58 protein-coding genes and 1 pseudogene (2 of these 59 running past the window's edge) are annotated in these 55986 nt (G+C 60.5%); 28 read left to right on the forward strand and 31 right to left on the reverse strand.

The window, feature by feature from the left end; all coding sequences use genetic code 11:
- The 7 genes from CAG44_RS07650 to CAG44_RS07680 form a co-directional block, all read right to left on the reverse strand.
- Nucleotides 1-141 carry the 5' end (the start) of a FadD3 family acyl-CoA ligase gene (locus CAG44_RS07650; RefSeq protein WP_256575228.1) on the reverse strand. It extends 1422 nt beyond the left edge of the window, so only the first 141 of its 1563 coding nucleotides appear in the window; it begins with the start codon at nucleotides 139-141; the stop codon falls past the left edge of the window.
- 53 nt (nucleotides 142-194) lie between these two features.
- Complete coding sequence (locus tag CAG44_RS07655) at nucleotides 195-1226, reverse strand: ferredoxin--NADP reductase (RefSeq protein WP_085663772.1); 1032 nt, start codon at nucleotides 1224-1226, stop codon at nucleotides 195-197.
- A gap of 15 nt (nucleotides 1227-1241) precedes the next feature.
- The gene (locus CAG44_RS07660) at nucleotides 1242-1979 is read right to left on the reverse strand and encodes an SDR family oxidoreductase (protein WP_176240858.1); all 738 of its coding nucleotides are present in this window, start codon (nucleotides 1977-1979) and stop codon (nucleotides 1242-1244) included.
- Nucleotides 1980-2162: 183 nt separating this feature from the next.
- On the reverse strand, nucleotides 2163-3017 hold the full coding sequence (locus CAG44_RS07665) for an SDR family NAD(P)-dependent oxidoreductase (RefSeq protein ID WP_085663774.1): 855 nt from the start codon (nucleotides 3015-3017) through the stop codon (nucleotides 2163-2165).
- Nucleotides 3010-4731 carry an FAD-dependent oxidoreductase gene (locus CAG44_RS07670; RefSeq protein ID WP_085663775.1) on the reverse strand — a complete coding sequence of 574 codons (1722 nt, stop codon included), beginning with the start codon at nucleotides 4729-4731 and terminating at the stop codon, nucleotides 3010-3012. Before CAG44_RS07670 ends, CAG44_RS07665 begins: the two co-directional genes overlap by 8 nt.
- Before the next feature lie 4 nt (nucleotides 4732-4735).
- Nucleotides 4736-5938, reverse strand: coding sequence for an acyl-CoA dehydrogenase family protein (locus CAG44_RS07675; protein WP_139832734.1), 1203 nt, complete (start codon nucleotides 5936-5938; stop codon nucleotides 4736-4738).
- 56 nt (nucleotides 5939-5994) lie between these two features.
- A complete protein-coding gene (locus CAG44_RS07680) occupies nucleotides 5995-7107 on the reverse strand; it encodes a Rieske 2Fe-2S domain-containing protein (RefSeq protein WP_085663777.1) in 1113 nt (370 codons plus the stop codon).
- Between the two features lie 207 nt (nucleotides 7108-7314).
- Here CAG44_RS07680 and CAG44_RS07685 point away from each other — a divergent pair, with 207 nt between their 5' ends.
- Nucleotides 7315-8118, forward strand: coding sequence for an SDR family oxidoreductase (locus tag CAG44_RS07685; RefSeq protein WP_085663778.1), 804 nt, complete (start codon nucleotides 7315-7317; stop codon nucleotides 8116-8118).
- A 73-nt stretch (nucleotides 8119-8191) separates the two neighbouring features.
- Nucleotides 8192-9079, forward strand: a complete 888-nt coding sequence (locus CAG44_RS07690; RefSeq protein WP_256575229.1) for an alpha/beta hydrolase — start codon at nucleotides 8192-8194, stop codon at nucleotides 9077-9079.
- A gap of 33 nt (nucleotides 9080-9112) precedes the next feature.
- Here CAG44_RS07690 and CAG44_RS07695 read toward each other — a convergent pair whose 3' ends face one another.
- The 5 genes from CAG44_RS07695 to CAG44_RS07715 form a co-directional block, all read right to left on the reverse strand.
- On the reverse strand, nucleotides 9113-10312 hold the full coding sequence (locus tag CAG44_RS07695; protein ID WP_158091145.1) for an MFS transporter: 1200 nt from the start codon (nucleotides 10310-10312) through the stop codon (nucleotides 9113-9115).
- Between the two features lie 72 nt (nucleotides 10313-10384).
- Nucleotides 10385-10807, reverse strand: coding sequence for a hypothetical protein (locus CAG44_RS07700; RefSeq protein ID WP_085663781.1), 423 nt, complete (start codon nucleotides 10805-10807; stop codon nucleotides 10385-10387).
- Nucleotides 10804-11331 (reverse strand): MaoC family dehydratase N-terminal domain-containing protein, encoded by a 528-nt coding sequence (locus CAG44_RS07705; protein WP_085663782.1) that lies wholly within the window; start codon nucleotides 11329-11331, stop codon nucleotides 10804-10806. Before CAG44_RS07705 ends, CAG44_RS07700 begins: the two co-directional genes overlap by 4 nt.
- Nucleotides 11328-12530: an acetyl-CoA C-acyltransferase gene (locus CAG44_RS07710; protein WP_085691872.1), complete on the reverse strand. Its 1203-nt coding sequence runs from the start codon at nucleotides 12528-12530 to the stop codon at nucleotides 11328-11330. The genes CAG44_RS07705 and CAG44_RS07710 overlap by 4 nt, the downstream gene beginning before the upstream one ends.
- Before the next feature lie 101 nt (nucleotides 12531-12631).
- On the reverse strand, nucleotides 12632-13402 hold the full coding sequence (locus CAG44_RS07715) for an SDR family oxidoreductase (RefSeq protein WP_085663784.1): 771 nt from the start codon (nucleotides 13400-13402) through the stop codon (nucleotides 12632-12634).
- A 468-nt stretch (nucleotides 13403-13870) separates the two neighbouring features.
- On the opposite strand from CAG44_RS07715, the gene CAG44_RS07720 reads away from it, so the two are divergent.
- From CAG44_RS07720 to CAG44_RS07760, 9 genes are all read left to right on the forward strand, one after another.
- Nucleotides 13871-14608, forward strand: coding sequence for a hypothetical protein (locus CAG44_RS07720; RefSeq protein ID WP_085663785.1), 738 nt, complete (start codon nucleotides 13871-13873; stop codon nucleotides 14606-14608).
- Nucleotides 14609-14721: 113 nt separating this feature from the next.
- A complete protein-coding gene (locus tag CAG44_RS07725) occupies nucleotides 14722-14937 on the forward strand; it encodes an AlpA family transcriptional regulator (protein WP_085663786.1) in 216 nt (71 codons plus the stop codon).
- Between the two features lie 3 nt (nucleotides 14938-14940).
- Nucleotides 14941-15819, forward strand: a complete 879-nt coding sequence (locus CAG44_RS07730) for a ParA family protein (protein WP_085663787.1) — start codon at nucleotides 14941-14943, stop codon at nucleotides 15817-15819.
- A 14-nt stretch (nucleotides 15820-15833) separates the two neighbouring features.
- The gene (locus CAG44_RS07735) at nucleotides 15834-17372 is read left to right on the forward strand and encodes a ParB family protein (RefSeq protein WP_085663788.1); all 1539 of its coding nucleotides are present in this window, start codon (nucleotides 15834-15836) and stop codon (nucleotides 17370-17372) included.
- Between the two features lie 16 nt (nucleotides 17373-17388).
- Nucleotides 17389-17940: a DUF2857 domain-containing protein gene (locus tag CAG44_RS07740; protein WP_085663789.1), complete on the forward strand. Its 552-nt coding sequence runs from the start codon at nucleotides 17389-17391 to the stop codon at nucleotides 17938-17940.
- A complete protein-coding gene (locus CAG44_RS07745; RefSeq protein ID WP_085663790.1) occupies nucleotides 17934-19151 on the forward strand; it encodes an STY4528 family pathogenicity island replication protein in 1218 nt (405 codons plus the stop codon). Before CAG44_RS07740 ends, CAG44_RS07745 begins: the two co-directional genes overlap by 7 nt.
- 151 nt (nucleotides 19152-19302) lie before the next feature.
- A complete protein-coding gene (locus CAG44_RS07750; RefSeq protein ID WP_085663791.1) occupies nucleotides 19303-20055 on the forward strand; it encodes a PFL_4669 family integrating conjugative element protein in 753 nt (250 codons plus the stop codon).
- Nucleotides 20052-20546, forward strand: coding sequence for a DUF3158 family protein (locus tag CAG44_RS07755; RefSeq protein WP_085663792.1), 495 nt, complete (start codon nucleotides 20052-20054; stop codon nucleotides 20544-20546). The genes CAG44_RS07750 and CAG44_RS07755 overlap by 4 nt, the downstream gene beginning before the upstream one ends.
- A 5-nt stretch (nucleotides 20547-20551) precedes the next feature.
- A complete protein-coding gene (locus CAG44_RS07760) occupies nucleotides 20552-20980 on the forward strand; it encodes a single-stranded DNA-binding protein (protein ID WP_085663793.1) in 429 nt (142 codons plus the stop codon).
- A 92-nt stretch (nucleotides 20981-21072) separates the two neighbouring features.
- Here the strand turns inward: CAG44_RS07760 and CAG44_RS07765 are convergent, their stop codons facing one another.
- Entirely contained in the window at nucleotides 21073-21300 is a 228-nt protein-coding gene (locus tag CAG44_RS07765; RefSeq protein ID WP_085663794.1) for a hypothetical protein, read from the reverse strand.
- Between the two features lie 139 nt (nucleotides 21301-21439).
- Between CAG44_RS07765 and CAG44_RS07770 the strand changes: the two genes are divergently transcribed.
- The 13 genes from CAG44_RS07770 (at nucleotide 21440) to CAG44_RS07830 (ending at nucleotide 32696) form a co-directional block, all read left to right on the forward strand.
- A complete protein-coding gene (locus CAG44_RS07770) occupies nucleotides 21440-21784 on the forward strand; it encodes a helix-turn-helix domain-containing protein (RefSeq protein ID WP_085663795.1) in 345 nt (114 codons plus the stop codon).
- Nucleotides 21785-21894: 110 nt separating this feature from the next.
- The gene (locus CAG44_RS07775) at nucleotides 21895-23862 is read left to right on the forward strand and encodes a DNA topoisomerase III (RefSeq protein ID WP_085663796.1); all 1968 of its coding nucleotides are present in this window, start codon (nucleotides 21895-21897) and stop codon (nucleotides 23860-23862) included.
- Between the two features lie 743 nt (nucleotides 23863-24605).
- Nucleotides 24606-25151: an STY4534 family ICE replication protein gene (locus CAG44_RS07780; protein ID WP_085663797.1), complete on the forward strand. Its 546-nt coding sequence runs from the start codon at nucleotides 24606-24608 to the stop codon at nucleotides 25149-25151.
- 66 nt (nucleotides 25152-25217) lie between these two features.
- Nucleotides 25218-25475 carry a hypothetical protein gene (locus CAG44_RS07785; RefSeq protein WP_085663798.1) on the forward strand — a complete coding sequence of 86 codons (258 nt, stop codon included), beginning with the start codon at nucleotides 25218-25220 and terminating at the stop codon, nucleotides 25473-25475.
- Nucleotides 25476-25543: 68 nt separating this feature from the next.
- Nucleotides 25544-26038 carry a JAB domain-containing protein gene (locus CAG44_RS07790; protein ID WP_085663799.1) on the forward strand — a complete coding sequence of 165 codons (495 nt, stop codon included), beginning with the start codon at nucleotides 25544-25546 and terminating at the stop codon, nucleotides 26036-26038.
- Between the two features lie 63 nt (nucleotides 26039-26101).
- A complete protein-coding gene (locus tag CAG44_RS07795; protein WP_085663800.1) occupies nucleotides 26102-26815 on the forward strand; it encodes a hypothetical protein in 714 nt (237 codons plus the stop codon).
- 130 nt (nucleotides 26816-26945) lie between these two features.
- Complete coding sequence (locus tag CAG44_RS07800) at nucleotides 26946-27455, forward strand: PilL N-terminal domain-containing protein (RefSeq protein ID WP_085663801.1); 510 nt, start codon at nucleotides 26946-26948, stop codon at nucleotides 27453-27455.
- The gene (locus CAG44_RS07805; protein WP_085663802.1) at nucleotides 27452-28123 is read left to right on the forward strand and encodes a hypothetical protein; all 672 of its coding nucleotides are present in this window, start codon (nucleotides 27452-27454) and stop codon (nucleotides 28121-28123) included. Before CAG44_RS07800 ends, CAG44_RS07805 begins: the two co-directional genes overlap by 4 nt.
- The gene (locus CAG44_RS07810) at nucleotides 28095-28853 is read left to right on the forward strand and encodes a TIGR03759 family integrating conjugative element protein (protein WP_139832736.1); all 759 of its coding nucleotides are present in this window, start codon (nucleotides 28095-28097) and stop codon (nucleotides 28851-28853) included. Before CAG44_RS07805 ends, CAG44_RS07810 begins: the two co-directional genes overlap by 29 nt.
- Nucleotides 28835-29389: a transglycosylase gene (locus CAG44_RS07815; protein WP_085663804.1), complete on the forward strand. Its 555-nt coding sequence runs from the start codon at nucleotides 28835-28837 to the stop codon at nucleotides 29387-29389. The genes CAG44_RS07810 and CAG44_RS07815 overlap by 19 nt, the downstream gene beginning before the upstream one ends.
- On the forward strand, nucleotides 29386-29805 hold the full coding sequence (locus CAG44_RS07820) for an integrating conjugative element protein (protein ID WP_085663805.1): 420 nt from the start codon (nucleotides 29386-29388) through the stop codon (nucleotides 29803-29805). The genes CAG44_RS07815 and CAG44_RS07820 overlap by 4 nt, the downstream gene beginning before the upstream one ends.
- Before the next feature lie 9 nt (nucleotides 29806-29814).
- Nucleotides 29815-31941: a type IV conjugative transfer system coupling protein TraD gene (gene traD, locus CAG44_RS07825; RefSeq protein ID WP_085663806.1), complete on the forward strand. Its 2127-nt coding sequence runs from the start codon at nucleotides 29815-29817 to the stop codon at nucleotides 31939-31941.
- 26 nt (nucleotides 31942-31967) lie between these two features.
- The gene (locus CAG44_RS07830; protein ID WP_085663807.1) at nucleotides 31968-32696 is read left to right on the forward strand and encodes a TIGR03747 family integrating conjugative element membrane protein; all 729 of its coding nucleotides are present in this window, start codon (nucleotides 31968-31970) and stop codon (nucleotides 32694-32696) included.
- A gap of 190 nt (nucleotides 32697-32886) precedes the next feature.
- Here the strand turns inward: CAG44_RS07830 and CAG44_RS07835 are convergent, their stop codons facing one another.
- Entirely contained in the window at nucleotides 32887-34317 is a 1431-nt protein-coding gene (locus tag CAG44_RS07835; protein WP_085663918.1) for an IS1182 family transposase, read from the reverse strand.
- 157 nt (nucleotides 34318-34474) lie between these two features.
- On the reverse strand, nucleotides 34475-35476 hold the full coding sequence (locus CAG44_RS07840) for a zinc-dependent alcohol dehydrogenase family protein (protein WP_085663808.1): 1002 nt from the start codon (nucleotides 35474-35476) through the stop codon (nucleotides 34475-34477).
- 107 nt (nucleotides 35477-35583) lie between these two features.
- Here CAG44_RS07840 and CAG44_RS07845 point away from each other — a divergent pair.
- A pseudogene (locus CAG44_RS07845) lies at nucleotides 35584-36461 on the forward strand (LysR family transcriptional regulator).
- A gap of 60 nt (nucleotides 36462-36521) precedes the next feature.
- Here CAG44_RS07845 and CAG44_RS07850 read toward each other — a convergent pair.
- On the reverse strand, nucleotides 36522-37346 hold the full coding sequence (locus tag CAG44_RS07850) for an AraC family transcriptional regulator (protein WP_085663809.1): 825 nt from the start codon (nucleotides 37344-37346) through the stop codon (nucleotides 36522-36524).
- A 129-nt stretch (nucleotides 37347-37475) separates the two neighbouring features.
- On the opposite strand from CAG44_RS07850, the gene CAG44_RS07855 reads away from it, so the two are divergent.
- Nucleotides 37476-37994, forward strand: coding sequence for a carboxymuconolactone decarboxylase family protein (locus CAG44_RS07855; protein ID WP_085663810.1), 519 nt, complete (start codon nucleotides 37476-37478; stop codon nucleotides 37992-37994).
- 11 nt (nucleotides 37995-38005) lie between these two features.
- A complete protein-coding gene (gene grxC / locus CAG44_RS07860) occupies nucleotides 38006-38260 on the forward strand; it encodes a glutaredoxin 3 (protein ID WP_085663811.1) in 255 nt (84 codons plus the stop codon).
- Between the two features lie 99 nt (nucleotides 38261-38359).
- Here the strand turns inward: grxC and CAG44_RS07865 are convergent, their stop codons facing one another.
- From CAG44_RS07865 to CAG44_RS07935, 15 genes are all read right to left on the reverse strand, one after another.
- A complete protein-coding gene (locus CAG44_RS07865; RefSeq protein ID WP_085663812.1) occupies nucleotides 38360-39343 on the reverse strand; it encodes a formylglycine-generating enzyme family protein in 984 nt (327 codons plus the stop codon).
- Nucleotides 39340-40977: an arylsulfatase gene (locus tag CAG44_RS07870; protein WP_085663813.1), complete on the reverse strand. Its 1638-nt coding sequence runs from the start codon at nucleotides 40975-40977 to the stop codon at nucleotides 39340-39342. The genes CAG44_RS07865 and CAG44_RS07870 overlap by 4 nt, the downstream gene beginning before the upstream one ends.
- 12 nt (nucleotides 40978-40989) lie before the next feature.
- Nucleotides 40990-41775, reverse strand: coding sequence for a cyclase family protein (locus CAG44_RS07875; protein ID WP_085663814.1), 786 nt, complete (start codon nucleotides 41773-41775; stop codon nucleotides 40990-40992).
- Nucleotides 41772-42764: an NAD-dependent epimerase/dehydratase family protein gene (locus CAG44_RS07880; protein ID WP_085663815.1), complete on the reverse strand. Its 993-nt coding sequence runs from the start codon at nucleotides 42762-42764 to the stop codon at nucleotides 41772-41774. The genes CAG44_RS07875 and CAG44_RS07880 overlap by 4 nt, the downstream gene beginning before the upstream one ends.
- Nucleotides 42755-43747 carry a fumarylacetoacetate hydrolase family protein gene (locus tag CAG44_RS07885; RefSeq protein WP_085663816.1) on the reverse strand — a complete coding sequence of 331 codons (993 nt, stop codon included), beginning with the start codon at nucleotides 43745-43747 and terminating at the stop codon, nucleotides 42755-42757. The genes CAG44_RS07880 and CAG44_RS07885 overlap by 10 nt, the downstream gene beginning before the upstream one ends.
- Nucleotides 43744-44316, reverse strand: coding sequence for a cupin domain-containing protein (locus tag CAG44_RS07890; RefSeq protein ID WP_085663817.1), 573 nt, complete (start codon nucleotides 44314-44316; stop codon nucleotides 43744-43746). Before CAG44_RS07890 ends, CAG44_RS07885 begins: the two co-directional genes overlap by 4 nt.
- Nucleotides 44317-44339: 23 nt before the next feature.
- Complete coding sequence (locus tag CAG44_RS07895) at nucleotides 44340-44930, reverse strand: malonic semialdehyde reductase (protein WP_085663818.1); 591 nt, start codon at nucleotides 44928-44930, stop codon at nucleotides 44340-44342.
- A gap of 17 nt (nucleotides 44931-44947) precedes the next feature.
- The gene (locus CAG44_RS07900; RefSeq protein WP_085663819.1) at nucleotides 44948-46144 is read right to left on the reverse strand and encodes an MFS transporter; all 1197 of its coding nucleotides are present in this window, start codon (nucleotides 46142-46144) and stop codon (nucleotides 44948-44950) included.
- A 128-nt stretch (nucleotides 46145-46272) separates the two neighbouring features.
- A complete protein-coding gene (locus CAG44_RS07905) occupies nucleotides 46273-48723 on the reverse strand; it encodes an RND family transporter (protein ID WP_085663820.1) in 2451 nt (816 codons plus the stop codon).
- A 4-nt stretch (nucleotides 48724-48727) separates the two neighbouring features.
- Nucleotides 48728-49825, reverse strand: a complete 1098-nt coding sequence (locus CAG44_RS07910; protein WP_085663821.1) for a YCF48-related protein — start codon at nucleotides 49823-49825, stop codon at nucleotides 48728-48730.
- Nucleotides 49826-49881: 56 nt separating this feature from the next.
- Entirely contained in the window at nucleotides 49882-51246 is a 1365-nt protein-coding gene (locus CAG44_RS07915) for a DUF1329 domain-containing protein (protein WP_085663822.1), read from the reverse strand.
- A gap of 11 nt (nucleotides 51247-51257) precedes the next feature.
- Nucleotides 51258-52940, reverse strand: coding sequence for a DUF1302 domain-containing protein (locus CAG44_RS07920; protein ID WP_085663823.1), 1683 nt, complete (start codon nucleotides 52938-52940; stop codon nucleotides 51258-51260).
- Between the two features lie 138 nt (nucleotides 52941-53078).
- Complete coding sequence (locus CAG44_RS07925) at nucleotides 53079-54203, reverse strand: FAD-dependent oxidoreductase (protein ID WP_085663824.1); 1125 nt, start codon at nucleotides 54201-54203, stop codon at nucleotides 53079-53081.
- Between the two features lie 141 nt (nucleotides 54204-54344).
- On the reverse strand, nucleotides 54345-54686 hold the full coding sequence (locus CAG44_RS07930; protein ID WP_139832737.1) for a Rieske 2Fe-2S domain-containing protein: 342 nt from the start codon (nucleotides 54684-54686) through the stop codon (nucleotides 54345-54347).
- 2 nt (nucleotides 54687-54688) lie between these two features.
- Nucleotides 54689-55630: a VOC family protein gene (locus tag CAG44_RS07935; protein WP_085663826.1), complete on the reverse strand. Its 942-nt coding sequence runs from the start codon at nucleotides 55628-55630 to the stop codon at nucleotides 54689-54691.
- A gap of 279 nt (nucleotides 55631-55909) precedes the next feature.
- Between CAG44_RS07935 and CAG44_RS07940 the strand changes: the two genes are divergently transcribed.
- Nucleotides 55910-55986, forward strand: partial view of a LysR family transcriptional regulator gene (locus tag CAG44_RS07940; protein ID WP_085663827.1) — the beginning only. It continues 871 nt past the right edge of the window; 77 of the gene's 948 nt are visible here — the first part of the coding sequence; it begins with the start codon at nucleotides 55910-55912; its stop codon lies beyond the right edge, outside the window.

Here is a 55986-nt window from a genome sequence, read left to right on the forward strand (position 1 = left end):
GCCGAGGCTGATCAAGCCAGCGGTTATCTGCAGTGCACTGTGTTGCAACTGCGAATAACTGACTGCCTGATCCTGTTCCAGGATGGCAGTGTGGTCGCCATACTGTGCAACCGAGCGTGCCAGCATGGCGGGAATGGTCAATTTTGTAGACTCCATGGTTCTCCATGCCTCGAATGGATGAGATTACGTACCGTTCAGTCCGGAAAGCGTAAAACGATGTGATCGCTGTCAGGCACTGCCTGGCACGCTAAGGTCCACCCTTGCTCAAGCTCATGGGCATCGAGCACGTCATTGACCTGCAAGCTCACCGCGCCTTTTTGCACGGTACACATGCAGGTGGCGCACGCCCCCGCCCTGCACGAGTAAGGCGCCTCGATGCCTGCGCGCAACATGGCATCAAGCACGGTCTCTTGGTTGCTGCCGCGGACCTCGTGGGTCTGCCCGTCCAGCGTCACCTGTAGTACTACCTCGCGGCTCTCTGAGCTGGCCAGAATCGGCATCACTTCAGAGCCTTCCTCCGGCAAAGATACGAAGCGCTCGACGTGGATCTGTGCGGGGTGGATGTCGAGACCCTTGAGCGCCTCGACCGAGGCGTCCATGAACGGTCCTGGCCCGCAGATAAAGCAGTTGGCATGCTGCCACGGGCGCGCCAACGCCCTAAGTTGCGCTACTGACGGTATGCCCTGTACCGAGTCGAGCCAATGGATGACCTGCAGCCTAGAGGGGTGTTGCGTAGCTAGTGCCTTCAGTGCCTCGCGAAAAATGATCGAGCCTTCATCTCGGTTGGCGTAGACAAGGCACACGTTGCCAGTACCTGACGCGAGGACCGTGCGCAGGATCGACAACACCGGGGTGATACCGCTGCCACCGCCAAACAGCAGAAAATCACCATCGAGTGACTTGGGAGTGAACACACCGGCCGGTGCCATGACCTGCAGTTGGGCGCCCGCTGTAATGTTGTCGCATACCCAGTTAGAGCCTCGCCCGTCCCGCACGCGCTTTATTGTTACCTTCAGCTCGCGGTCGGCCACCGGCGAGCTGGCCAGCGAATAGCAACGTGGCAGAAAACCATCGCCGATCGGCAGGCGCAGCGTCAGAAATTGGCCAGGTTTGTAGCGAAAGGCATCCGCCAGTACCGCTGGTATGGCAAATACCAGCGACTTGGCGTCGGCTGTTTCGTCGATCACCTGTGCAACCTTCAAGGTGTGATAGATCGGCCCGCTCATGGGTTTGCTCTCCGCTCAGCCAAGGGCTACGAGAAATGCGTTATCGACACGCAACTCACTGCCATTGATGTACTGCGCCTCGTCTGAAACCAGGAACGCTGCAAGCGCTGCTACATCCTCAGGTTCGCAAAATGGCGAGCTCGGGTTGTGCTCGAAGCTGAGCGCATCCTGGCCCTTCCAGATCTTTTCGGTCATGGCCGTACGGACGCCGCCAGGGATGATGGTGTTACAGCGAATCCGGTAGCCTCTTTTCAGGCAGTGGGCCGCGACATTGCGGGTCAGGGCACAGACCGCGCCTTTGGAAGCCGAGTAGGCACACATGCCGGGATGACCGGCTACGGCCGCAGTTGAGGCAATGTTAACGATTGCACCGCCGCGCTCCTTCATGGAATTGATGGCATATTTACAGCCTAGAAAGACCCCATCAGCATTCACCGACAGGGTTTTTCGCCACGCGTGCAGGGTGGTTTGTTCAATATCCTCGACAGGGAACACCGCCGCATTGTTGATCACTGCGTCGACGGCGCCGAACTGGCGACGAGTGTGCTCCATGACCGCCTGCCAATCACCGGCATTGGCGACATCCAACGGCACGTAGAGCGCGGTCTCGCCCAATGAGTAGGCAGCCTCGCGGCCCTTGCCCTCATCAACATCGGCGATCACCACCCGGGCGCCTCGGTTGATCAGCGTGGTAGCAGTCGCCAAGCCTACGCCACCAGCGGCTCCGGTGATAATCACCACTTTTCCCTGCATAGCTGTATTCAATTGAGGGCCCTTTTATTTTGATTTCAGCACTGCAGTGATTGTCGATAGGTAGCGCCCTGATCTCATCGTCCAATAGGACTAACGGGGCACGCCGAAAAAAGGTTGAAAAAAAGCCCCAATCAAGGGGCTAAAAACGCTCGAGGGTGAGCATGGGGGAACAAAAGCATTGGCTCATTCAACCACCGCTTCCGAGAACACTGGGGGCGGGCCGAGAAACTCACGGTGCGACGGCGGCTGGACACCGCCTTCGTCCTGTATGCCGTACTCGATGGCAAGCTCGGCGGCATAGAAGACCTGGCCGGAACGGCTCATGCGCTGCTCGTCGTGGTACAGCGCAGCCACCACCTTGCCAAGAAATTGTGGCGTTTCACCCATGGCCAACCAGTCACCGTACTTCTCCGGTTCATCAGCGCACACGGCAAGGGTTCGCTCGGTCTTGACCAGCCCTGGCCACAAGGCAATCACACCGACCTGGAACGGGCGTAGATCATGCGCCATGTCGTGGGACATCTTGTCGGTAGCCGCCTTGGCGGCTCCGTAGGCGGGGCCGTGCATGTAACAGCGGCCACCTGCCGAAGAAATATTGACGATCTGTCCTTGGCATTTGAGCAGCAAGGGTGCCGCGTGGTGACACGCCACGTAGACCGAGCGCATGCCAACACCGAACAGCTCGGTCATGCTCAAAGGCTTTTCCCAGAACGGCGCGATATCGGTGAGTTCAACAGGGATGCAGATCGCGCAATTGACCAGAATATCCAAATGCCCTTGCTCGCGTTCAATCTGTTCAAACAAGGTTTTGACCTGACCATCGTCACCGTGATCGCATACCACCGCGATGCCCTGCCCGCCTGCCGCGCTTACATCCGCTGCAGTTTGATAAACGGTCCCAGGCAGCGGTGCATCACCTTCCTTCGTGCTGCGTCCGGTGACATACACAGTTGCCCCGGCGGCGCCCAGCGCTAAAGCGATGCCGCGGCCAACGCCGCGACTGGCGCCCGTAACCAGGCAAATCTTTCCTTCAAGCATGGTGCTCTCCCGCAAGGTGATTAGCGGCAATGAAGCCAAAGGTCATCGCCGGGCCCAATGTGGCGCCTGCACCGGGATAGGACGGCCCGGTAACCGAAGCGCTGGTATTACCCGTGGCGTACAGGCCGGCAATTACCTGCCCCTGGCCATCTAGCACACGAGCCTGAGCATCAGTCAGGAGGCCGCCTTTGGTGCCGATCTCGCCTGCATCCAGCTTCAGCGCATAAAAGGGTGGTTTGAGCAGCGGGCCCAGGCAGGCATTGGGCTTGACGCTGGGGTCGCCGTAGAATAAGTCGTACTGGTTCCCGCCTTTGCCGAAGTCAGCATCGGTGCCGCTGGCGGCATAGCGGTTGATGCGCTCGACACTGTCGGCCAGACCGGTGGCATCGATCCCGATGCATTGCGCAAGCGCTGTCAGGGTCGGCGCACGATGGAAGACCTTCCCCAGCCATTCGGCAGGCAGCAACCGATCAGGCATGACCGAGCCAGATACGAGCGGGCCGGCGTTGTACTTGTGGCGGAAGGTCGCGTCGAAAATCATCCAAGCCGGCAGATTTGCCTGGGTGCTGGCATGGTCTTCATACATGGCGAGCACAAAGTCGAGATAGTCCTGCGCCTCGTTGGCGAAGCGTCGCCCCAGGCGGTTGACCACGATGCATCCAGGCAGCGCGCGCTCGGAAAAAATCCCACGCTGCTTTTCTTCCCCAGGTACATGCACTGTCGGCGTCCACCACGCGTGCTGCATAAGATCTACTGCCGCCCCCAGTTGCTGGCCGGCGCGGATAGCATCGCCGGTATTGCACGGCGGGGCGGCGGTCCATTCACTGCGGGTTGGCTTGGGCAGGTACTGCTCACGCATCTGCTGGTTTCGCTCGAAGCCACCAGCGGCGAGGATAACTCCGCGCCGGGCGCTGATCACGCAGGGTTGTCCGTCGCGCATGACATCGATGCCGGTGACCCGACCACCCTCGTGGCGCAGCCCGGTCAGGGCGGTATCAAGCCAGGTGGCAATGTTGCGTTCACGCAGCGAGCACAGCAACGAGCCGACCAGAGCGTTGCCCATGGTCAAGCGGCGGTCGCGTTTACCGATCAGCCGACCAGGCAGGTCCAGCCAGTAGCGACAGCCCATCTTCAACGCCAGCTTCTTCCATCCAGGCATCCGCGCCAACAGCGTCATCGCCTCGAATGTGGTCATGCCCATCCGCCCCATGACCAGCATAGTCGGTGACGTCTCGCGTAACTTCTGCAGCCAGCCGCCTAGGCGGCGACCATCAAACGGCAATGGGTCAAGGGTGCGGTAACCTAATTTGGCCCCCGGCAAGCTTTGGTAGTAATCCGCATAATTGGGCACTGGCCGATACCGCACATGGGTGCGGCTTTCGGCATAACGCAGCATTTGGGGGGCCTGCTCGATATAGGCGCACACCCGCTCTTCAGAGACCTGACCTTGCGCGGCCGCTTGCAGATAAGCATATGCTTCTTCGAACGAATCCTGACCGCCGCTGGGCTTGATGTGGTCGTTGTTGGGGATCCAGATCCCGCCACCGCTGACTGCCGAGGTACCGCCAACCTGCGCGGTCTTTTCGATCACCAGAACCTTCAAGCCCAGATCGTGAGCGCGTACGGCCGCCAGCAGAGCGCCTGCCCCCGACCCGACCACGACGACATCGTAGCTATGCTGTGTGTCGCTGAGTTGTGTCTGCTCTGCGCTCATGGCATCAAACCGTCGTATCTTTGTTGTCCAACCCGCACAGCACACCTCCGAAATTGCGGCCTACCGGATCGGCATAGTTCGCCACGTGGGCACGACCTGCATGGATATCGAGGAAGAACCTCACCACCGCATGCTGGCGGTAGATCCCAGAGCCGCCACAGGCCTTGAGCAGACGGCTGACATGATGAGCACAGACCTCGGGCACCTGCGAAGACTGGAAGCGATACAGCAGGCGGTCTTCCAAAGGTGCAGGCTCACCGCGCTCTGCCGCCTGCATCATGGCCTCGAAGTTGCGGTACAAGGTGGTTTTCAGCTGGTCCAGCGCAGATGCGGCTTCGCTCGCCACCAGTTGCGCGGAGGGGTCGTTGGCCGTAGCGCCGAGGAAGTTACGGCTGACCTGCACGGCCGCACTGCTGCGAAACGCATTCAATGCGCCTTGCAGCCCACCGATGCAGGAAGAGGAAACGGCGCGGACGAATACCTGGGCAAAGGGCAGCCTGTACAATGGCGCATCGTTGATGGCCAGGCCTGGTCGGGCCGCTGGCGAGTCATCACGGGTTCTATGTGTACGGTGCTCGGCAACGAACACGTCCTCTACCACAATGTCATGGCTGCCAGTGCCACGTAAGCCGAAGGTGTCCCAGTTGCGTTCAATTCGGTAATCGCCGGCTGGCAGCATGAACGTTCTATATTCGGCTGCACCGCCGTCTTCGAGGGCCGGTACCATGCCTCCCAGGAATAGCCAGCGCACATGATCGCAACCGCTGGAAAAACTCCAGCGTCCGCTCAGACGGTAGCCACCTTCAACGCGTGTCACCTTGCCGACTGGCATGTACGTCGAACCTACCAGGGTCGAGGTGTCCTGCCCCCAGACATCCTGCTGCGCCTGCTCGTCGAACAGGGCCAATTGCCAAGGATGCACGCCGAGAACGCCGTATACCCACGCGGTGGACATGCAGCCCTCGGCCAGGGTCATCTGAATGCGGTAGAAGGTTGCCGGTGACATTTGGTAGCCGCCGAACCGCTTGGGCTGCAAAACCCGAAAGAAGCCGGCGGCCTGCATCTGGGCAATGGTCTGCTCAGGCACCTTGCCATCCTGCTCGGCCTGCGCAGCGCGCTCGAGGAGCGTCGGAACCATCTCACGTGCGCGCTGCACCAGTTCGTACTCGGTAGGCGTGCCGGCGGTGGTTGCGGTCTGGATAGACATGCTAATTCTCTCTCTAAAGATGTAACGAGCCATTACTCGCGCTGACTTGTGTAAATTCAGAGCGCCTGCCCGGCCTTGGCTGCGGGCTGCTCGATGCAACGGTCATCCTCGAACACGTGATGCAGCGCAGGCGTAGCCACCTTCTTTACGGTTTCGAACACCTTGGGCACATGTACGTCGCCAGCCACATCCGCTACATCCACGTAGAACTGCGCATACCACTTGCGCAGCTGGTAGATGGGGCCGTCGTTCTCACACAGCATCGGGTTATCGATGCGGATCTTGTTGTCCCAGATCACTTGGTCCTGGGCGAATGCGTCGAATACGGCCTGGCAATAGGCCTGAGCCAGCGCATCATTCTCAGCGTCGGACAGATCGGGTAGGCGCTTGACGATCACGCCAAAGCGTTGGTGAAAGCTGTTCAGATCGCGCGGAATGTGCGAGTTGAGCAGGATCGACTCGATGGTCTTGCCGCCCTGCTCGGCCACCATATGGGTAATGTGGTACGCCGGCCCAAAATAAGTGTTGTAGGTCCGCAAGCCGCCTTCGGTCAGGGTTGCACTGCCGCCGATAGTGATTTGGGTAGCCTTGTGGCTCTCGAAGATGTTGGCGAAGTATTCATTGGGCGCATGATGCACCGCGTCGAAGTGGCCTTCGTCGGCTAGGTTGTCGACCAGCTCGCGGCAGTTGGTGTTGAACAACCAGTACTTGACCGTCCAGTCTGTCCACTCGCCGCTGAAGCAGGCGTCAATCCGAGGAATTTCCACCTCCGCCGGTGGCGGGTTACCCTCTGGGTCGTTGTAGACGAACAACAGTTGATTCTGCTCGCAGGTCGGCCAGGTACGAGTCTTGGCCCGTGGCGGGATGCGCTTGCAGTAGGGGATGTCGGTACACTTGCCATCCGCGCTCCAGCTCCAGTGATGGAATGGACACACCACCGCGTTGCCCTTGACCTCGCCCATGCTCAGGTCGGCGCCCATGTGGATGCAATAGGCATCGAGGATATGTACGTTGCCATCCTCGCCACAAAAAGCCACCAGCTTTGTGCCGAAGACTTCCAGCTTGTGCGGTTTGCCATCTTTATAATCGTTGGCAAGGCCCAGACAGTGCCAGCCCCTGGCGTAACGTTCCGGGATCGCTTGTGCCTCGATCTTGTGTCCCAGTGCCATCTCTCTCTCCTCAGTGCTTGTCGTAGCGGTCAGTGCATAGCCCTCGATAACGTGGCTCGCCCACTTGCGCTGCTTGCAATAGCCGCCACATTAGGTGCCGCTGAGGCATCGCACATACCCCATTTGGACGAGCTCGCCGTTAGTCCGTGCAGACGATGCCGATCGCGCTTGACGGAGGTAGAACGAAACCTTGCCACAGGAGAAAAAATGCACATTGAGAATGATTCAGTCGCGGTGGTAACAGGCGCTGGCAAAGGTCTAGGCAGAAGCCTTGCGCTTGCATTGGCCAGGCGTGGCTATCGCCTGGTACTGGCCGACATCGACGCGGATACCTTACATGCCCTAGGCGGACTGCTGCAGAGCATGAATGCCTGTGTAGATCTCTTCGTCACCGACGTCTCCAGTACCGAATCCGTGCAGGCGCTGGCCAGCCGCACCTATTCACACTTCGGCCGAGTCGACTTGCTGTTCAACAATGCGGGTGTGCTGGACACCGGCGCCAGCTGGGAACATGGCAATGACGCTTGGCAGCGGGTCCTAGGTGTAAATCTGTGGGGCGTAATTCACGCAACCCAGGCATTCGTACCGCGCATGCTCGAACAACCAGGCGGCGCCCATATCATCAATATCGCTTCGCTGGCCGGGGTCACCTGCGGCCCGTGGGTTGCGCCTTATACCGTTTCCAAGCACGGCGTCGTCGCGTTGAGCGAATGCTTGCACGCCGAAATGCAGGCGTTGGGGAATCCGATCCGGGTTTCGGTTGCCTGCCCTGGCGCAATCAGCACAGACATTGCCAGCGAATTGCCCGCTCACTCAACTCACGGCAACGAGTTGAACACGCACCTGCGCACGTTGATCAGCCACGCTATGCCACCTGACGAGGCTGCCGAGCTGATTCTCGCAGGCGCCCAAGCCGGGCATTTCTGGATCTTCACCCACGCAGAAGCCCGCGCGGCTGCGCAACGACGCCTTGAGCGAATGATCGATACCCCGGGCACTTCAGCCCTCTGAAAACGAGATCAACATTATGCCTCTGGACCCAAACGCACGTGCTGCCCTGGATTTACTGGCTATGATGCCGGCAATGGACTACAGCCTCGACGGCGCTGAAGTGCGCGCCGCACTGGCGGCAGTCCCCCAAAGCAACTCCCCGTTCGCCGCTGGCGACGAAGTTGATCGATTAGTTGACATGCACATTGACGGCAATGGAGAGTCTTTGTGGTTGCGCCTGTACTACCCCAAGTCCACCGCCTCGCTACTGCCGGTAACCTTATACTTGCATGGTGGGGGTTTTGTTTTCGGTTCGCCCGCGATGCATGACAATCTGTGTCGTTGTCTGGCCAATCGCGCCGAGAGCCTGATTGTTTCGGTGGATTACCGACTTGCTCCGGAAACCAAGTTTCCCGGTGCCCTCGACGACGTAATGGCAGCCCTCGGCTGGCTTGAGCAGCACGCCGAACAGATCGGCGGTGACCCTGAACGCATAGCCATTGCTGGCGACAGTGCTGGCGGCAATCTGGCGGCAGCCGCCGCTCAGTTGATAATGGCAAGGGGCGGTATGGAGCTGTGTCACCAGTTGCTGCTCTACCCAGTGACCGATTGCCGCTTCGATACGGCCAGCTACCAGCGCTATGGTCAGGACTATTTTCTGACCCTGGAGATGATGCGTTGGTACTGGCGTCAGTACCTGCCCGACGCCACCCATGTGCATGATCCGCGCGCTTCCGTGCTGCGTGCCGATGACCTCGCCGGGCTGCCACCGGCAACCGTCATCACTGCAGAATACGACCCGCTCTGCGACGAAGGCGAAGCCTATGCCAAGCGTTTGTCCAATGCCGGCGTGCCCACCCGGTTGCACCGCTGGGGCGGCCAGATCCATGGGTTCATGAGCATGCTTGGCCTGATCCCGGCAGCAGACCAGGCGGTAACGGTCGCAGCGAAAGCGCTGCGTAAGGCGTTCAACCAGGCCTGAAAAGTGGATGCCCTGGACAGCCAGGGCATCGACTTAGGGGTTACTGCCCGTAGGAATTTCGTGAGCAGCCACAGCGCGTCGGCCAACGGCCATGACCAATACCGCCAGCATGATGAATGTGGCGCCCACCGCATAAAACGCTCCGTGAATATCGTATGAGCTGCGCAGCGGCCCCACAGCTAGGGGGTTGAGGAACTGGCCAAGGAACACCGCACTGAGCAGCAGGCCAACAGCACGTCCACGCATCGTTACAGGCGCCTTGGCCAACACCAGTGACACCGTGATTGGTTCGACCAGGCCCGCACCAATCCCAGTGATCACACAACCCAGCACTAGGCCAGCAGTGCTCTGGGCAAGGGCCATCATTATGCATCCGCCGCCCAAGGCCAGGCTGGTCAATATCAATACATAGTTTGGTGCCATGTGTCGGCGCAAACTGCCGTAGCAGCCGGCAGCTACCGCAGCCATTAAGGAATATGCCGAGAGAATCATGCCTCTTGCTGTGGCGCTGTGTACACCATCCGCTTCTAGCAGAAACGGCCCTTGAATACCGGGCATGAACAGCCCGATAGAGAACAGGATGGTCAATAGGTAAAGCGGCCACAGTGAGGATAATTGCAGCTTTTCCTGGCTGAGGGTGGAGCTGTTGCGCACTGTGGTTATACCCCAACCGAGCAACAATACCGGTATCGACAGCAGGTATAGCGTAAATGGCCCGCGCCAGCCTAGCAGGTCAACCAGATAACCCCCAGCGATCATCGCCACAATCGCCATCAGCGCCGCGCCCGCACCTGCGAATCCTAGAACGCGTTCACGGCTGTTACCCTGGAAGTCCCCGGCTAGGGCAAATGACACTGTTAGCAAACCGCCTCCAGCAACGCCCAGCAGCAGGCGTGCGGCGATGATCCAGAAAGGATCGCTGAACGATGCAGTGCAACTTCCGGAGAGGGCAAACAGCAACAGCGATACCAGCAGGGTCACCCGCCGGCCGATCCGCTCAGCCAGGTAACCCATTAGCGGGGCAGCGACGATAACGGTGATTGCCGGTACGGTCATCACCAATTGGGCCAACAGCGCGCCGTCCCCGGAGTCACTGAAGTACTGGGCCATATCAGGTAGTGCTGGGGCAGCTGCCATGGGGATCAGCGCGACCAATGCCGGCCCTGCCACCACCACGGCAGCCTTTCGAAGCGAGTTGTGCGCAGCGTCGGCCACGTGGACGTTGTCGCTCATGCCATCTTCCTCTTGATTGTTGTTGTGGAAGCGCGGGCGACGCACACGTTCGACCGCTTGTCGCAGTGCCATTCAATGCCAGTAAAAATTCAAGCTACCGTGAGCATGGCGGGTTGCATCGCATGTCATGCTCACCTCTACGTGCACGCAACCAGGTGGCCCGCGATGCACCTCGGTCACACTGCCGGCAATTCGCAGCGTCTGCCCGGCATAGCATGGCCCCCCCAAGCGAATGTCCATATGACCAATGCCTCCAGTGGGGCCTGACCAGCTCCTCACCCAGCGCTCGATATAGGCATTGCTGCTGAAGATGTTTAGAAACAATCCGGCATGCCCTTCGCACCTGACCCGGTCCAGATCGTGATGAATTGGATGAAAGTCACGGGTAGCGATAGCACCGGCGACGATGCTGCCAGTGCTGACCGCGACTTCCAGCGTTGGCAGCTGCTGGCCAGGTCGCAGGTCCTCAAAGTGTACTGCAGTCGTGTCGCTCATCCCTGTACCTTTGGCCTGTAGCACAGCTGGCGGAAACTAACCTGCGCAACCAGTTCCTGCGCGCAGTAGACATCCTGGCGCACGGTAAAAAAATAACCCACGCCAAGCCCGGTTGTCTTCAACTCACTCAAATAGGTAAGTGTGCTAATCGAGTACAACTGCTCGCCCTCAATCAGGGGCCGATGGAAGGTTTGTTCCACGCCAACTCCGACCAGCCCGGTAAAGCCAGCCTTGGCGAACCATTCAATTACTTCGCAGGCGTCAGTGGAGGCCGAGCCTTCGGGCCGCCAGCCGCTTGGCCCAGGCTGCAGCCAGACCTGCAACATGCTCGCCGGCGCCCGCAATCGCCCGTCCTGCGCCAAATCCCCGGCCCAGTAGCGCGGATCGGTAATTCCATGGGCTTCGCACCAGTGGCGGATCATCGTGGCGTTAACCGGGTCGCAGGCCAGCACCAGGGCATAGGGTACATCCAGCCGCTCGCGGATGCGTGCCAGCCAGGTTTCCGCGTTAGCTAGCTCGCTCATAACACTTCGAACAAGCCTGCGGCGCCCATACCGCCACCAATGCACATCGCCACAACGACGTATTTGACACCACGACGGCGGCCCTCGATCAACGCATGGGCAACCATGCGCGTACCACTCATGCCAAACGGATGGCCGATGGCGATGGCACCGCCATTGACATTGAGACGATCAGCAGGGATTGCCAACTGATCGGCGCAATGAATGACTTGGCAGGCAAACGCTTCGTTGATTTCCCACAGCCCAATGTCTTTGATATCCAGCGCGTGCCTGCGCAGCAGTTTGGGGATCGCATAAACAGGCCCGATACCCATCTCCTCGGGACTGCAGCCAGCTACAGCAGAGCCGACGAATGCACCGAGCGGCCGCAGACCACGGCGCTTGGCTTCGGTCTCGCTCATCATCAAGCACGCCGCTGCACCGTCGGAAAGCTGCGAGGCATTACCCGCGGTGATGTGTTCACCTGGGCCAGCCCACTCCCCGCCCTTCCATACCGGTTTCAACTTGGACAGGCTTTCCAGTGAGGTATCCGGACGGTTGCACTCGTCCTGCTGAAGGGTGACTTGCTCATGTCCAATCGGAGTGCCTTCTTTGTCAAAGAGCTGTTTGGAGGTCTGGACAAAGACCATCTCATCATCGAACAGGCCATCACGCTGTGCGGCAGCGGTGTTCTGCTGGCTTTGCCAGGAGAACTCGTCTTGTCGAGCGCGACTGATGTCGTACTTACGCGCGACGACTTCGGCAGTTTCAATCATCTGGATATAGGCAGCTGGCGCTGCCTCCAGCACCGCCTTCGATTGCGCTCGGTAACTGTTCTTGTGTTTGTTCTGCGTCAATGAAATAGACTCGACGCCACCCGCAATCGCGATGCCTAACTCACTATTAGCGATGCTGTTGCCAACTGCAGCGATACTCATCAGCCCAGACGCACACATACGGTCCAGGGCCATGCCCGCTACCGAATTCGGCAAGCCACCTGTGTAAGTACACAGACGCCCTAAGTTATAGCCCTGAGTACCCTGCTGAGCCGCAGCGCCCATGACCACGTCTTCGACGTCGGCTGGGTCAACCTGCCCGCGCTCTACCACCGCCTTGACCACCACGCCACCCAGCAGCGGCGCCTCGGTGTCGTTAAATGCCCCTCGGAAGGCCTTCCCGATGGGGGTACGGGCAACGGATACAATGACAGGTCTGGACATGTTGAATTCCTACACAATGGTTGCGCTTGATGCTCGGCCGTCGAGTGATAGAACTCATCGTCCATCAGGACTATGCAAAACCGGCAGAGGCAACCGGGGACTTATTTGTTGGTAGAGGCTGCGTTAAGAAAGGCCGGGGATTCCCCCCCACCATGCACTAGCAGGTCTACCCCACTGACGTATCCGGCCCGCCCTGAAGCCATGAATAGGCAGGCGTCTCCGATGTCCTGAGGTGTGGCCATCCTGGCCAATGGAACGGTGGCGCTGACCGCTGCAATTCCGTCTTCATCGCCATAGTGCAGATGTGACTGCTCGGTCTTCACCAACCCTGGGCTGACGCTTACCACACGGACCTTGGGTGCCCATTCAACTGCCAGAGACTTGGTCAGGCTGAGAACCCCGGCCTTGGCCGCCGCATAAGTGGCGCTACCCGGCCGTGCCGAGTAGGCGCCTACACTGCCGATGAAGAGAATGACGCCACCCTCGGGCTGCTCCTGCATAAGCGCATTGGCATGAATAGCCATGATCAGAGGGGCCGTCAGGTTGAGGTCAATCAGCGATGCATGGTAGCGAGCCGAGCCATTGGCCGCCAGCGAGAACGGAGTTCCCCCGGCGTTGTTGATAAGTACGTCCAGTTTTCCATAGCGGTCCCGGACATACCCGAACAGCTTTTCAATATCGGAGGCCTCGCGGATGTCGGCCGGCACGAAGTCCGCAACATTATCGCCCGCGCTTGGCAGCAGCTGCGTAGACTGTCGACCACAGACGATGACCTTTGCGCCCGTCTCTAGAAATGTCTCAGCAATACCAAATCCTATGCCTTTGGTCCCGCCAGTGATCAAGATAATACGGTCCGCATCTCGCTTTACCATTTCCCTGTGCTCCTAGAAGGTATGCGCCGATGCTATCGGTCTCGGTCTGTCATGTCGTAGTCCGAAAGGACCAGATCGATACGAGCGAGAGTTCAGATCAGGGCGAACTGTTTCAGGCTTGCTCTGAGCTTCCGGGCAGTATGTCGTATAAACCACAGGTTATCCGAGCCTGTTATCGAACTAAAGAGCGTAATTGACGCGACAAGCTTTCTGTAGTCTCTCAGTGATCTCTCGAAATTCCTTACCCTCCGGTAGCTTTAATACCCTTATTACAGACCTTATTAATGCATTTTTTCAGGCGTCGAAACCTGTCGCGTTTACAGCCACGGTGCTGAACATATCCAATGGTTGCTGGTCATCTCCAAAGGATACTAATAACGATCCATTTAAATCAGGCTCGCTCGGCAGGGGCCAGATCACAGCCCACGCCAGCGCTTCCAGGATGAACGCAGCAGGAGGCTGTGTGCCATGATCTCAATAAGAAGCTCCTACCACCCCATCGACGCCGCGATTCTGTGGTGTGACCTCTCCGACCACAAGGACGAGATTCTCCAAGTAGACCTCTCCCAGCCGGGGAGCTTGCGAAGGCATTTCCCGCAATGGCCAAGCTTGCACGACCACGTCGAGTGTCTCTACGACGCCATACTCAGCGGCGAATTGCCAGCGACCTACCTCGGCCAGCCGATCACTGCGGAGAGTCACGTTCACCGAGGTTATTATTCCATTCTGCGCGTCGACCTCCTGCTCTGGTTTATGCGGAGCTTTCCCGATCAAAAGCCCGCCTTTTTGTTTTCCCAGAATGCTGATCACTCTGGATGCGTCAGCCTGAATGCGCATCTAGCCAAGCAAGCCGAGCTCGACTATGCCCTGAGTACGCTTGAGCAGTTGCAGAAAAGCTATGCTGTCACTGCCGGTGAAATGGCCTCCCTTTCTACGCTCAACGACAAGCTGAAAACGCGACTCGAGTCGCTTGGCATTCCTTCCGAGACATCTGAAGCCGTGCACAGCACATTGATCGGCGCCATGCTCGAGACCACGCTCGGAAAAAACCAAAACGGCAAGCAACAGTCGATCTATTCCAGCCAGGCAGCGTTGGTCCACGCTATTCTGCTGCGCTTTCCCGGTGTGGAGGGTCTGAGTAAAAGTACCATTGATCGGCGATTTGCCGAGGCGCGCCGAGTTATAGCCCAGGCGAAACGGGGCTAACGCCGCATTGTCAGGCAATACCCGGCATTGCCTGACAATGTTTTTCACCCTCTTTCGATCTTCACTGACTGTCACTTCCCACCACGCGCCACCCGGCGCTAAGGAGTGACATCATGCAACCGACCAGCCCTGCCCCTCTGCCAGCCGACCGCCACATCATGCGCCGCGACGAAGTGGAGCAGAAAACCGGCTTCAAACGCTCGCACATCTACAACCTGATGAAGGCCGGTCAGTTTCCGCAATGTCGGCGTATCGGCACCCGTGCCGTCGGATGGGATTCACTGGAGATCGAACAGTGGGTCCAGGACCGACTGTCCTTGGGGGGCTAACTCATGGAAGTCCTCTCGCTGATCTCGACCAAGGGCGGCGCGGGCAAGACTACCGTCGCCGCCAACCTCGGCGGCGTGCTCGCCGATGCCGGCATTCGCGTTCTGCTACTGGACCTGGACAGCCAACCGACGCTGTCCAGCTACTACACCATGAGCGAGGCACGTGAGGCCGGTACCTACGAACTTATCGCGCAGCGGCTCACGGCGCCTGATCAGATGATCTCTGCCACTGTTATTCAGCACCTGGATTTGATCGTCTCCAACGACCGCGCCGGGTACATCAGCACCCTGCTGCTGCACGCGGCCGATGGCCGTCTGCGCCTGCGCAACCTGCTACCCGCCTTCGAGGAGCATTACGATGTGCTGATCATCGACACCCAAGGCGCACGCAGTGTGGTCGTCGAGATGGTCATCCTCGCCTCCTCTTGCGCGCTGTGCCCGGTCCCGCCGGAAATGCTCGCCGCACGAGAGCTGCGAAGGGGTACGCTGGGTCTGTTCGAAGAGCTGGAACCCTACCGCTACCTCGGCGTGGACTTGCCATCGGTAAAGTTGCTGCTCAACCAGGTCAATGCCAACCGCCGCGATACGCGCTTGATCATGCGGAGCCTACAGGCCTCTTTTCAGGCCGATCCGCATGTCAGCGTCTGCAGCACGGTGATCCCCGACCGAGTGGCCTATCCCAATGCCGCCTCGCTCGGCCTCCCCGTGCACCGAGTGGAAATGACTCCACCGTCCGGGAGCCGCAGTCCTTGCGCCGCAGAGGTCATGCGCGGCCTGGCCATCGAGCTATTCCCGCAATGGGCCCAGCAGATCGATGCTCTCGCCGCGCGTGCGCCCGGCATTATGACTGACGCTGGGCAACAACTGCTCCGTCGCGTCTGATTGGAGTATGAGTGATGAAGCCACCAACCTCCGAAGACATCACGCGTCAGTTGCAACAGGCGCACTTTCCGCAGAAAAACGACCGCGCCCCCGCCATGGCTACCGTTGGCGATACACCGATGGTGGTCACTCTCGAGCAACTCCGGCCCTACGAGCTCAACCCGCGTGTGGTGCGCAACCCGCTGTATGACGACATCAAAGCCTCAATCCGCGAGCGTGGCCTGGATCAGCCACCTGCGATCACCCGGCGTCCCGATGAGCCGCACTTCATCATCCGCAACGGCGGAAACACCCGTCTGAGCATCCTCGGTGAGCTGTGGCAGGAAACGCGCGAAGAGCGCTTCTTCCGGATCCATTGCCTGTTCAGACCTTGGCAGTCAGAGTCACATGTCTTGCTCGGGCACCTGGCCGAAAGTGACTTGCATGGCCAGTTGACGTTTATCGAGCGGGCTCTGGCCGTGGCGAAGCTCCAGGACATGTTCCAGTACTCGGACACCTACCTCACCCAACGCGAGCTCGCGACGCGCTTGAGTGCGGGTGGCTATCCCATCTCGCAATCACACATCAGCCGCATGTTCGACGCGCTCGAGCACCTGCTCCCTGCCATCCCGCAGATGCTGTACGCGGGCCTGGGCAAATCCGCCATTGCGCGCCTCATCAGTTTGCGACGGCGAGCGGAGTCGATTTGGAATCGGTATTTCGGTGCTTCCGAGCAGTTCCCGCTGTTGTGGTTCGAAGTTCTGTCAGCGTTCGACGGTGAAAAGCCGGAACTGGATTCGAGTGAGCTACAGGATGAACTCATTGCCAGGATGTCCGTGTCCTTGGAGCAGACACCTCGTCTGTTGGCTCTGGAGCTGCACCAGGAACAACGCCCTTCGCTGCCCCTAGCCAACAGCACTCATACCCCTCCGGCCCCTTCAGCGGGTGAGCTTGCAAAGCCCTCGCCTTCATCTGTGCATCCGCCCGAAGCGCCGACTGCGGTACCCAATCCCGAGCCGACAAAAGCTGATGCAGGCCTCTCGGCGCAGCAAGCACCATGCCTGCCCGATATTCGCCAAGCGATGGGGGACGAGCCATTACCGGAGAAGCTTTTGGCAGAGGTCGAGGAAGTTCCGACGTCGATCGTGACGGAGCCATCAGGCGCAGCATCACTGGAAAAGATCAGCGCCTTGCGCGCAAGCTGCGCGTCTTTGGCCGCCGAGCTTGCCGTTTATGCAGACGATGGCGACATGGTCAATGCGCTCGCAGATGACCTCGGCTTCACGCTTTCACTGGGGCATGGCGAGCGACTTAGCTCACGGCACACCGGTATCCAACTGCTGCTTTCTGCCCTGCTGCGCCTGCAGGACGACGTGACCTGGAAAGAACGTCAGCAGTTGCCGGCAGCCCTGTTTGGTCAGCTGCTGATCGGCGTCTACGACCTGCCCTTCACCGACCGACCAGCCCTGACGGTGGGCCTGGAACGACTTCCTGATGCCCAGCTGGAGCAATTGTTCTCGCTGATCCGCCATGCCCGGCAGTTGATCGAACTGACGCTGTCGTCCACTCGATAACGTGAGGAGCCACCTCATGAGCACGACTTTCAATCTGTTGAACCATGCCATGTTGAACCAGGTGCTGCATGAGCTGCGCCATGGCCGTCTGCAGCGCTGCAAGGCCCTGGGCCTGGCCGACGAGGACATCGAGGTGCTGCAGTCGCTGCCGCCGACTACCTTGTCTCACCTGGCGCATTCGTCGATTGCCTGGGTAGAAGTGAAGGTCGATATCACCGTGTTGCGCCGTCTGATCGTCCAGGCCGAGCGCGACGAACAGAACGAGCGGTTGATCAACCGGGCGCTCAAATTAGGCGCGAGCTCCAACATCATGTACCGCTGCTTCGGCCTGGACCACTCTGAAACCGCGCTGCGCCGCCGTGTGCTGAAGATCGAGACGCACCGCGGTCGGCCGGTCCAGCTGAGTGAAGCGCAGGAGCATGCCGTGTGGAATCGCTGGAGCCAGTTGCGCACGGAGGATCCGGACAACGATCCGTTGGACACGATGATGATGCTGGCCGAGGAACAACAGATCAGCCTGACCCTTGTCTGGCAACAGGTCGAACTGTACGGAGGCACTCCATGCTGAGCTTTTACGAGGTCGACTGGCAGGACGTGGTGCGCCAGTGCTACGACGCGCTTCGGCGGCGAAATGAGTGGTACGCAGCGCAAGGCAAACTCGCTGTCTCCACCGAGGAGCCCGCGGTACGAACGATCTACTACGGCGACAACAACCCGCTGCCGCAGACCTTGCTGCTGGATCGCCGCCTGACGCCACTGGAACGTAACACCTGGCAGGTGCTGCGCTGGCTGATCACCGAACGTAAGGTCAAGACGCCACGCTACCAGGACCTGCAGCCCTACCTGGCCACCAGTCCCTGCGGCGCTCAGGCTTCGCGCGAAACCATCGCCCGCGCACTCAACGTCTTGCGCACCACTCGCTGGCTCAGTCTGGTGGAGCGCTCACGCGATACCAACGGCTGCGTGCGTGGTTGCGTTTATGTGCTGCACGGCGATCCGTTGACCGCGGCCGAGCAGTTGGAACTGGACAGCGGCTACGCGGCGCTGCTGCAGCAGAACCTCTCCCATGCCACCAAAGGCGTCCGGGACGTGGCGCAGCATGTGATCGCCGAGATCCAGGCCGACCCCCAGGTGTCCCAGCTCGACAAGGACAGGCTCGACTCGCTGCCGCCGGTCCACCAGCAAACGCTGCCGCTGATGAGCGATGAAGCAGATACAGAGAATTCCGAACCTGGCGCACACAACCTCGTTCGGAATTCTCCGGCTGGCGCAACAGATCCCAAACCCTGCGGCAATGCAGCGGATTTGGCTGTAGTTCGGAATGCCGACGCTGGCCGTACTGTACAGAAAGACCAAAGCAAAAAAAGTACGGTACTGGGGCAGGTGGAGTTTGGTCGAGCGCGATGGCCCGAGGATTTACCGCTGAACCCGAACGAGCGGCGCATGGCCTCCCAGGCGATGCGTCAGCTCGAGCCGGAACAGCAACAAGCGGTGATCAATGAAGCAGCGGTGCGTTGCGCCCGCGGTGAGATTCGAAAACCCGTCGCCTATCTGATGGGCTTGATCAAGCGTGCCTGCCAGGGCGAATTCACCCTGTGGGCCGCGCGTACCGAGCAAGAAAAATCCTCAACCCCTGCTTCACGCCCAGCCAAGCCAGCGTCAGAGGAACCGCCCCGCGAACGACCGAAGCGCGGAGGTCAACGCACCGCGTCGCCACTTGCCCTCTCCTGTCTGGAGCAACTGAAACAACGTTGCCGCGGGATCACTGCGGCTACATAGGGCTGGAACTCGGTGGACATAATGCCGATGCCATTGATTCCAGCAACGTCCACCGTTCCGGAAATGTGACCGCACCACCTTCGCGATGATTCGCGTCGCCGGCCAAGGATCGGCCCATCGTCGGCGTCATTCCGACGGCGAGGTACTGGCGATGGTCGATCACTACCAACTCAACCTGGGCTCCCTGCGCAGCAGCATCACCCTCACCCTGCACACTCACCATGCGGCACGGCTGTGGCAAGGGCGCAGCGGCCGCGACGGCGTGCACCCGATCCTGGGTATGCCCGGTTACATCAGCGTCACCAACCTGCTCAAGCACGCCAGCAGCCAAGGCGATCCATACGCAGACTGGTTCATGCTGCAGCTGGAGGAAAAGCTGCTACAGGCCAGGCTCGACATGGCCACGCTGACGCAGCAAATGAGTCGAGTTGAACGGGCACTGCCCACGCAAGTCGATGTCGGCGACAACCTCAACATCCACCCCGTGACCCTGCCGCTGTTCATCGGCAGCCAGTTGGGCTTTCTCGCAATCTACCTGCTCACCGACTACGACACCCTGGTCCGGCGGGTGCTGCTCGCCCACCACACGGCGCTGATCGGCCGGGGCGACATGGAATCCTGGATCGATGGCGGCGCTCATCTACTGCGCAGTCTGTTCGGCCTGGCGCAGCGCTACCGCCTGGCCGGGGTGAGTCGGGACGACATGGCCGCCAACAATGCCCGTGCACGCGAAGCCATCGACAAGTTCGGCATCCTGCCGCAGGACATTCTCGAAGGCACACGCCGCTCCCAGTTCGCTCCTCCGATCAGCCGCAGCAACGCGCCCTCCGAGATCGAAGGCCCGAATCCGCCGGGAACCGAGGAGCATCCTGCGGACACTCCGAACGACGGAGGTGAGCCATGACCCTGGCCGAGGCCATTGCGCGGCGTTTGTCAGCCGATGCCTATCGCGACTTCGCACAGGGTGCCTCCCTAAAAGGCCTTTTAAAGCCTTTTAAGGGTAAGGGGGAGCTGCAGCAGTTCGCCGAGACGATCCTGCGCCTGCGCACCCAGGTCGCCGAGTTGATGGCGGTGATGCTGGCGATAATGGCCCAGCCACCCTTCTCGTCGCTGGACCTGCGCCTGGTCGTCCAGCACAGCGCGACGGGCACCGATTTCCTACGCTGGCGCAGCCCGGATTTTCTGTGCATGGGCGTGCAGGTGTGGCAGGAGACGGTGGTTCAGCCGCGGCTGCACCCTGAGCTGCGGCAGGCGTTGTATCAGCTGGAGACCAACCGTGTGGTGCTGAACCTGCAGATGAGCAGCCTGCAGTCGCTGTATCGCCAAGCCATCACCGGTGCCAGCAAGCTCGAGACCGCCGAGCTTGCCCTAACCCGTTCCCCCACCGAGGAGTAACCCACATGAGTACTTTGTTTGTTGGTGAAGGCAACATCGGCAGCGTCCCGGAATATCAGGAATTCAACACCAATCCGGATGAACCGCGGCGCCTGCTGCGGCTCAACGTCTACTTCGACAACCCGATACCGCGCGAGAGCGGCTACGAGGACCGCGGGGGGTATTGGGCGCCCGTCGAACTCTGGCATCGCGACGCCGAACACTGGAGCACGCTGTTCCAGAAAGGCATGCGCGTCTTGGTCGAGGGCCGCACGGTCAAGGAGGAATGGGAGGACAGCGATGACAACGCGCGGGTGACCTTCAAGGTCGAAGCGCGGCGCATTGGTATCCTGCCGCACCGCCTGGCCTCCGTGACCATGCGTGAGAAAGCCCAGGAAAAACCCAACGCCAATAGTAAAGGCGGCGGTAAGAAAGCCCCGCGCAAGGCCGGCTGACCCCTGGAATTCAGCGGAACAACCGGTCTCTGCGCGATTTCGCAGGGGCTGCGCAGCTCACCCGGCGGGCAGCACTGAGCCTTGCAGCACGTTCAACTTCGCCGGGCCTTCCCACGCTGCTCACTCTCCAGCAACTGCTTCACCTCCGCCAGGCACTGGTCCAGGGCAAGGAATGCCCGCCAGTGCGCCGGACTCTCCTGCACCCAGGCGATCAACTCGGCTCGCACTTGTGGATTGTCGGGTTCCAGATGGGTGGCCATGAACAACTCGTAGGCCTTGATCGCTAACTTGTCTGCCTCACTCTGGTGTGATCCGTGCAAGTTGATGCCTCCGTGTGGACGGGTCGGTCATACACTTATTTTTGGTGATACGCCTCATAGGGTTGCTAGTCAACTCTTTGAGGCGTTCATATCCGTGGGTGGGTAGACAACCATATGGGTCGAATTGGAGAGCGCCCCGTTGCCCGTCAAAGAGCCTAGCCCACATCACATTGGCCGCCAGTTGCAGAAGTACCGTCGCGACCATGGTCTGACCCAGGAACAGGTCGGCGAGCACCTGGGCATTACCGGCGAGGCCGTGTCTCGCCTCGAGCGTGGCCTGGTTGAGCTCTCCGTGACGAAGCTGCTGCAGTTGGCCGACTTGTACGGCTGCCCGGCCGATGAATTGCTTTTGGCCATCAGCCCTCGCCCTCAGGACCAGGGTCAGCAGATCACCTCGATCATCCAGGCGCTGGGTGACGCGGATAAGCAGTTCGCCTTGGAGTTTCTGCAGACCCTGGCAAGCCATCTCGCGCAACGCAAGTAACGCTTGGCCCAGCCACTGAGCTGGCGAACCGATCTGGCCAATTTCGACTTTACCCTGGCCTTACCCTCCTATCCCTCCACCCTGTCGGTAGCTACCGAGAGGGTCCGCGTATGCGCCTGTTCATTTGCGAGAAACCATCCCAAGCACGCGACATCGCCCGGGTGCTGCAGGCCAACCGGCGGGGTGATGGCTGCCTGCAGGGCCAGCATGTCACCGTCACCTGGTGTGTTGGCCATCTGCTGGAAACCGCCCCACCTGAAACCTATGGCGATTACAAGCGTTGGTCGCTGGATGATCTGCCGATCATTCCCACCCGCTGGGAGCTGGTGGCCAAGCCAAAGGTCGCCAGCCAATTGAAGGTGATCAGCCAGCTACTGCGTACCTGCACTGAGGTGGTCATCGCCACCGATGCGGATCGCGAGGGTGAAATGATCGCCCGGGAGATTCTCGAGCGCTGTCAGTACCAGGGGCCGATCCTGCGCCTGTGGCTGTCCGCCTTGGATGAAGCTTCGATTCGCCGAGCGCTGGCCAGCTTGCGTCCGGGTGAACAGACCTTGCCGCTGTATCACTGTGCGCTGGCCCGCTCCCGCGCCGACTGGTTGGTGGGCATCAACCTGAGCCGACTGTTCACCCTGCTCGGCCGCCGCGCCGGCTTTGATGGGTTACTGCCGGTGGGCCGCGTACAGACCCCCACCTTGCGCCTGGTGGTCGAGCGCGACCGGGCAATCGCCAGCTTTGTGCCGCAGCCCTTCTGGAGAGTTGACGCCCTGTTGGAAGCTGACGGCGTCACTTTCAAAGCTTGCTGGCAACCGCCGGCGACGGTCTGCGATGACGCTGGCCGCTGCCTCGATGAAGCGGCCGCGAAGCAAACCGCACTGCGCCTGTGCCAACAACGGACGGCCCGTGTTCAGAGTATCGAGGTCGAACAGGTCCGTGAGGGCCCGCCGCTGCCGTTCGACCTAGGCACGCTACAGGAGGTTTGCTCGGCCAAACTCGGGCTTGGTGCCCAGGAAACGCTGGGGGTCGCCCAGGCCCTGTACGAAACCCACAAAGCCACGACCTACCCGCGTACCGATTGCGGCTATCTCCCCGAGACCATGCTCGATGACGTGCCGCGCATCCTCCATGCCCTGGTCGCCGCCAGCCCTTCACTGGGGCAGGCGATTAAGGAGATCGACCCCTGCCGCCGCTCCCGCGCCTGGAACAGCAGCAAGATCACCGCGCACCACGGCATCATTCCTACCGCGATCACGCTCGACCTGACGCAGCTTTCCGAGTCTGAACGGTCGGTCTATGCACTGATACGCGACCGTTACCTCGCGCAGTTTCTCCCTGAGCATGAGTACCTGAAGACCCAGGTGCTGCTGCAGTGCCAAGCCGACCCACTACTCGCGCGCAGCAAGCAGATCCTGGCCCGCGGCTGGAAAGCGGTGATCAGCGAAACCCACGGCAATGAGCCCGGCGAACAGACTCAACGCCTGCCCACACTCCGCGAGTCCGCTTCGGTGGCGCTGACCGACGCTGCTGCCATTGCCCAGCGCACGCAGCCGCCGAAAGCCTATACCGAAGGCACGCTGGTCAAGGCGATGAAGACAATCGCCAACCAGGTGAGCGACCCGCGGCTCAAACAGAAGCTCAAGGACAGCTGCGGCCTCGGCACCGAAGCCACCCGCGCGGCGATCATCCAGGGTCTTATCGACCATGGTTACTTGACTAAAAAGAAACGCACCCTCGCCGCCTCGGCCGCGGCTCATACGCTGATCGAAGCGGTGCCGCCGGAAGTGGCCGACCCGGTGATGACGGCGCTGTGGGAACAGGCTCTGGACCGCATCGAATCCGGCCAGTTGAGCATCGAGAGCTTTCTCGCCAAGCAGGCGGAGTGGCTCACCCGATTGGTGCGCAGTAACGCCTCGCTCACGCTGCGCACACCACCCAGCAAGGGTCCCTTCTGTCCGGTATGCCGCAGCGCCATGCGTCAGCGCAAAGGCCGTAGCGGCAGCTTCTGGTCTTGCATCCGCTATCCGGAATGCAAGGGCACAAAGCCGGTGGCGAAACCCAAGCGGGCAAAAAAAGCATGACTTGACGGCACCCCGCAGCGCTGGTTTAGTGATCAGGCCCCTCGCCGCTTGGCGCCCCACAGACCGATTAGCTCCGGGCAGTTCGGTCAGACTCGTTGAGTTCGGAGCCACCCTCACCACCTCTTCGGAGGCCTTCTCAGCGTTCCAAGTCCTCTAGGCGGATGACCCATGCAGCTTGCACCAGGCTGAACGGGTCATCCGCTTCGGCGACGATGCTCAGCCCCGGTGCCCGCCGGCGAAATACTGGGCACCTTTTGTGCGCGGATGCGTGCCAGTTGATTCCGACCCAGGCCACGACAAGGGTCGGTTGATCCAGGTGGATCGGCAGCGGAGATTTAGCGACGAATTCCGATGCCGCATCGCCGGGTCAAAGGTGGTCCAACTCTTCTTAGCCTGATGACCGTCGGGCTATTTTTTCGCCGCTGAAAATCCACTGAAAACCACCCGTTTCCGCTCCGCCAGACCACCTACATTCCTCAGTTGACACGCCTTTGGCAGCGTTTTATAGATGAGTTGCACTCCGCTGTCGTTGACAGCACCCAGGTAGCTAGGACCTTCAAGGCTACGCCCGCTTCGGGTGGTTCTCCCCAAGTGCGACTCGCGCTCGGCAGATCGCACGGTCATCGCCCCATCGATGATGAGCGCCCTCCACACCGATCACGTTTTTGCACCTCACCCTTGCGGAACTCACCAGCCGCCAGGGCCGGTGGATGTCCGCGTTTCTGCTAAACAGGAGCTCCATCATGACTACTGCAAGCAATAACGCCCCCACCACCTACTTCAATCTGCACACCCAAGGCATCGGTTACCTGAACCGTGTTCGCGAAGTCCCGGTTCGCCGTGGGCAAGCGATCATGGCCTGTGACATCGCGGCCTTGCACGGTGCCTCGGACGACGTCGAGTACACCCGCTTCGATTGCAAAGTCGCGAGCGGCGAAGCCGACCGGCTGATCCGTGAGCACCTGGAAGACGTCCGCGCGAAACGCAAGGTTCTCATCGCGTTTCGCATCGGTGATCTTTGGGTCGATCCGTTCCTGTACGAGAAAGGCGAACGCAAGGGGCAACCCGGCGCCAGCCTCAAAGGCCGTTTGATCTTCATCGAGTGGATCAAGGTCGATGGCCAGTTCAGCTACCGTGCGCCCGCCCGCACCGACGCTGCCGCCGCTGCTGAGGGAGCTGAGCACGCGGAGACGGATGGAGATAAGGCAGACACTGACGGTGACTCCGATCAAGGTCAGCCAACCCCGACCGCCGCGCGCAAACCCACCGCTGCCCGTCAGTCTGCCTGAGGCAGTTTGACCCCTCAGCAACAGGCGCTCCCAGGAGCGCCTGTTGCATTCACGTCGGAGGTCGCCATGGAAAGCTTCTGGCTCTGTGAGGACTGCCTGCAGGCGGTTGCCTACGACGACTTCAGCGCACTGTCGCTGTACTACAGCGAGGCTGAAGTCGAGCAACGCATCTCCCATATGCGCACCGGTCTGCAGGCCTTGCTGCCCCTAAGCGCCGATTTCAATCCGCACAGCGGCGCAGGCATTCAGGCCTTTTCCACCCACCCGTGCGAAGGCTGCCACAGCCCGCTGCACGGCGCACGTCACCGTTTTACACGGCTGTAACTCACCTCTCTCTCATCTGCCTGGGGCACTCCTCCAGGGGGCGCTCCGTCTCCCACGAGGAATTGCCCATGAACACTGCTCAGAACCAAGTCGAGCGTCTCGACCCTGCATTGGCCCAGCGTGCCCGCGAGGATGCGCTGCTGAGCGAAGCGCTGGAGTTGCTGGATCAACGTTATTTCCAGCGCGGCGAGCAACTGATCTCACCATCCGATGCAGCGTCCTATCTAAAATTGCAGCTTGCACCCTATCACCATGAGGTATTTGCGCTGCTCTGCCTGGACTCGCGTCACCGCGTGCTCAGCTTCGACATCCTCTTCACTGGCAGCATCGACGGTGCCTCCGTGTACCCGCGCCAGGTCGTCGTTAAGGCGCTTGAGCACAACGCCGCAGCGGTGATTTTCAGCCACAACCACCCCTCCGGCTGCTCGGAACCGAGCGGCGCCGATCGGGTGCTCACTAATCGCCTGATCGAGGCCTTGGCCCTGGTTGAGGTACACGTGCTGGACCACATCATCGTGGGTGAAGGCACGCCGCTATCGCTGGCCGATTACGGCTGGATCTGATCATCCCCACCACTTGGAGGGTCACCGCCTGTACGGGGTGACTTTGCATTTTGGAGCGCCATCATGTCCAATCTTCCCAATCCCTTCCTCCGCGGCTTCCAGGACCTGAGCTACGAACGTGTGGTGCAGATCAGCTACGCCGACGATTGCCCTCCCTGCTACCGATCCCTTCACCCTGCGCTGCATGACCTACCGGATGATGGCATCAATTTCCGGCCGTGCCTGTTCGATGATGACTTCGCAGTGATCACCGACGGCGAAAGCGTGCCCGAGTTTGTCCGTATGCCGTGCCCTGCCGATGGCACCGTCAGCCAGGTGCTCTATCAGGTCACAGGGCTGCATCATGGCCGCCGGCAGCACGTCAGCGATCTCCCCAGTGAGGAAGCTGCTCAGCATCTGATCGAGCAGCTGTCCTTTGCTACCGGGCACTACAGCCGCAGTTGGGAGATCAGCAGTGCGCACCTGCCTGCAGAAGAGTTCGAGTACCTACAGGTGTGCGCCTGGTGTCGTTCACCGTCGGGTTTCTTCGAGTGCTTCGAGCTGAGCAGCAACAACGCGGTGGGCTGCAAGCTGTATTCGACGCCCTGGCTCAGAAACATTGCCGCGGGCGGCAGCTACTTCAGCACTGGGGAAGTGACCGCTCGCCTGCGGGCAGATCATGTACCACCGGTGCTGCGGCGCCTGCTATTACTGGCCGGTGAAGCCGACACCCGCATCCTGATTTTTGACCCCGATGCGACGCCACTTTCCGAGTTACCCATGTTCACCGACGATTGACCTCAAGGCGCCTCCGGGCGCCTTTTCCATGGTTGCGCCAGCATAATCCGGTCGGCGAGATTCGATTTTTCAGTGGGGGCGCGTCCTGGATTTTCGACAAGGTGTCGGCATCTTTTGTCGAGGCCTGGTCATGCACCCCCCCACGCTCTTCACGTTCGGACTGACGCTCACGTTGCTGGGCTGCAGCACCCCGCCATCGGTGCCCACCCCTGCATCATCCGCACTTGCCACGCCCTCAGTGCTCAAGCCAAAGTCCCCGGTACCCACCTGGGTCCGACAGGACCGCTACACCCTGGCAAGCACGCGGCCAACGCTGGAGCAGCGCCAACCGCTGTATCAGCTGATCAACGTCCAGATCGCCCCTGCGCTGCACGCGACGGTCGGTGAAGCGTTGCGCCACGTGCTGCAGCATTCGGGCTACTCCCTCTGTCCCGATAACCCTGCCGTGGCGCGGTTGTACCACCGCCTCTTGCCGGCCGTGCATCACGACCTCGGGCCGATCTCACTGCTGGATGCCTTGACCATCATCGGCGGCCCAGCCTGGCGGCTCGACATTGATCCAGTCGAGCGGAGCGTGTGCTACGCCCTGCGCCTGCCCCCGCCCGAACCACCCTTCTCGACACTGGAGACCGCACCATGAAGGTTCACCATTTTCAGGCCTTGGTGATCGGCGCGCTATGCCTGGGGGCTGCTGTTCTCGCGGCCGAAACCTACAACCAGCACCAGCAACTGGCTGAACTGCAGACCGCCGCACGCAATGCGCCGGCTGACCCAGGCCCGTCACTGCGTCGCGATATCGGGGAATTGCGCACCACGCTGTCCACGCTGTCGCCACAAGTCGCGGCCCTGAAAGACGCCCAGCACCAGCACACCAGTGCGCAGGCAACGCTCGGCCAGCAACTCGATGAGTTAGCGGCGTCCGTCAGGGTCCTGCAGGCGGTACCGCCAGGACCGAGCAGCGCCGATCTGACCGCTTTGGAACAACGCATGGGCGCGGCAGAAGTGGCACTCGAGAAGCTGTCGACCGCTCCTAAGGTGCCAGAAGCTACCGCCGCATCCCAATCTGCCTCCATCCGCGAAAAATCAAAAGCAAAGGCACCGCAGCCGCCCTTCACCCTGCAGGGTATTGAGACGCGCGGCAGCATCCGGTTCGTGGCCGCCCTGCCTGCCGGCGCCCACGCACTATCCACCGTGCACCTGCTCCAGCTCGGCGACAGCTTGAACGGCTGGCAGCTACGGGCGATTCGCGAAGGCCAGGCCGTGTTCCACGTCCCGGGCCATGGCGATCGCACCCTTCCCATCCCGTGAGGAGGTGACCGTGTATAGGTTCTCCGCGGTTGCGCTCATCCTGTTGCCGGCTTACGTGTTCGCCGATCAGGGCTCGAGTGTCGTCAAGCATGTCGACGCTCAGGTGCAGTTGAGCGAACAGTCGCCGCTGGTACGGCAGGCGTCTGCAGCAGACCAGGCCAAGGCCTGGGGCCTGACGGATGAAGAATGGGCCACCTTTGAGCGCCTGCAGACCGGCCCCCGCCATTACTGGTCGCCGCAACTTGACCCGCTCACCACCCTGGGTGTCGAGGCCAACTCGGATCAGGAGCGGCAGCGCTACGCCGAGCTGCAGGCTCGTCTGGAAGCCAGGCGTGCCGAGCGCGAACTGGCCTATCAGAAAGCCTACTCCGCCGCCTGGGCGCGGCTGTTCCCGGGTCTGCAGCCTGTGCAGGGGATGAGCGACGATCCCGGCCCCTCGAGCCGCAGCCGCACGGCGCTGTTCGTGGAAGACCACTGCACAGCCTGTGTGAGCAGCCTCCAGCAATGGCTACAGGCCGGTGCGCGGCTGGATGTGTATCTGGTCGGCAGCCAAGGCAACGACGCGCGACTGCGCCAATGGGCTCAGGGCGCAGGCATCACTGCCGCCCAGGTCAGCGGCGGCCAGGTCACCTTGAACCATGACCGCGGCCGCTGGTTTGCTCTGGGCGCCAGCCGTCCTTTGCCAGCCCGCTATCAGCAGGTGGACGGAAAATGGCAGCGCGTCGACTGATTCTCGCCCTGGCGATGGTCGGCGCCACCGCCGCTCACGCAGGTATTTTGCCGCCGCCGGCGTATCAATTGGCGGCTGCGCGCGCCGGTATCCCCGCCTCGGTGCTGTTCGCCATTGCTCTCCAGGAAAGTGGCACGCCGCTGCGCGGTCACCTCATGCCCTGGCCCTGGACCCTGAATGTCGCTGGGTCACCGCTGCGGTTTGCTCGACGCGACGAGGCGTGTGCCGCACTCAGAGAAGCACTCAGTCGCCACGATCCCAAGCGTATCGATGTCGGGCTGGGACAGACCAACCTGGGTTATCACCCAGACCGCTACCTCAGCGCCTGCGATGCCCTCGATCCCCGCGCCAACCTCGCGGTCACCGCCAAGCTGTTGCGCGCGCACTATACCGACACCGGTGACTGGGTTATTGCCGCCGGCCGCTATCACCGGCCTGCCGGTGGTCCCCCAGCGGCCCGCTACCGCCGCCAGTTCAGCCGTCACTGGCAGCGCGTCCAGCCGGTCGCGACGGCTCCAGGAGGGTCACTGCCATGAGCTGTTTGCGCTGGGTGGCCCTGGCCCTCTGCCCGTGGCTGTCGCTTGCCGCGGGCGCTGAGCCCAGCAGTCCACCCGCCCCCACCACGCTGAATTGGGTGCTGCCGGTGCGCAGCGCTCGACTCTCCCCTGGCGCCGTGCCACCCAGGACATTGAGCCTGCCCGGCATGACGCCGCTATTCCTGGTTGGGCAGGACGCTGCTTCCCTGGAGTGGCTGTCGCGGCACTCCCAGGCGCTGCAAGACTTGGGCGCCAACGGATTAGCGGTAGAGGTAGACGATGTGCAGGCGCTGCGTCGCATCCACGCGGCAGCGCCCGGGCTGAATATCTGGCCAGTCAGTGGTGACGACATCGCCGAACGGTTGGAGCTGGAGCACTACCCAGTGCTGATTACGCCCACCGGCCTGCAACAGTGAGGGTACTTCATGGGCGAGCATGCTATGGAATCCCTGCTGCGACCGGCGGTGGAACTCTATACCGTGGGCATCTGCGCTGGCGCCGGTGCGCTGTGCCTGCATTCGCCCTGGGCCGTGGCACTGTCGCCTGAGGTAGGGACAGGTATGGCCCTGGCGTACACCGCGTTCGGCCTGAAGCGGCTCAACGAAGCGCGGATCGTCCTGCGTTACCGGCGCAATATCCGCCGCCTGCCGCGCTACTCGCTGACCAGCCGGCAGATCCCGGTGAGCGGCAAGCGTCTGTTCATGGGCCGCGGTTTCCGCTGGACTCGCCTGCATACGCAGCGCCTGCTCGAAGCTCAGGACCCGGCGCTGGCGTACTATGTCAACCAGTCGGCTGCCCACCAGTGGGCGCGACGCATGGAGCAGCTGCTGGAGAAGGCTCCGCCGGGGCTGTCGCTGCTACCTCGTCTTACGTCCTGGGACAGCCCATTCAACCCGGTGCGTCCGTTACCGCCGGTGGGAGGCTCGCCATTGCTGCACGGCGTCGAACCGAAGGAACAGGAAGCCAGCCTGCCACTCGGCGAACGCGTTGGACATACCCTGGTGCTGGGCACCACGCGGGTCGGCAAGACGCGACTGGCCGAGGTGTATATCACACAGGACATTCACCGACCGAGCCAGGAAGTGGTCATCGTCTTCGACCCCAAAGGCGATGCCGACCTGCTTAAGCGCATGTACGTCGAAGCGCGGCGGGCCGGCCGTGAGCACGAGTTCTATGTGTTCCACCTGGGCTGGCCGGAGATCTCCGCACGCTACAACGCCATCGGCCGCTTCGGGCGCATTTCGGAAGTCGCTACCCGGATCGCCGGCCAGTTGAGCGGTGAAGGCAACTCGGCGGCTTTTCGCGAGTTTGCTTGGCGCTTCGTCAACATCATCGCGAGGGCGCTGATTGAGCTCGGACGCCGCCCGGACTACCTGCAGATCCAGCGCCATGTGGTGAACATCGATGCGCTGTTTATCGAGTATGCCCAGCACTTCTTCGCCCGCCATGATCCGCTGGCCTGGGAAGCGATCGTGCAGATTGAAGGCCGCTTGAACGAGAAGAACATCCCGCGACACATGGTTGGCCGGGAAAAGCGCGTCGTTGCCATTGAGCAGTACCTGACCGCCAAGCGCATTTTCGACCCCGTCATGGACGGCCTACGCTCGGCCGTGCGCTACGACCGCACCTATTTCGACAAGATCGTGGCGTCGCTGCTGCCGCTGCTGGAAAAGCTCACCAGCGGCAAGACCGCGCAACTGCTGGCCCCGAACTATTCCGACCTGGACGACCCGCGGCCGATCTTCGACTGGCTACAGGTCATCCGCAAACACGGCATCGTCTACGTCGGCCTGGATGCGTTGTCGGATGCGGAGGTGGCCGCTGCGGTTGGTAACTCGATGTTCGCCGACCTGGTCTCGGTTGCCGGCCACATCTACAAACACGGCATCGACCACGGACTGCCTGGCTCCTCCAGCGCGGCGGACAAAGTACCGATCAACCTGCACGCCGACGAGTTCAACGAGCTGATGGGCGACGAGTTCATCCCGCTGATTAACAAGGGCGGCGGTGCCGGTATCCAAGTCACCGCCTACACCCAGACCTTGAGCGACATCGAGGCACGTATCGGCAACCGGGCCAAGGCCGGCCAGGTCATCGGCAACTTCAACACCTTGCAGATGCTGCGCGTACGGGAAACTGCGACCGCGGAGCTGCTGACCAATCAATTGCCCAAGGTCAACGTGCAAACACGCACCTTGGTCTCCGGGGCGACGGACACCGCCGATCCGGATGCCCGCACCGACTTCACCTCCTCCTCGCAGGATCGGGTCACCACCACTGCTGTACCGCTGATCGAACCTGCGCACATCATCGCCTTGCCCAAGGGGCAGATGTTCTCGTTCCAGGAAGGCGGCCAGCTGTGGAAGGTGCGCATGCCACTACCGAAGCCAGCCAGCGACGATGCGATGCCTGCGGATCTGCAGACCCTGGCTGCGCGCATGCGCGAATCCTACAACGCCAACGCGGGGAGTTGGTGGAGTAGCGCGGGAGGTGCACCCACGGCCGATTTCGATCCTGAGATGCCTCCACCAGGGCGCCGGCACGCGCCGTAAGCGAGCGAGTACTGCGGAGTTCCCCTATGCCGACCACTCCAGTCAGCCAACCTCCTACGCAAAAACGTCCGGGACTGATCTTCGGCACGCTTGAGCTTTGCCTGCGGCTCCTCGGATTGCTGTTCGCTTCGCTGATCTTCTCCATCTTGCTGGAGTTCGTGGGCATGCTGTGGTTCTGGCCCGAGCAGGGCTGGCATCACAGCCATGCCATGTGGGTGAGGGAGCTGGGATGGCTCAGCGATCACTTCAAAAACTCGCTGCTCGTGGAGGAACCTGCGCAAGCCACCGCTAAAGTCATTCAGCACCTGAACGAATGGGTCGTGGTCCGCTCCGGCTGGGCGCAATCTGACACCCATTTGAAGCTCCTGAATCATGAAGTGTCGGTGCAAAGCCAGTTTGCTCAAGCCTATGTCGTGCTGCAGGAGTACTTATTGGCCGCCCTATTCACCGTATTCACCTTCGTCGTGCGCCTCGCCGTCCTCACCCTAGCCACACCACTATTCCTGCTCGCCGTCATCACCGGCGCTGTCGATGGGTTGATGCGCCGCGACCTTCGCAAATTCAGCGCCGATCGCGAGAGCAGCTATATCTACCACCGAGCAAAGCGGACATTGTTGCCATTGATGGTAAGCCCTTGGGTGATCTACCTCTCCCTTCCCACCTCTGTGAATCCCAATTGGGTACTATTGCCATGCGCTGCGTTGCTTGGGTGGATGGTGGCAATCACCGCTACAACCTTCAAAAAATACCTTTGACTGTCCGCTATCGACCCAGGCTGTGTGAAAACACGCGAAATGCTTTGAAGGGCGCGAGGATCTAGAGAGGCTTGCCAAACTGGCAAGAAATTGCGCGGTTTAGCTCAAAACGCCGTGCTGGGGGCATGTGACGATGTGAGCCGTTCTTGAGGTCTTTTGGGCATGCATACCGGCGCCTCAGTAGGACAGTTCACGCCTTGATCGCCTCCAGCAGCCCCTTGATTCCCAAGATACTCATCATTCGCTTGAGGTTGTAAGCGAGCACATGCAGGCTCATTTCAGTACTGACTCGTGGCAGGGTCCTGGTCAGGAAGTGGGTAGCCCCCATCCAGTACTTGAACGTTCCGAACGGATGCTCAACGGTTTGGCGGCGCACCTTCATTTTCCCAGGATCGTGCTCCAGTTGAACCTGCATCGAGTCGAGGACCGCTTCATGTTCCCAGCGTTTCAACCGCCGCTCTTTGCCCGTCGTACATTGCTGGTGCATCGTGCAGGACTGGCAGCCCGAGAACCAATAAACATGCATCAGCATCCTGTCTTCCCATGTTGAGTAACGCTTGGTCAGGACCTGCCCCGCAGGGCATCGAAACTCATCTGATGTCGAGACGTACAGGAAATCTTGCTTGCCAAATCGACCTTCGGCTTTGCTGCTAGAGGTCAGTGGCTTCGGTACGAAGGGCGAGATTCCAGCTTGCTCGCATGCAACGATTTCCGTACCTGTGTAATAGCCCCTGTCAGCAACGACCGTCAGCGATTCAGCACCGATTTGGTCGCGCGCTTGCTTCGCTATGTTGCTCAATTGTCCGCGATCATGACCGACATTCGTCACTTCATGCGCGACGATCAGATGGTGCTGGTCGTCAACGGCAGTTTGTACGTTATAGCCAACGGTCCCACTGCCCCCAACTGACATCGAGCGGGCATCGGGATCTGTGAGAGAGATTTGTTTGTCTGGGCTTTGGAGTAGCTGCGCTTCGATGTCTTTGAGCTTCTGCATCTGTTGCTTCAGCGTATCGATCTTCTCTTTCAGTCGCTCGGCCTTGGCTACGGCCACCTCCGGCATTGCCCGGTCTGCCGAATCCATCGCTGTCAGATAGCGCTCAATGCTCTGCTCGATTTGCTGCATGCGAGCCTTCACTTTGGCCTGGGTGAAGTTACGGTCGCGATTGTTCACTGCTTTGAACTTACTGCCGTCGATGGCAACGATCGACTCAGAGAAAAGATTGAGGTTACGACAGAGCATCACGAACTGACGGCAGACGCTACGAATGGCTTTACCGTTGTCCTTACGAAAGTCGGCAATGGTTTTGAAATCTGGAGCCAGACGCCCAGTGAGCCACATCAACTCGACATTGCGTTCAGCTTCACGCTCAAGCCGGCGGCTGGACTGAATGCGGTTTAGGTAGCCGTAGATGTAGATCTTCAGCAGGACCGCTGGATGGTAGGCAGGGCGACTAGTTGCTGCCGAATCGACGCCTGCGAAACCGAGCGCGCCCAGGTCGAGTTCATCGACGAAGACATCGACCACTCGCACTGGGTTTTCATCGCTGATGTAGTCGTCTAGGCACTCCGGCAGCAATGTGACCTGCGTCCGAGCCTCACCTTCGATGAACCGCTTCATGATTTCCCCCGCCACGATCACGACGGTCAGAAGGTTAGACAACCGTGGGCGTTTTCACACAGCCTGGACCCATAGCTGCCATTCGCGAAGGGCGGCTATGAGCCAGAAGCGGACGCACCTAGCTGTTTGTACGGATGGAGCCCTAGAACACCAAGGCCTATTCACTCACCAATTGAATGACCGTTTTGCCCTTGCTGCGACCTCCTGCGACCTGGCGAAATGCCTCGTTGACCTCTGTCAGCGCAAAGTGCTGCTGATCGACTCGAATGGTCAGCTGCCCGGAATTGGCCAGCAAAGCCGCCTCGCGCAGGATGTCCCCATGGTGGTCGCGCCCTGTGCCGGTGAGCAACGGCGTCAGGGTGAACACGCCCGAATAGGTGGCGCTTTTGAACGATAGCGGCGCGAGGCTGTGCTGGCCCCAGCCGAGGCAACTCAGTACGTGTCCGGTATAGGGCTTCACGGCCTGGAAGGACGCATCCAGCGTGCTGCCACCCACGGTGTCATAAACGATGTCGAACCCCTCGCCGGCCGTGTACTGCTCGACATAGGCCTCCACGCTTTGCGTCTGGTAGTCGATTGCCGTGGCGCCCAGCGAGCGAATGAAGTCGAGATTCGCCGCCGAACCGGTGGCGTAGACTTCGGCAGCGCGCGCCTTGGCCAGTTGCACCGCGACTTGGCCGACCCCTCCCGCACCGCCATGGATCAGCACCCGCTGGCCGGCATGGACATTGGCGCGATCCACCAAGCCTTCCCAGGCGGTGATGAAGACCAAAGGCAAAGCGGCGGCCTCACGCATGTTGAGCACATGTGGCTTTGCCGCGATCAATCGGGCATCCACGGCGATGTACTCGGCCATGGTGCCTTGCGCTCCGCCAATCCCGCCGGCCATGCCGAAGACCTCCTGGCCGGGCGTGAAGCCCTCGACCGCCTCGCCCAACTCGACGACCGTGCCGGCCAGGTCCAGACCGAGCACCGCCGGCAGTGCCTGGCGGGCGTGTGTTCCCGCGCCAGTGGCGATCTTGGTATCGAGTGGGTTGACCCCCGCGGCGTGAACCTTGACCAAGACCTGCCCCTTACCGGGAACAGGGCGAGCCATGTGGCGGACGGCCAGCGGGGACTGGGCGGATTCGGCGATAGCGGCAAGCATGGTCTGATTCATGACGGGCACCTCTGAATGAGTGGACGCTTACATATTGCTCCGTCTTATCCATTCTGATAAGAAACAAAATTTGCATATCACTCATTCCTTAAAGAGGCCTAATGTCGATGGATCTGTTCGACAGCATGCGCATCTTCGTGCGCGTCGTGGAGCGTGGCTCGTTCTCGGCGGTCGGCGCGAACTGAACATCGGGCAGCCTGCGGTGAGCAAGCAGATCCGTGCGCTGGAGCAGTATCTGGGTGGGGCCGTGTTCACCCGCAGCACCCGGCTTTTGGCCTTGACCGACCAGGGGCAAGGCTTTTACAGGCACTGCCAGGACATTCTCGGCCAGCTCGACAGCGCCACCCGCAGCTTCGCCAGCGGCCAGGAGCAAATTGCCGGTCCCCTGCGAATCGCCGCACCGGTCACCTACGGAAGGTTGTGCATAGCGCCGCTGCTTGGGGCCTTTCTGCAGCGCCATCCCGATGTGCGGATCGACTTGCGCCTGAGCGATCACAACGAGGATCTGCTCAAGGAAAACATCGACCTGGCGATCCGCATCGGGGTAGTGAAGAGCGAGGGGCTGGTGGCCGTTTCTCTGGGCTCCAGCACGCGGCGGGTCTATGCCGCGCCCACCTATCTGGATCGCCACGGCCTGCCAGGCAAGCCCGCCGACCTGGCAAACCACAACTGCATCGCCTTCACCCTGCTAGAGCATTACGATCGCTGGCACTTCACCCACGGTGCGCAAGGGCTCGATGTCACCATCAAGGGCAACGTCACCAGCAACAGCAGCGAAGCCATACGTGAGATGGTCCTGGCCGGCCTGGGCGTTTCCCTCTCTCCGGAATGGCTGTTCGCAGCAGACGTCCAGCAGGGCAACGTGCGCAGCGTGCTCGACGATTATCAGACCACCGCGCTGCCAGTCAGCGCCGTGTTCAGTCGCGAGCGACGACGCTCGGCTCGGACGATGGCGTTCGTCGATTTTCTCCGGGAGCATTTGTAGCTGCTCCCAAGCGGGGCGCAGGTCCGCGCGCATTGGCGTGACGGGCAGACCTGTCAGGTATCATGCCGTGTTCTGCTGCAGCCATTCCCTCGGGCTTGCGCCCACCTTGCGACGAAAGGTGCGGGCCAGCGCAGACGGACTTTCGTAGCCCACCTCATCGGCGATCAGGGCTATGGGGCGGCCTTCGCGCAGACGCTTCTGCGTCAGGCTGATTCGCCAGTTGGCCAGGTAATCCGCAGGGGTGGCGCCCACGGTCTCGCGAAAGTGCGCAGCAAAGCTCGCGCGTGACATACCGGCACGATCCGCCAACTCCGCCACGGACCAGTTTTGCTGGGGCTCGTTGTGGATAGCAACCAGCGCACGGGACAGCTGGGCGTTGGCCAGCCCGGCCATCATCCCCGAGGCGATGCTGCGGCTGGCAAGCAGATGACGAAGCAGCTGAATCATCATCAGCTCGAACAGGCGATTGAGGATCACATCCCGCCCGCACTCGTCGCCGAAGGCCTCTTCGAACAGCCAGTCGAGGGTGCTTTCAAGGCCCTGCAACTCGCGCAGCGGCTTGATGATGAAGTCCGGCAACGCCAGGGTCAGCGGATTGTTGGCACCGCCATCGAATTGCAAGGTGGCACACACCAACTCGGCTTCATCGGCTTCGCTCGCCGACAACTGATGCTCCTGCGGGCGTACGGCCAGAATCAGGCTGGGTTCAGTCAATTCAATCAGCTGGCCGCGCTTGCCCCTCAAGGCCAGGCGCCCCGAACGCAGCAGATGGGCGTGGCCGACGCTGTGCTGCCCATAAAGGCTGGTTGTTCCGCAAAGCCCACCCTGGTGAAAGGTGGAAGCGTGCAAGTTGAAATGCTGGAGCAGCGTCGATAGTCGGTCCATAGCTCGCTCAGATTTAGACGATCTGTTGCATATGTTCGACGATCCGAACTCGAAAGGAAAGGTAGCCCTCCTAGTATGGACGCCAAGCTTGATCGACAAGCCGGTTAATCAACCTACTGGAGAACTACCATGACTCGTATTGCCGCTCTCTCGCTGGAGCAAGCCCCTGCTGGCGCGCGCGCTGCCCTCGAAGGCATTCAAAAAGGTCTCGGCTTCATTCCCAATGCATTCAGGACCCTGGCCCACTCCCCGGCCGCACTCAACGGTTACCTGGGCCTCGCACAGGCCCTGGGTAAAAGCTCACTGAGCGCCGCCGAACGCGAGGTTGTGGCCCTGGCGACCTCGGAAATCAACGGTTGCGATTACTGCCTGGCCGCACACACCTTCTTTGGCGCCAAGGCGGGCTTGAGCGATGAAGCCATCAGCCAAGCCCGTAGCGGCACCCTCAGCGCGGTCGCAGCGCTGGCACAGCAGATCACCGCAAGCCGCGGCCAATTGAGTGACGAGCAGGTCGCTGCAGCGCGCGAGGCCGGCCTTGACGATAGCAAGATCGTGGAGGTGGTGGCGCAAGTCGCACTGCTGACCCTGACCAACTACCTGAACAACATCGCTACGACCGATATCGACTTCCCGCCGTCGGCACACTGAGGTAAACCGCCATGAGCCAAGTGACTATCTATACCACCCATCACTGCCCTTACTGCGTAAGTGCCAAGCGACTGCTGTCGAACAAGGGGATTAATCCTCTCGAAATCAATATTGAAGAGTCGCCGCAACACCTCGCGGAAATGCTGCAGCGAGCCCGGCGCCGTAGCGTACCGCAGATATTCGTAGGGGATGTGCATGTCGGCGGTTTTGACGACCTGGCCTGCCTTGACCACCAGGGCAGGCTCGATGCGCTGCTTCACGCCTGATCTCATACCGTGACCCAATAGTGGATCTGATACTAAAACTGTCGCTGCCAGCTTCGTTATCGACGAACACACATCGTTTTCGCTCACGTCGGTTGTGTATCAGGGATAGATATGGCGAATGGTGCGAAAACCTACATGCGAGGTCGCTAAATCAGCTTCCTGGCGTTCCCGTGCCGCCGTGCGATAGCGTGCACAGTAGTTGTCCGCGCACAGATAAGAACCACCTTTGATGATCCTGGAGGCTGATCGACCTGTGATTGCACGCAACTGGCCGGGATCGCCATTGGCATGCCCCATCAAAGGCCCCCACTGCGTGTCGGTGGTCCACTCCCAAACATTGCCAATCATGTCGAACAGACCAAAGGCGTTGGGGGCGAAACAACCGACCGGGGCCAGACCGGTGTAACCGTCTTCGCCAATATCCATCAGCGGAAATATGCCCTGCCAATAGTTGGCAGCCGGCTTACCGTGGGCATCTAACGGTAGCTCGCCCAACGGTTGCGAGGGGGAACCTGCACGCGCGGCATACTCCCATTCAGCCTCACTGGGCAACTGATTGCCGCGCCAGTCTGCATAGGCCTGGGCGTCAGCCAGTGTCACCAAGGTGACGGGCCGCCCATCGAGGGCGGCAGATGGAGCATCGGGACCATCGGGATGGCGCCAGTCAGCCCCTTTGACCAGCTTCCACCAGTTAAGTGGGCTGGTATCTTCAGTCCCCTCCTGTGACGGCCTGAACACGGCGGCAACGCCCGCTCGCTCGGCCTCGGTGACATAGCCAGTAGCGGCCACGAAGGCACCGAACTGTGCGCGGGTCACCTCGCTCCGATCAATCCAGAAGTCTCCCACATCCACCGCTCCCAAGGGGCGTTCATCCGTGTACCCCGCTTCGGTGCCGGGCGTGAAACGCCCCCCGCTAATACGGACCATGCCGGCCAGTGGATCGCTTCCCCAGCTGTTGGGCAAGCCGTCATAAGCCTCGCACGAGCTGCGACTACCCAGCGCCGGCACGGGACGTGGCCATAAGACGGCAACCGCCAATAAAACGCCAGCCAGGATAAAACTGCTGACCAACCAGCGCTTCATGGCTTGCCGGCTTGCGGTGGCGCGACCACGCCTACCTGGCGTGCATAGACTTGCCAGGCCAGCTTGAGACGTTCCATGGTCTGCGGCTGGCTATCCGACAAGTCGTGTTGCTCGCCACGATCGCGGGAGAGATCGAAAAGTTGCCAACGTAGAGGCTGCGGCGCCTCCCCCGGCTTCGCCCACGGGACCAGGCCCAACAACTTCAAGTTACCTTCGCGGTAGTAGCGGCTGCCGAACAATTCGCCCGCCATGACTCCGTCATCACGTGCTTTGCCCTGTAGCATCGGCAGCATCGAGCGACCCGTGATGGGATGCTTGGCCTGGCCTCTATAGGTATCGCCTGGATCAGGCAACGACGCCAGGGCGAGGAAGGTCGGCGCTAGATCATCGACGCGTGCCATGCTGCGCTCCAGACCTTGACGCCGCAGGCTGGCGGGAAGCTGGACGATGGCCGGAACGCTGATGCCGCCCTCGGCGGTGGTGCCCTTGAACAAGCGCATCGGTGCAGCGCTGACCTCGGCCCAACGTAGACCATAGTCGATCTGCGAACCGCGCCGCCCCAGGTTTTCCAGGCTATTGTCGGTATCTGTGCCGGCCGGATAGAACAGCTCATGGCGCTCCCCAGCGGCGCCGTTGTCAGACATGAAGACGATCAAGGTATTGTCAAGCTGTCCGCTCTTACGCAGGTAGTCGAGCAACCGTCCGATGTTGTGATCAAGGTTGTCCACCATGGCAGCGTAGATCTCCATCTTGCGTACCTCGACCTGCCGCTGCTGCGTACTCAGCTGTTGCCAACCAGGTAATAGCGGGGTCACTGGCAGAGGCGCCGCTGCCTGGAAATCAGCAGGCAACAATCCCTTCTCTTTCATCCGCTCTACACGCGCCATCCGCACTTCGTCGTAGCCGCCGTCATAGCGACCACGGTATTTGTCGAGGTAGGCCTCAGGCGCCTGCAGGGGCCAATGCGGTGAGGTATAGGCGGCATAAGCAAAGAATGGCTTGTCGCTGCCCTCACCAGTCTTGAGGTAGTCGATCAGCTTATCGGTATAGAAATCGGTGGAATAGAAATCCTCCGGCAGTTCCACCGGCTGGCCGTTCTCGCGGTAGGTAATCTGCTCAATCTTCGCTGTGGATCCAGGGGTGGGTTTAAAGTGCACGCCACCGCCCTCTAGCAACGTGAACGACTGCTCGAAGCCACGTCGATCTGGCCCTTGTTCGGGCTGCAGGCCCAAGTGCCATTTGCCCACCATGCTGGTGCGGTAACCACCATCACGCAGCAGCTCGGCGATGGAGTGTGCCTGTTGGTTGAGGTAGCCCTCGTAGCCCGGCTTGCCTCGCTGGAACGGCTGGATAGCCTCGGCCATGGTGCCCAGACCTGCTAAATGGTTGTCCGTTCCGGACATCAGCATGGCTCGGGTCGGGGAGCAGGTCGGCGCCGCATACATGCTGGTCAGTTGCAGGCCATTGGCGGCCAGCCGATCAAGATTAGGCGTTTTGATCTCGCCACCAAATGCCCCCAGATCGGAGTAACCGAGATCGTCTGCGACGATCAGCAGAATATTGGGACGTTCGGCGGCCACGACGCTGGCACTTGCCAGGCAAATCGCGACGGTAAGCAAGGCAGAAAGGCGCACAGAAACTCCTTTTTATTCTTCAAAGATAGCCACAGCGCGCACGAAGCCCGCCGAGGCATGCCTGATCTTGTAAGGGAAACAGGAAACCTGGAAGCCGTTGGCCGGCAAACTCTGCAAGTTGGCGAGTTTTTCCATCTGCCCGTAGCCGATCTCTCGCCCGGCCTTGTGACCCTCCCAGATCAGCGAAGCATCACCCGTTTCTTCGAAACGCTGACGCGTGTATTTAAACGGAGCGTCCCAGCTCCAGGCATCGGTTCCGACCACACGCACCCCGCGCTCCAGCAGATACAGGGTGGCTTCGCGCCCCATGCCTACACCAGCTTCCAAGTAGCCTGGCTGACCAAATAGACTGCCAGCACGCGTGTTGACCAGCACGATGTCCAACGGTTGAAGATCATGCCCGATGCGCGCCAGCTCCGCCTCCACCTGGGCTGCGCTCACCACATGGCCATCGGAAAGATGACGGAAGTCCAGTTTGACGCCTGGCTGCAAGCACCACTCCAGCGGCAGCTCATCGATACCGAATGCGGGCTGGCCGCCATCTGTGGTCGACGCGTAATGCCAAGGCGCATCCATGTGCGTGCCGCTGTGAGTGGTAATGTCCAGCCGCTCGGCGGCCCAGGACTCATCGCCCGGCATTTGGTCCTTGCGTAAGCCAGGGAACATCGCCGCCATCTCTGGCCAGCCCTGCTGGTGGTCCATGTAATCGATCTTGGGCAGCAAGGGCGGCGGATCGGTGTAGGGGTTGTTGTCGAGTGTGACTGACAGATCTACCAGGCGACGCTTCTTCTGGTTCATGATGAAATTCCTGCAAGAGTAGGGACGAAACGACGCGCTCGAGGCGTCGAGGGCAGATTGAGGGCGTTGCGCAGCAGAGCGGCCACGGAGCCGTCGTGGTGGAACCCCATGGCCTTGGCCTGTGGTGTACGCAGCGGTGGATAACAGCCAAACAGTGCCTCCAGTTCAGGCTCCGGAGCGAAGCTGAGCAGAGTGCGTTGCTGCTCGCCGAAGCAGGTTGACAGCGCATCAAGCACTTGCTCGATTGATAGCTGTAGCACTGGCAACTGGACTACCCGATTTGTTAGTTCACCTTGCAGCTCAGCGGCGTGCACCAAGTTGTCCACACAGCAACGAACCGACATCCACCAGGCAGTGGCCTGCGCCGACACTGGGCACACGTAGGGCTCTCCCGCCGCAAAGGCCTGCAACAGGTCGCTCATGAAGGCTGACTTGAGCCCACGTGACTGGCGCGGACGGGCCACGATACCGGGCAAGCGCAACGCGATCCCATCTACCTCGCCACGTCGAGCCAGGTCGACGAGCTGGGTTTCCACGATGAGTTTGTGACTGGCGTAGGACAACTGCGGCAAGCAGATGGACGCCTCGTCCATGCGCAGCGCAAGATCGCTGCCGTACACCGCGATGCTGCTGGCGTAAACCATGCGTGGCGGGCGGACTGCATTACGCAACTGATGCAGCAATTCCAGGCTGGCTTTCAGGTTCACTTCATAGCCCAGCTCGTAATTTGCCTCGGCAGCGCCGCCCGGCACGCTGACCAGGTGAAACACGACATCGATACCGTCAGCGAGCGCGCGGCGCATCAAGGCGGCATCGGTCACACTGCCGCAGTATCGGCGGATGCGCTTGTCTTCGGGAAAGCCATCCAGTGATCGATCCAGCAGCAGCAAAGCCTCCACAGGCTGGCCACGCAGCACACCATCTGCCAGCAAACGCAGGACGAGCTCGCGCCCGACGAACCCGTTAGCACCAGTAATCATCACTCGCATGGGGTTGCCTCTTGCACCACGCGCTGGTCCAAGGCGCCGAACAATGGGCTGCCGTCTGCACAGCGTGCCTCCATGCGGATGCGATCACCGAAACGCATGAAACCCGTGCGTGGCGCACCCTGCTCGATCATCTCGATGGCCCGACGCTCGGAAATGCAGGCCGAGCCGACGCTGCGGTCACGGTTAGAGACCGTACCGGAACCGATTAGCGTGCCGGCACTCAGACGGCGAGTCAGCGCCGCATGGGCAATTAACTGGTCAAAGCCGAAGTGCATGGCACCGCCGTGCGGATGCCCAAACCACTTACCGTTCCACTCGACCTGCAACGGTAGGTGCACGCGCGCATCGCACCAGCTCGCACCCAGTTCGTCGGGAGTCACCGCCACCGGAGCAAAGCTGGACGACGACTTGGCTTGGACGAAGCCAAAGCCAGTGCGCATCTCACGCGGCGCCAGTGCGCGCAGGCTGACGTCATTAACCTGCAGTAACAGTCTGATGTGCTGGCGCGCCTGCTCGGCCGTGCAACCCATCGGTACCGCGTCGACCAGAACGGCGAACTCGCCCTCGAAGTCGATACCATGGGCCTCGCTGGGCAGAGAGATGTCCTGACGCGGACCGAGGAAGTCATCGCCAGCACCTTGGTACATCAGCGGCGTGTGCGCTACCCCCTCGATAGGATCGAGGTTGAACGCTCGTTGCATCAGCTCGCTGTGACTGAGAAAGCACGACCCGTCCAGCCATTGCCAGGCGCGCGGCAACGGTGCCATCACTCGCCCAGGGTCGAAGTCGAACGCGTCCTGCGCTTCGCCGCGGTTGAGTGCGTCATAGCGACATTGCAGCGCGTGTTCCACACTCGACCAATGGTCGATAGCGGCCTGCAGAGTCGGCGCGAGATCGGCGGCACTCACAGCGCGCGTCAAATCGCGGGAGACCAACAGCAGACGGCCATCACGAGTGCCGTCTTTCAACGTTGCCAATTTCATTCGACCAGCCCCCTTAATTCATCGGCATAGCGGCCATCGAGCAGGATGAAGACCATGCGCGCCATCTGCTCGGTACGGTTACTCCACGCATGATTGGTACCGCGCTGCACCACGATGTCGCCGCGCTTGAGGTGAACATCCTCACCGTCGAGCACCAGCCAGACCTCGCCTTCGGTGACAATGCCGTAGTCCAAGGTCTCGGTGCGGTGCATGAGCTTATGCTTGGAGTCGGGTTTGCCGGTGCCGGCCTGCGCTTGACCGATCTCGGCGAACGCGGCGGCAGCCTCCTCGGCGCTAACCTGGTTCTGCAGGCTGTCCGGTGGAATGTCGACCACCCGGATGACACTGCCTGATGCAGCGGGACAGAGCTGCAAAGGTTTATTCGTGGGATCGTCAGAATTGTCCAAAGGTACTGGGCTGTCGTGGCTGCTCCATACCTCGTAGAACACCGTGCCGGGCACGGCCTTAAGCGGAAAGTTATTGGGCGTTTCACCCGCCATGGCGACTACAGCGCGGCCGTTGCCGTCATGGCCTGTGACGATGCGCCGAAATGCAGGAAGTGTTTGCATACGAAGACTCCTAAGCCGTGAACTCACAGCACCTGACAAACTTGCTCGAAGGGCAGTCGCGGCCCAGCCGGGCGCAAGCCCTCTGCATCGCCATAACCCAGGCTGCAAAGGAAGTTGCTGCGCCAGCGTCCGTCCGGGAAGAAGGTGGCGTCTACCCGGTCCGCATCGAAGCCGGACATCGGCCCGCAATCCAGGCCCAGTGCCCGGGCGGCAAGCATCAGGTAGGCGCCCTGCAAGCTGCTGTTTCGAAGGCCCGCGACAAAGATCGCCTGGGGGTCGTCGCGAAAAACAGCAGCGGCGTCATAGATCGGAAACAGCTCGGGTAGGTGCTCGAAGAAGCGACTGTCCCAGGCGACGATGACCGTCACAGGTGCCTGCAGCACCTTCTCACCGTTGTGCCCCTTGAGCGCCGGCAGCAGCTTATGCCTGGCCTCACGGCTGGACAGGAACACAAAACGCGCCGGGCAACAGTTGTTACTGGTCGGGCCCTGTCGCACAAGCTGGTAGAGCTGATGTAGCAGCTCGGTAGGCACCGGGCGATCTTGCCATCGGTTATGCGAGCGGGCCGTCAAAAACAGTTTGTCGAGCGTCGCGGAATTCGGCAGATGTGTCATGGACAACCTCTAATAGATCAGGCAAGCGCGGGGGCCGGTTCGGCCAAGGCGCGGAATACGCGGTGCAGAACGAGGCAGACCAGCGCCAGCGCGAACTGCGCAATGGCGATCCAGGCCAGCACCGTCGGCAAGGCGGCAAGCTGGCCGCCTGTGAAGGCAACCACCACCAATGGGCTGATGAATTCACCGGCGAACAGCGCCGCGGTAAAGCCACCAGCCGCGCGGCCACGCTGGGCAAAGCTAACCTTGCTCATCACCCAAGTGATTAGGGTCGGCAACATCAGGCCAACTCCTAGACCATTGATCAGCACGGCGACGATTACCCATCCATGGCTACCCGCCTTCGCCATCAGCAAGCCACCCAGCCCGGCGGTGGCGAATGCCAGCAGCAACACGTTCTGCCGGCGCAGCCCTGTCAGCAGCCGGAAAAGCAGAGCGCCGATCAGCACCCCAAGCTGGTTCGCGCCCATGGTCATGCCAATCTGCTGGGGCGAGTCCACATGCAGGAGGGTGAGCAAATAGCCCGCCTGCACCGGAACGATGAACAGGCTGATGCCGGCCAGGGTGGTCAAGGCGTAAAGCGGCAACAGCGCATTCCATGGAAAGCTCTCTGGCGCTGCATGATGTGGGCGTGGTTCCAAGTGGCTAGGCTCCCAGAGACACCGCGCCATAACGGGCAGTAGCAGCAATCCGACGGCATAGAGCATGAAAGGTACGCGCCAATCGTTCTGCCCCAAGGCCCCGCCCAAGGCGATGAACACCGCTGCCGAAAGCGAGGTGGCGACCATCTGTAACGCGAACAGCCGTTCACGTCGTGAGCCCTGGTAGTAATCGCCCATCAGTGCGGTACAGCAGGTCATGATTCCGGCCTCCGCCAAGCCAAGTCCGGCCCGGCTGGCGACGATCGCCGGCAGCGACTCCAGCCACAAAGGCAACAGACCGCAAAGCGTGTACAGCATGAGCGAACCAAGCAGCAGGGGTTTTCGCCCCAGACGGTCAGCAATCATTCCGGCAAAAGGCGCCAGCAATGCGATCAATAGCGCCGGAATGGTCAACGCGATGGGCGTCAGAATCGCGACGCTCGGCGTGTCGGCGAAATGCTCCTGCATACGCGGCAGGATCGGAGCGATCAATACCGCACCCAATACCGGCAGACAGCTACCGAACAGCAGCAGCGCGGATTGCGCGCCCCCCGCTTGGCGATCAGTGCTCATGGCTCACCTCATGCGGCAGGATGCCCCAGAACGTGGCGCCGTAAATGATGAGCCCCTCATGGAGGCTATTGAGCAGCAAGGTCAGTCGTTTCATTGGCGATGCCTATTGTTGTTTTGGAAAGTCGAGTTCAGCCATGGGCTACGCGCGGCGCAGGCGCGACAGCATCTGCAGGTTGGGCATGTACTTCATGATTGGCCGCATGCTCGACCAACCAGGCATTGCGCTTGCCGACAGGAAGAAGGAAATAGGCCAGGGCCGGGAGCAACAGCAGCGCACCGACCATGTTCCAGACGAACATGAACGCCAGAAGAATGCCCATGTCGGCCTGGAACTTGATCGGAGAGAAAGCCCATGTACCCACACCAATGGCCAGGGTGACGCCGGTCAGCATGACCACCTTGCCGGTAGAGAGCAGCGCACGGTAATAGGCCTGCGAAAGGCTTGTCCCCTTGCGCAGATGGCCGAGCATGATGCTCATGACATACAGCGCGTAGTCCACGCCGATGCCCACGCCCAAGGCGATGACCGGCAGCGTGGCGACCTTCACACCAATCCCTAGCCAGACCATCAGCGCCTCGCAAAGGATCGAGGTGAGCATCAGCGGGATCACCGCGCACAGTGTGGCGCGCCAGGAGCGGAAGGTGATCAGGCACAGCAGAATCACCGCACCGTAGACCCAGAACAGCATCTCTCGGTTGGCCTGTTTCACGACAATATTGGTGGCCGCTTCGATACCCGCGTTGCCAGCCGCGAGCATGAACTGCACTTCTTCAGTGTCGTTGGCAGCAGCAAAGGCTTCGACATGATCCACCAGGCGAGTCAGCGTCTCGGCCTTGTGGTCGGTGAGGTAAACATACAGGGTCAGCAGGTTGCACGCCTCGTTGTAAAGCCCTCGAGGTGCGCTGGCGGTGATCATGTTCAGCGTCGCCTGGTTGTTTTGCAGCTCGTACCACTTCGGACTGCCTTCGGACAGGCCGACCAGCATGCGACGGTTGAGCAACGCCAGCGAATTGGTCGAATCCACGCCTTGCAGGCTGCGCAACTGCCAGTCCAACTGGTCGACCTTGCGCAGGATGTCGTACCGCGCACAGGCGCCCGCCGGTGTATGGACCATCACCGCGAACAAGTCGCTACTGGCGCCGTAGTGCCGGGTGAGAAAAGCATCGTCCTGGTTATAGCGCGAATCGGCTCGCAGTTCCGGGGCACCTGGGTCCAGATCGCCAACGCTCAGGTGCAGGCTGACCATGAAGCCCAGCACCGCCAATGCAAGGCTCACTGCCACGCACACGCCGGCCCAAGGACGGCGGGTGAACAGATCGAGAAAGCGCCAGAAGGCGTGCCGTGCCTGGCCACACTGCTCGGCTCGCTCGCTCTTGAGGCTGAGTTGCGCGGCCTTCGGGCTCACCCCAACATAGGAGAGCAGCACCGGCAAGAGGATCAGGTTGGTGAAGATCAGCACTGCGACGCCCAAGCTGGCGATGATGGCGAGATCCTGAATCACCTGGATCTTGATGATCATCAGCACAGCGAAGCCCACGGCATCGCACAGCAGCGCAGTAAGACCGGCCAGGAACAGTCGTCGGAACGTGAAACGTGCCGCCACCAAGCGATGCATGCCCCGCCCGATGTCCTGCATGATGCCGTTCATCTTCTGCGCACCATGGCTCATTCCAATCGCGAACACCAGGAACGGCACCAACACCGAGTACGGATCCAGCTCATACCCCAGCAAGGGCAGCAGGCCAAGCTGCCAGACCACCGCCACCAGTGAGCAGATGACCACCAGCAGTGTGCTTCGTAAGCAGCGGGTATAGCTGTAGAGCACAACCGTGGTGATCAGGATCGCGGCGGCGAAGAACAGCAGAATTTGCTCCAGACCGGCAATCAAGTCGCCGACCTTCTTGGCGAACCCGGTCACGTGAATAGCAGTGCTGTCGCTCTGAAAGCGGCTGCGCAGTTCCTCGATTTGGGCGGATAGTTGCGCATAGTTCAGCGGCTGACCGTCGGCAGTGGTCGCCAACAGAGGGACGTAGATAATGCTGGAGCGCTGATCGAACGATACCAACTGGCCAATCTCGTTGGACAGTTGCACGTTGCGTCGCAGTTCTGCCAGCGAGTCAGGGCCGCCGTCGTATTGGTCAGGAATCACCGGCCCCCCGTCCAGGCCCTCCTCGGTCACCGATACCCAGCGTGTGGCGGGAGTCCACAACGACTTCATGAACGCACGGTCAACGCCGGGAAGCAGGTAGATCTGATCGCTCAGCGCCTGCAGGGTCTTCATGTAGTCGGCGTCGTAGATATCGCCTTTTTTATTGACGACAGCAATACGCAGCGCGTTGCCGAGACCAGACAACTCCTTCTGGTTCTCCAGATAGTTGACGATGTAGGGGTGCCCGGTGGGAATCATTTTTTCGAAGCTAGCGTTGAGCTCAAGGCGGCTCGATTGCCAGCCCAGCAGCAGCGTGCTCACCAGGCAGACCAGCAGCACCCAGTGCCGGTGATTGAACAAGGCTCGCTCAATCAACGAACCGGAACGCGGGTCGAAGGCTTGCTGGCTGGCAGACGTATTGAAAGTCATGAAATCACTCCGAAACCTTCGCAGCAGATGAAGACAGCTGAGACAGACCGGTCAGCCCAGCAGCGACCAGGCTGCCGTCCGCGGCCTGGGCCAGCCCGGTAAGAGGCCGCCCTTGGGGTGGGATCAGCTGCTGCAGACGGTGGCTGGTAGCCCCCAGAACGAACACGGCACCCACTTGATTGGCCAGCAGCACACGGCCATCTTTAAGGCGCGTGCCATCGCTGAATGAAACCGGCATGGGCACTGCCAGCGGTTCAATTACCTTGCCAGCGCTGCGGATGAGGAAGGCATTGCCTTTCAGTCCGCCTAGCAACAGCGAACCGTCTTGTCGCGGTACCAGCGTAAAAAACGTGCCCTCATAGGGGCTGGGCAGTTGCTCGAAGTGCCGACCATCATCGCTGGAGCGGGCCAGGAAACCCTGCTCACCGGCCAGGTACCAGTCACTGCCTTGTTGAGCCACCGCATACAGATGCAAGCCTGTCGGGTTGTCGATTTGGCCGGCCACCGACTGCCAAGTCCTTCCACCATCGACAGTACGCAGTGCCATACCATAGGCGCCGACGACCAGGCCGTGTTGTTGATCGGTAAAGTGCAGGTTCAGGAACGGCTTGTCCGCCCCCTCATCCATCAGCCGCTGCGCCATCTCGACACGCGCCTGAGCCGAGTCGACATCCGCCGTGACGCCCAGCGCCTGCTGGGCCGCAACCAATTCCAGCTCAGCAGCATGCTGCCCTTCGAGCTGCACCCGCCAGTTTTCACCGCCATCCTCACTAAACAACACCACACCGGAGTGGCCTACTGCCCAGCCATGTTGTGCATCAACGAACTGCACTGCCGTCAAGCCTACGGAAACCGGCACGCTGGCCTGACGCCAAATCAGGCCATTGTCATCCGACAACAGGATCAACCCCCGCTCGCCCACGGCAACCAGTCGGTCCTCTGCACACACGACACTGCTGAAAACAGCATGCGCTGCATTCGATATCTGCATCGCAGGGCTTTGCAACACGCCAGCCACAGCCAGCGGCTGTGCTTGCGTGGCTAATGAAAAGGGCAAGGCAAGGGTCAAAAGAAGGCCACTTGTCCATCTCGATCTGCTCATCATTCACCTCGAACTGCTTCGAACTGGGAGGGCTCATGGGCCCTCCCGATCAGGCTCTAGCGCACGCCTCGGCCGGCCATGGCTGCTGGCGAAAACTCGGAGGACTTATAGCGATCGACGATCGCGTACTGCTGTGCTTTGCCCGCATAGAGGTTCTGGATGAACCAGGTGTTGGAGGTCAGGTCGTAGAAACCAGAGGACAGTTGCGCCACTGCGGGGATGTCCGGCATGACAGCCGGCAGCGACCAGAGACTCTTGGACAGTCGGCCGTTGGCATCCCAACGATCACCCAGAATGGCCTGCCAAGTGTCCTCGTCGAGGTAGTAACGCCCTTTCGGCAATTGATGGCGCTTGCCAGGGGCAAGCTCAGCTTCCACGACCCATACGCGGTGCAACTCCCAGCGTACGTAGTCCGGGTTCATATGGTGCTTGCCCAATACATCTTCTGGGTTGTTCGCGGTTTGCACTTTGTTGGTGTTGTAGGGGATGTACATTTCCTGCTTACCGACCAGCTTCCAATTGAAGCGGTCCATGCGCCCCTGAAACACATTCAACTCATCGAAGGACATGACGCCGGCGGTAGCCGGAGTCGGCGTGTCGCAGCAGGCGTTGGGCAGCTTGCGCACACGTCTCTGACCCGCCAGATAGACGTGCGCCTGACTCTTGTCGCCGTTCAGATTCGTGCGCCCCATGATTTGCTCGCCCGCACGCAGGGCTGGACCAACGTTGGTCAACCGGAACAACCAGTAATCGCCATCGAACTTATCAGCCGAACCCTCTTGGTAGTAATAGGGCATCTCTTGGATGGCTTTGCCGTCCGTAGTCATGACGGGTGTACCCTCGGCAGTCACCAGGTAATGCCGGAAATCCATGGCCAGCGGCGTACCACGCCAGTTCAGGAGGTGATTCCACATCGCCTCGCTGCCGTTTTTCGGCACTGGGAACGGAATACCGCCATAGGCACCTTCTGGGATCAGGCCCGCACTGCTCTCGACCAGCTTGGTGTTACGCGCATTCTTCGCGGTGTTGTCGTACACCCACTGCGGTGCGGCGGCAGTACGGTGGGTCGGGTAGATATCCAGACGATAGGTGTCTGGGTAGCGCTTGAGCATCTCCTTGGTACCGTCGCTAATCTTGCCTTCGTACTGGGCCATGTTCTTCGCGGTAATACTGAACAGCGGCTTTTCCGAGGCAAATGGATCGCTACGTTTGCCACCGGGTTTGAAGGAGGGATCGACCGTGGTCATGCCTCCTGTCCAGGCAGGGATACTGCCATTGGCGTTGCCGGATGCTTCAGCGCCAAATGGTGTCAGGCTTTTGCCAAGATCGTCGGCGGTAGCAGCGATCACTGGCTGCAAGCTCAGGGCCATCGCTCCTGCGAGCGTCAGGCAAAACGTCTTGAGTGCAAACTGAATAGCCATGTGCGCGATCCTCAGAATGTGGTTTTCACGGAGAAGGCCAAGTAATCGCGATCTTTCAACGACTGCTTGTAATTGAACTGGCTGGCCGAGTTCAGATTGGTGTCCTCGGGGCCGTAGTAGTGTGTGTAAGTCAGCCCGAGGGTGACGCGGTCGAGGTAGGTGGCACTCACGCCAATGTTGAAGTCCCCGCCCTTGTCTGGGCCAAAAGAGCCGACTACAGCGGATTTACCCATTGGGAAGTAGCTGACACCGATTGGCACACTGAGATCGATGCCAGGCATGACCTGGCGATACGTAGGGGTGTACACCAGCTTCATGCCAACCGCGTCGTCAGTAGCATTGGGGTCCAGCGCACTGCGGTTCTCGGTAACTTTGAGCAGACGGTTCCAGGCGACCTCGGCGACCAGTCCAGACTCTTGGGCAATAAAATTCGGCCCGAACGACGCGATCATGTTGAGGTTGACATGTGCGGTTCGGCCGATGGCGTACAGGGCATCATCGTTATTGTCCGCGTCCACGCCGGGAAGGACCGTCTGGCCATTGGAAACGAGTGGCATGTTCCAGCGCATGGAGGCTTCACCCGCGAAGCTATATTCACCCATCGTGGTGATAAAACTGGCTCCCAGCGCCCGGATATCTTCTGGGTAAACCCAGTAATACTCGCCGATCTTTCCGGTACTGAACTCGGGGCTGGCACTGGGTTTCAGGTAGAGCTTGGGCGACTTGTCGTGATATTGGATGGCATACAGGCCGTATTCGACCGTATCGTCAGTGATGCGTAACTGCACCCCCCCCTGTCCGGAGCTCCTGGCCTTCTTGTCTTTACCGTGAAAAAACGCTGCTGGGCTGTTCGGATTACCACCGAGGAATGCTGGAAACGGATCACCCACGATCAAGCGTTCATTGCCCTCTCCGATAGTGTCACTCACGGAGAAGTAGCTACCCGCTCCTGGCAAGCGTGTCTCTTCCCACTCGAACTGATAGAAGGCGCCGAGGGAAAGATCATCTGTAAGTTGATAGGTCGTGGAGATCTGGCTGACTGGACGCGTGATTTCCTTAAACTGCGTGTTAGGCACGGAAACCGCCTTTACCACATCAACGGGCGCCATGCCGCCAGCAATGCCGTTAGCTCCAAAGAACAGACTCTCGCCCCACACCAGGCCATGGCGGCCCAAGCGCACCGACAGGGCTCTGTCGGCAAGCTCGCCGTTCCAATATGCGAAAGCGTCGAGTAGTTCGGAGTCCCCACCATGCAGGTGGCGTGTATCGTCGGTGAACTCGTCATAGGCAACCGAGCGGGCGTTGGCACGGGCAGGATCATTGTTGTCGCTGTCTTTCTGGTACTCGGTGTCGTACCAACCGGCTGCACTGACACGGGCACCGAAGTCGCGAAAGCCCATGTCCAGTTCGCTGAGGATATCCAGGCGATTGGAGATTAGGCCTTTACCGAAAGCACGATCACCATCATCCTGATTGCGCGCGACCTGTCCCTCAGAAAGCTTGCTGCTGCGGTCCTGCATACGCCAGGCGGCGCTGTACTTTATGGTGTTATCCCAGCGCAGACTGAAATCAGGGTTTCCAGTATCAATCTGGAATGCAAACGCCTGGTTAGTACATGCCAATAGTGCTGCGGCAAGAGTCAGGCGTTCGGCAGCCAGCTTTCGCCAAGGTGCAACGAGCTCTCGATTTGCCATCGATATATGCCTCTTTTTTGTTCTTATGAGCGTTTTTTGCTTTCTTTACACATCGCTGTAAGGTCACGCGGATCGTGTAAAGCGCCTGTGCAAGGTCACGCCGGCGGCAGATCGGCGAGCGCGGCCGCCTTCACGGCGTCAAATCGGTCGAGCGGTGACCTCCAGCATTTCCTTGACCAGACCGATACGATCGAAGTCGCGATCGCGCGCCATCTCCCTCTCACCAGCTAGGAGAGATTTCTCGCCGATGTATTTACAGCGCTCGAAGCGACGGGTCATGAAGCGCGCCAACTGCTGCCTCAGATCACCTTCAGCGGTCAGCTCCTCGCCAAGCACCAGGGCATCTTCGATCGCCATGCCGGCACCTTGGCCCAGATGGGGAGTAGTGGCATGCGCGGCGTCACCAATGATCAGGACGCGACCGCGATACCAGGGTTCGTCGACGAACACGGCTTCGAGCGGTTTGTAGACCACCTGCTCATTGTCAGCAATCTGCTCACGCAACTCGGCGATCAGTCCACCCATGCCTTGCAGGCGTTGGCGCATTTCGGCAGCCAGGGAGTCGTTGGGCATCCAGGGATTACCTGGCTCATGGGAGGTGGTGAACATGTACATGAGCTCGTCGGACAGCGGTACCAGACCGGCGTTACCTGCAGGCCCCTGATAGTTGGCCAGATGATTGATCTGCGGCAGACGCGGGAAGTTGTAGCGCCATACCGCCTGGCCAGTGAATCGCGGCATGTACTTGTTGCCGAACAGCATCTCGCGCACCTTGGAGTACAGGCCGTCCGCCCCCACCACGAGGTCGTAGCGAGCCCTGGTGCCATCGGTCAGTACGACATCCACGCCGTCTTCATCCTGCTCCAGGGATTGCACAGTGGTGCCAAGGCGCACCTTGGCGCCGAGCTCGATGGTCGTCTCGCTCAGCACCTTGTGCAGGGCACGTCGAGAAATACCGACATTGGCGGGGTACTGAGGACCGGCCAGGCGCTGACCTGGGATGCGCGCCACTGGCTGACCGTCGGTGGTATAGATGGCGACGTCTTCGAAGGCATAGGCCGCATCGAGATAAGCATCGAGCAGGCCCAGGCGCGACATCTCACGCACCACATTGCTCTGCTGAATGATACCGACGCCATAAACGGTCCACTCGGATTTAAGCTCGACCAAGTCGACGCTAATACCCTTGCGGCGCAACGCGATAGCGGCGCAAAGACCACCAATTCCACCGCCGACGACCAGAACATTTTTAACTGAATTCATGGCACTTCTCGCTTCTTGTTCTTATTTGAAATGGCCGCTGGCCGTGGTGCGGTGCACCTTGACCCTCAGCTTCTGGCCAAATCAGGAATTTGACTAATCGCATGTTCGAATTCGATGTATCGTCGATCGCGATACCTCAACTCACTGCAATGCCAGCTCATCGACCGCCAGCCACCCCTCCTGCTCCCTCCAAGGTACGGCCACCAACCGCTCACCCAAGCAGGGTCCGAACACGCAAAGACCCGTGTCAGGTACGAATTGGGCGCCATGCGCATAGCAGATGACTCGAGAACCATCGGCAGACAGGAAGCGGTCCTTGCGGTAGTGCAGAGGAACATCCAGATGCGGGCAGCTGTTGCGATAGAGGTACAGGGCCCCCGCGTAACGCAGGGCAAATAGGCTATCCTTGCCACGCTGCAACGGGTCGAACCCACGCGACTGCCCCTCCACCAGTTCATCGAGCCGGCAAAGCGCTACAAACACGCTCAACCCTGCTTGGGCGGCGGACCGCCAGGGGCCCACTTCTCGCGGGAAGAGAACAGAAATAGCTGCGAGTTATCCGCAGACATCGGCGCTTGACGGGCCACCCACTCATCATCATGAGTGTCCATGTCTGCGTCGTATTCGATGTGACACCCCAGCGGGCTGTTGAAGTACCAGAACCAGTTGGAGCCGAAGAGATGACGGCCCGGCCCCCAGAAACTGGTCCAACCTTTTTCCTCGAACCGCCGACCAGCCAGAAGCACCTCGGTCCCGCTGCCCATGTGGAAGGTGAAATGCTCGCAACCGCGCATGTGCGGTGGTGTCTGGATCATGAATAGGCAGTGGTGATCGTCCATTGCTCCGGTGCGCATGAACGGACCGACCCCGACGAAGGTATCGGTGGTGACGAAGCCTAAACGGTCCCGGTAGAACGCTTCGCCTTTCGCGGCATCAGGCACGAAATACACGACGTGCGACAGCGTACGTGGCAGTGCTGGCATATCCGGCGTGATGCCTGGCTTGTTGGCCGGGCGCTGGGGAGGCGACCCGGGCGCATTGGTCAGATCGGCCTCAGCCTCGAAGGCTCGACGGCAGGTAACTTGAAACGCCAGGGCGAAGCCCAGGTCGTCGACACTACGCAAGATACCCCGGTCATCTCCCACCACAGCACGGTCACTTCCGAGCTCGTCGGCAATCGCATCAAGGTCGGCCGAAGACTCGACGCCATAGATGGTTTCGCGAAGGGAAGGCGCCGGCCCCAAGGCAGGAGGTAGGGTCGGATCGTCATGCCGACGAATGATGATGGCTGTGCCATCAAGCGCTTCAAAGCGGCCTCCTCCTTCGTTCAGCTCGACAGCGGCCAGGCCGTAGTCGCGCAGACAGTCGGCACAAGCCTGAATGTCATCGACGCCAAATACCAGCGCGTCAAGGCCAATGATTTTCATTACTACCACTCCATTGAAATTGTTTTCCCGGCGCGTTGGCGGGACGCCGGTGAGGGAGCCGGGCAGCACGCTAGAGCCACGACTTGGCGCTCACGATGGAGGAAGCCGACGATGTGGACCAATCGTGTGTAGGGATGAGACGTATCGGCAAACGCAATACATGGCGCAAGGCACATTCGCAGGCGCCATGGCTTGAGGAGTGAGCAGAAAGGGTTGACTAAACGATAGTTGGCGGCAAATGTATCTCGAAAATAAATACAACATTCCGGAAAAATGAACATGCGCTTCAACCATCTCGACCTGAACCTGCTGGTCGCTTTGGATGTGCTGCTGGAAGAGCAGAACATCACCCGCGC

Origin of the sequence: Pseudomonas sp. B13(2017) (assembly GCF_002113245.1) — a bacterium.
In the GTDB taxonomy this organism is placed as follows: domain Bacteria; phylum Pseudomonadota; class Gammaproteobacteria; order Pseudomonadales; family Pseudomonadaceae; genus Aquipseudomonas; species Aquipseudomonas putida_Z.

Bases quoted from the DNA above. Each gene is read 5' to 3' on its own strand.
- CAG44_RS07830 (WP_085663807.1), top strand. From the start codon at position 31,968: ATGCCGACCACTCCAGTCAGCCAACCTCCTACGCAAAAACGTCCGGGA.
- CAG44_RS07815 (WP_085663804.1), top strand. From the start codon at position 28,835: ATGGCAGCGCGTCGACTGATTCTCGCCCTGGCGATGGTCGGCGCCACC.
- CAG44_RS07730 (WP_085663787.1), top strand. From the start codon at position 14,941: ATGGAAGTCCTCTCGCTGATCTCGACCAAGGGCGGCGCGGGCAAGACT.
- grxC (WP_085663811.1), top strand. From the start codon at position 38,006: ATGAGCCAAGTGACTATCTATACCACCCATCACTGCCCTTACTGCGTA.
- CAG44_RS07895 (WP_085663818.1), bottom strand. From the start codon at position 44,930: ATGACACATCTGCCGAATTCCGCGACGCTCGACAAACTGTTTTTGACG.
- CAG44_RS07715 (WP_085663784.1), bottom strand. From the start codon at position 13,402: ATGGTAAAGCGAGATGCGGACCGTATTATCTTGATCACTGGCGGGACC.
- CAG44_RS07820 (WP_085663805.1), top strand. From the start codon at position 29,386: ATGAGCTGTTTGCGCTGGGTGGCCCTGGCCCTCTGCCCGTGGCTGTCG.
- CAG44_RS07660 (WP_176240858.1), bottom strand. From the start codon at position 1,979: ATGCAGGGAAAAGTGGTGATTATCACCGGAGCCGCTGGTGGCGTAGGC.
- CAG44_RS07795 (WP_085663800.1), top strand. From the start codon at position 26,102: ATGTCCAATCTTCCCAATCCCTTCCTCCGCGGCTTCCAGGACCTGAGC.
- CAG44_RS07920 (WP_085663823.1), bottom strand. From the start codon at position 52,940: ATGGCAAATCGAGAGCTCGTTGCACCTTGGCGAAAGCTGGCTGCCGAA.
- traD (WP_085663806.1), top strand. From the start codon at position 29,815: ATGGGCGAGCATGCTATGGAATCCCTGCTGCGACCGGCGGTGGAACTC.
- CAG44_RS07665 (WP_085663774.1), bottom strand. From the start codon at position 3,017: ATGCTTGAAGGAAAGATTTGCCTGGTTACGGGCGCCAGTCGCGGCGTT.
- CAG44_RS07805 (WP_085663802.1), top strand. From the start codon at position 27,452: ATGAAGGTTCACCATTTTCAGGCCTTGGTGATCGGCGCGCTATGCCTG.
- CAG44_RS07835 (WP_085663918.1), bottom strand. From the start codon at position 34,317: ATGAAGCGGTTCATCGAAGGTGAGGCTCGGACGCAGGTCACATTGCTG.
- CAG44_RS07855 (WP_085663810.1), top strand. From the start codon at position 37,476: ATGACTCGTATTGCCGCTCTCTCGCTGGAGCAAGCCCCTGCTGGCGCG.
- CAG44_RS07885 (WP_085663816.1), bottom strand. From the start codon at position 43,747: ATGAAATTGGCAACGTTGAAAGACGGCACTCGTGATGGCCGTCTGCTG.
- CAG44_RS07915 (WP_085663822.1), bottom strand. From the start codon at position 51,246: ATGGCTATTCAGTTTGCACTCAAGACGTTTTGCCTGACGCTCGCAGGA.
- CAG44_RS07670 (WP_085663775.1), bottom strand. From the start codon at position 4,731: ATGAGCGCAGAGCAGACACAACTCAGCGACACACAGCATAGCTACGAT.
- CAG44_RS07655 (WP_085663772.1), bottom strand. From the start codon at position 1,226: ATGAGCGGGCCGATCTATCACACCTTGAAGGTTGCACAGGTGATCGAC.
- CAG44_RS07800 (WP_085663801.1), top strand. From the start codon at position 26,946: ATGCACCCCCCCACGCTCTTCACGTTCGGACTGACGCTCACGTTGCTG.
- CAG44_RS07780 (WP_085663797.1), top strand. From the start codon at position 24,606: ATGACTACTGCAAGCAATAACGCCCCCACCACCTACTTCAATCTGCAC.
- CAG44_RS07775 (WP_085663796.1), top strand. From the start codon at position 21,895: ATGCGCCTGTTCATTTGCGAGAAACCATCCCAAGCACGCGACATCGCC.
- CAG44_RS07740 (WP_085663789.1), top strand. From the start codon at position 17,389: ATGAGCACGACTTTCAATCTGTTGAACCATGCCATGTTGAACCAGGTG.
- CAG44_RS07755 (WP_085663792.1), top strand. From the start codon at position 20,052: ATGACCCTGGCCGAGGCCATTGCGCGGCGTTTGTCAGCCGATGCCTAT.
- CAG44_RS07725 (WP_085663786.1), top strand. From the start codon at position 14,722: ATGCAACCGACCAGCCCTGCCCCTCTGCCAGCCGACCGCCACATCATG.
- CAG44_RS07700 (WP_085663781.1), bottom strand. From the start codon at position 10,807: ATGAGCGACACGACTGCAGTACACTTTGAGGACCTGCGACCTGGCCAG.
- CAG44_RS07690 (WP_256575229.1), top strand. From the start codon at position 8,192: ATGGACTACAGCCTCGACGGCGCTGAAGTGCGCGCCGCACTGGCGGCA.
- CAG44_RS07875 (WP_085663814.1), bottom strand. From the start codon at position 41,775: ATGAACCAGAAGAAGCGTCGCCTGGTAGATCTGTCAGTCACACTCGAC.
- CAG44_RS07925 (WP_085663824.1), bottom strand. From the start codon at position 54,203: ATGAATTCAGTTAAAAATGTTCTGGTCGTCGGCGGTGGAATTGGTGGT.
- CAG44_RS07720 (WP_085663785.1), top strand. From the start codon at position 13,871: ATGATCTCAATAAGAAGCTCCTACCACCCCATCGACGCCGCGATTCTG.
- CAG44_RS07695 (WP_158091145.1), bottom strand. From the start codon at position 10,312: ATGAGCGACAACGTCCACGTGGCCGACGCTGCGCACAACTCGCTTCGA.
- CAG44_RS07840 (WP_085663808.1), bottom strand. From the start codon at position 35,476: ATGAATCAGACCATGCTTGCCGCTATCGCCGAATCCGCCCAGTCCCCG.
- CAG44_RS07760 (WP_085663793.1), top strand. From the start codon at position 20,552: ATGAGTACTTTGTTTGTTGGTGAAGGCAACATCGGCAGCGTCCCGGAA.
- CAG44_RS07685 (WP_085663778.1), top strand. From the start codon at position 7,315: ATGCACATTGAGAATGATTCAGTCGCGGTGGTAACAGGCGCTGGCAAA.
- CAG44_RS07890 (WP_085663817.1), bottom strand. From the start codon at position 44,316: ATGCAAACACTTCCTGCATTTCGGCGCATCGTCACAGGCCATGACGGC.
- CAG44_RS07810 (WP_139832736.1), top strand. From the start codon at position 28,095: ATGGCGATCGCACCCTTCCCATCCCGTGAGGAGGTGACCGTGTATAGG.
- CAG44_RS07900 (WP_085663819.1), bottom strand. From the start codon at position 46,144: ATGAGCACTGATCGCCAAGCGGGGGGCGCGCAATCCGCGCTGCTGCTG.
- CAG44_RS07750 (WP_085663791.1), top strand. From the start codon at position 19,303: ATGGTCGATCACTACCAACTCAACCTGGGCTCCCTGCGCAGCAGCATC.
- CAG44_RS07785 (WP_085663798.1), top strand. From the start codon at position 25,218: ATGGAAAGCTTCTGGCTCTGTGAGGACTGCCTGCAGGCGGTTGCCTAC.
- CAG44_RS07735 (WP_085663788.1), top strand. From the start codon at position 15,834: ATGAAGCCACCAACCTCCGAAGACATCACGCGTCAGTTGCAACAGGCG.
- CAG44_RS07935 (WP_085663826.1), bottom strand. From the start codon at position 55,630: ATGAAAATCATTGGCCTTGACGCGCTGGTATTTGGCGTCGATGACATT.
- CAG44_RS07705 (WP_085663782.1), bottom strand. From the start codon at position 11,331: ATGAGCGAGCTAGCTAACGCGGAAACCTGGCTGGCACGCATCCGCGAG.
- CAG44_RS07850 (WP_085663809.1), bottom strand. From the start codon at position 37,346: ATGGACCGACTATCGACGCTGCTCCAGCATTTCAACTTGCACGCTTCC.
- CAG44_RS07910 (WP_085663821.1), bottom strand. From the start codon at position 49,825: ATGAGCAGATCGAGATGGACAAGTGGCCTTCTTTTGACCCTTGCCTTG.
- CAG44_RS07790 (WP_085663799.1), top strand. From the start codon at position 25,544: ATGAACACTGCTCAGAACCAAGTCGAGCGTCTCGACCCTGCATTGGCC.
- CAG44_RS07680 (WP_085663777.1), bottom strand. From the start codon at position 7,107: ATGGCACTGGGACACAAGATCGAGGCACAAGCGATCCCGGAACGTTAC.
- CAG44_RS07905 (WP_085663820.1), bottom strand. From the start codon at position 48,723: ATGACTTTCAATACGTCTGCCAGCCAGCAAGCCTTCGACCCGCGTTCC.
- CAG44_RS07675 (WP_139832734.1), bottom strand. From the start codon at position 5,938: ATGTCTATCCAGACCGCAACCACCGCCGGCACGCCTACCGAGTACGAA.
- CAG44_RS07710 (WP_085691872.1), bottom strand. From the start codon at position 12,530: ATGTCCAGACCTGTCATTGTATCCGTTGCCCGTACCCCCATCGGGAAG.
- CAG44_RS07865 (WP_085663812.1), bottom strand. From the start codon at position 39,343: ATGAAGCGCTGGTTGGTCAGCAGTTTTATCCTGGCTGGCGTTTTATTG.
- CAG44_RS07880 (WP_085663815.1), bottom strand. From the start codon at position 42,764: ATGCGAGTGATGATTACTGGTGCTAACGGGTTCGTCGGGCGCGAGCTC.
- CAG44_RS07745 (WP_085663790.1), top strand. From the start codon at position 17,934: ATGCTGAGCTTTTACGAGGTCGACTGGCAGGACGTGGTGCGCCAGTGC.